Genomic DNA, 56,863 nt, shown 5'->3' on the forward strand with positions numbered 1-56,863 from the left:
GACGGTGCCGATGCCGAGAAGGCCTACGTTGATCGGTTTCATGGGGTCCTGTAGGTCGAGAGGTTGGGGTTGCGGTATCTGCAAGGAATCAGGCTGCGGCAGCGCCGGCGGCGCGTTTGCGATAGCTTTCGAGGAAGCGCGCGACGCGGCCGACGGCCTCGCGCAGATCGTCCTCGTGCGGCAGGAAGACGAGGCGGAAGTGGTCGGGCTGCGGCCAGTTGAAGCCTGTGCCCTGCACCAGCAGCACGCGTTCGGCTTCGAGCAGTTCGGCGATGAACTCCTGGTCGTCGGCGATCGGATAAATCTCCGGGTCGAGGCGCGGGAACATGTACAGCGTCGCCTTCGGCTTGACGCAGGTCACACCGGGGATCGCCGTGATCAGCTCGTAGGCCAGGTCGCGCTGGCGACGCATGCGGCCGCCCGGGGCGATCAGGTCGTCGATGCTCTGATAGCCGCCAAGCGCGGTCTGGATCGCGTACTGGCCCGGTACGTTGGCACACAGGCGCATCGAGGCGAGCATGTCGAGGCCTTCGATGTAGTCGCGCGCACGCCGCTTGTCGCCGGAAACGATCATCCAGCCGGCACGGTAGCCACAGCAGCGGTAATTCTTCGACAGGCCGTTGAAGGTGATGGTCAGCACATCTTCCGACAGCGAGGCGATCGAGGTGTGCGTCTCGCCGTCGTAGAGCACCTTGTCGTAGACCTCGTCGGCGTAGATGATCAGGCCGTGCTCGCGGGCGATGGCAACGAGTTCGCGCAGCAGCTCGGGCGGATAGAGCGCGCCGGTCGGGTTGTTCGGGTTGATGATGACGATGGCGCGCGTGCTCGGCGAAATCTTGGCGCGGATGTCAGCCAAGTCGGGCAGCCAGCCGTTGTTCTCGTCGCACAGGTAGTGGCGCGGCGTTCCGCCCGAAAGGCTGACCGCTGCGGTCCACAGCGGATAGTCGGGTGCTGGCAGCAGCACTTCCTCGCCCGGATCGAGCAGTGCGTTCATCGCCATGACGATCAGCTCGGAAACGCCGTTGCCGACGTAGATGTCCTCGAGCGTGACGCCGCGGATCTTCTTCTGCTGGCAGTAGTGCATCACCGCCTTGCGCGCCGGGAAGATGCCTTTCGAGTCGGAATAACCCGCCGAATTGGGCAGGTTGCGGATCATGTCCTGCTGGATTTCGTCGGGCGCGTCGAAGCCGAAGGAGGCGAGGTTGCCGATGTTCAGCTTGATGATCTTGTGGCCTTCGTCCTCCATCTGCCGGGCACGCGCCAGCACCGGGCCGCGGATGTCGTAGCAGACGTTGGCGAGCTTGCCCGATTTGCGGATCGGTGCCTGCACCAGCGGCGAAGTGGAGTGGGGCGCTGGCAGCGAGAGTTCGGTTGCGGGTTTAGCAGTGGGCATTGACGTCGGCCGGAGAGAGGCCGTCCTTTCTGAACATTTCCTTGATGCCGCGAACGGCCTGACGGATGCGCTCGTCGTTTTCGATCAGCGCGAAGCGTACGTGGTCGTCGCCGTATTCGCCAAAACCGATACCCGGCGAGACGGCGACCTTGGCGTCGGCGAGCAGACGCTTGGCGAATTCGAGCGAGCCGAGCGCGCGGTAGGCGGGCGGAATCGGCGCCCAGATGTACATCGACGCCTTCGGCGTCTCGACTTCCCAGCCGGCCTCGTGCAGTCCCTTGACCAGCACGTTGCGCCGGCGCTCGTAGCGCTGGCGGATTTCCTCGACACAGTCCTGCGGGCCGTCGAGCGCGATTACCGAAGCGATCTGGATCGGTGTGAACGCGCCGTAATCGTGATAGCTCTTGATGCGCGCCAGCGCCGCGCACAGTTCTCGGTTGCCGACCATGAAGCCGATGCGCCAGCCGGCCATGTTGTAGCTCTTCGACATGGTGAAGAACTCGACGGCGATGTCGCGCGCGCCCGGCACCTGCATGATCGATGGCGCCCGGTTGTCGGGGAAGGCGTCGTCGAAAACGAGGTCGGCGTAGGCGAGGTCATGCACGACGAGAATGTCGTGCTGCTTCGCCAGCGCGATGACGCGCTCGAAAAATTCCATGTCGACGCAGCGCGCGGTCGGGTTGCTCGGGAAGCCGAAGACCATCATCTTCGGCTTGGGGATCGACTCGCGGATGGCGCGCTGCAGTTCTTCGAAGAAGTCGACGCCGGGCGTCATGCGCACCGAGCGGATGTCGGCGCCGGCGATGATCGCGCCGTAGATGTGGATCGGGTACGAAGGGTTGGGGACGAGCACCGTGTCGCCACGGTCGAGCGTCGCCAGCATCAGGTGGGCGAGGCCTTCCTTCGAGCCGAGGGTGACGACGGCTTCGCTCTCGGGATCGAGACTGACCGCGTAGCGCCGCTGGTACCAGTCGCAGATCGCCTTGCGCAGGCGCGGCAGGCCCTTCGAGACCGAATAGCCGTGCGTATTGCCGCGTTCGGTCGCCTCGACCATCTTGTCGACGATGTGTTGCGGCGTCGGCCCGTCAGGATTGCCCATGCTTAGGTCGATGATGTCCTCGCCGCGGCGGCGCGCGGCCATCTTCAACTCGCCGGTGATGTTGAAGACATACGGGGGGAGACGCTTGACGCGCGAAAACTCTCTCATGGCTCTCGGGTTGTCGGCCTGTGACATGCCGAAACGGTGGGCGGGCGCTGCTTGCGCGGGCCGACGGCTTCGTCAAGTTGCGGTCAGCAAAAAAGCTATAATCCTACTTTATCGATTTGTGCACCGCAATTTTCCATGAAGCTGCAAATCGCCGCGACCGACGGAGCTCATGTCTTCACCGCCTACGGCGCTGGCTTCGTCAGTGTCGACGGCGTGCGCCATGAGCGCAATCTGCTCGTTTCGCCGCAACGGCTTCTTCCCGGGTGGACGCTTGCCAGCGCCGATAAGCTTGCCATTGATGACTTTGCGTTCCTCGCCGGGCTGGATGCCGATGTCACACTGCTCGGCATGCCGTCGCCGCTGCGTTTTCCGCGTCCCGAGTTGCTGCGGCCTTTCGCCGAGGCGCAGAAAGGTCTGGAAGTGATGGAGTTCGGTGCCGCCTGCCGTACCTACAATGTTCTTGCCGGCGAGGGGCGTCGCGTCGTTGTCGCGCTGCTCTTCTCCTGATGGCTGACACGCCGATTCTTTCTCGTCGCGGGCTGTGGGCGCTGCTGCTGGCGTTTGCCGTCGTCTGGTTCGGCACGCTCGAATACCGCAAGCTGATCAAGCCCGACGAAGGGCGTTATGCCGAAATCGCGCGCGAAATGGCGGTTTCCGGCGATTTCGTGACGCCGCGACTGAACGGTATCAAGTACTTCGAGAAACCGGCGCTGCAGTACTGGGTGACCGCTGCCGCTTTCAAGGTTTTCGGCGAAGACGAGTGGACCGCGCGCATCTGGCCGGGAATTACCGGTTTCCTCAGCGTCCTGCTCGCCTTCTTCACGACGCGCCGGCTGTTTGGCTCGCGTGCTGCGCTGCTGGCGGCGTCCACGCTCGCCGGCTGCCTGTTCATGGTGATCATCGGTCACCTCAACACGCTCGACATGGGGCTGTCGTTCTTCCTGCAGCTGGCTCTGTCGGGTGTATTGCTGGCCAATCGCGATGGCGCGGCGCCAGTCGAGCGACGACGCTGGATGCTCGTCGTCTGGGCGGCGCTGGCTGGGGCGATGCTGTCGAAAGGGCTGGTCGCGCTGGTGCTTTGTGGCGCGGCGCTGGTGCTTTATTCGGCGCTGGCACGCGATCTGTCACCGTGGCGGCGGCTCGAACTGTTGCGCGGTATCCCGCTGTTCCTGCTGATCGCCGCGCCGTGGTTCGTCGCGGTGTCGCTCGCCAACCCCGAGTTCTTCCATTTCTTCTTCATCCACGAGCATTTCGAGCGTTTCCTGACCAAGGCGCACGGCCGCTACCAGCCGCCCTGGTATTTCCTCGCCGTGCTGCTCGTCGGCACGCTGCCGTGGACGCTGATGATGCTGCAGGCGTGGTTCGGCGCCTGGTTCCGCGAGCGCAGCGGCGCTTTCCAGCCGCAACGCCTGCTCGTCGTCTGGGCGCTGGTCATCCTCGCTTTCTTCAGCGCCTCAAGCTCGAAGCTGCCGTCGTACATTCTGCCGATGGCGCCGGCGCTGGCGATGCTCACCGGCGTCTGGCTATGTCGCGCCGCGCGCGGCACGTTGCTTGCGCACATCGGCATCATCATCGCCGTGGCGCTGGCGGCGCTCTATTTCGCGCCGCACATCAGCGACCGCGCCGACACCGAAACGCCGCACGCGATGATGAGCGCCTACGCCGAATGGTCGCGCGTCGCCGCCGGCGTGCTGCTCGCCGGTGCCATCGGCGGCTGGCTGCTGGTGTGGCGGCGGCGGCAGGGCGGCGGACTCCTGCTGCTGGCCGTCGCCGGCTATCTGGCGCTGTCGATCGTGATGCAGGGGCACGAGAAGCTCGGCCGTTCGAATTCCGCGCATCACATTGCCACCGAAGTGAAGCCGCTGCTCAGCCCCGGCGTTCCGTTCTACAGTGTCAATATGTACGAGCAGACCTTGCCCTTCTACCTGCAGCGCACGCTGACGCTGGTCGATTATCGCGACGAACTGGGTTTCGGCCTCGACCAGGAGCCGCAGCTGTGGGTGCCGACCATCGCCGAGTTCCGCGAACGCTGGCTCGCCGGCGGCGACGCCTTCGCCGTGATGACGCCCGATACCTACGAATCACTCGCCGGCGGATTGCCGATGGACGTGGTGGCGCGCGACACGCGGCGCGTCATCGTGCGCCGGCCGGCCGCCGACGGCAGCCCGGCACTTGCGCACTGAGCCGCCGATGAGCGCCGTCGCCTTTGCCCTGATCCTCACCGGCGTGTTGCTCAACGCTGCGGCGCAACTGCTGCTCAAGGCCGGTACCAACGTCATCGGCCATTTCGAGTTTTCGCTCGAAAACGCGCTGCCGGTCGGCCTCAAGCTCGCTTTCGAACCGCACATCTTCGGCGGCCTGTGCTGCTACGTCGTCAGCGTCGTCGTCTGGATCATGGCGCTCTCGCGTGTGCCGGTGTCGATCGCCTATCCGCTGCTGTCGATCGGCTACATCGTCAACGCCTTCGCCGCGCACTGGCTGTTCGGCGAGGCGGTGACCGTACAGAAACTGTTCGGCATCGGCTTCATCGTCGTCGGCGTTTATCTCGTTGCCCGCTCATGATTCCTCTGCCTGCGAATTTCATTCCCTTCACCCGTCCGTCGATCGACGAGGAAACCATCGCCGCCGTCGGCGACACGCTGCGCTCGGGCTGGATCACCAGCGGCCCGCGCGTGCAGGAGTTCGAAGCGGCGCTGTCGGCGCGTTTCGGCGGACGCACGGTGCGCGCCTTCAATTCGGGAACGATCACGCTCGAAATCGCGCTTGAGCTGGCCGGTGTCGGCGCCGGTGACGAGGTGATCACGCCGCCGCTGTCGTGGGTTGCCACCGCCAACGTCGTGCTGCATCGCGGCGCGCGGCCGGTGTTCGTCGACATCGACCCGGTCACGCGCAATCTCGACCTCGACTTGGTCGATGCGGCGATCACCGACAAGACCAAGGCGATCATCCCGGTTGATCTGGCCGGCCTGCCGGTCGACCGCGACCGTCTCTACGCGATTGCCCGCCGGCACGGCCTGCGCGTGGTCGAGGACGCGGCGCAGTCGCTTGGCGCCAGCTGGCGCGGTGGGCCGATCGGCAGCCTCGGCGACTTCGTCTCCTTCTCCTTCCACGCCAACAAGAACCTCACCACCAGCGAGGGCGGTGCGCTGGTGCTGCCGGCCGACATCGATCCGGCTTTCTGCGAGCGCCTGCGCCTGCAGGGCGTGCGCCGGCTCGACGGCGGCGAGATGGAGGTCGACGTCGCCGGCCACAAGGGCAACCTCACCGACCTCGCGGCGACGATCGGCTTGGGCCAGCTGCGCCGGCTCGACGAATTCACCGCGCGCCGGCGCCAGCTGGCACGGCGCTATTTCGCGCGGCTCGATCCGGCCGCTGGCGCGCCCGACGTCGGGCTCGGCCTGCCGCCCGCCGATTTTGCCGACAGCAACTGGCACATGTTCCAGGTGCTGCTGCCGCTCGAACGCATGAAAATCAGCCGCGGCGACTTGATTGCCGCGCTGCGTGCGCGCAACATCGGCGCCGGCGTGCATTACCCGGCGATGCACCTGTTCGCGCTCTACCGTAATCTCGGCTATGCGCCGGGCGATTTTCCGCATGCCGAACACGTCGGCGCCACGACGCTGACGCTGCCCTTGTTCCCGGCAATGAGCGACGCCGATGTCGACGCCGTCTGTGCCCATCTTCTCGATCTCATTCAGCCAGCACGCGCATGAACTCTCCCGAAGTCTCGGTCGTCGTCCCGATCTACAACGAAGAGGCCGGCCTGCCGACCCTGTTCGAGCGCCTTTACGCGGCGATGGACGACTTTGGCGCCAGTTACGAACTGATCTTCATCAACGACGGCAGCCGCGACCGTTCGGCGGCGCTGCTGCGCGAGCAGTACGAGCGCCGCCCCGACGTCACCCGCGTCATCCTGCTCGCCGCCAACGCCGGCCAGCACATGGCGATCATGGCGGGTTTCGAGCACTGTCGCGGCGAGATCGTCGTCACCATCGACGCCGACCTGCAGAATCCGCCCGAGGAGATCGGGCGTCTGGTCGAGAAGATGCGCGAGGGCTACGACCTCGTCGGCAGCATCCGCCGCCAGCGCCAGGATTCGGCTTTCCGCCGCTACGCGTCGCGCGCGATGAACCGCCTGCGCGAGCGCATCACGCGCATCAAGATGACCGACCAGGGCTGCATGCTGCGCGCCTACCGGCGCAGCATCATCAACGCAATCAACAGTTGCCACGAAGTGAGCACCTTCATTCCTGCGCTGGCCTATACCTTTGCCTTGCGCCCGACCGAAATCGAGGTAGCGCACGAGGAGCGTTTCGCCGGCGAATCGAAGTATTCGCTGTATAGCCTGATTCGCCTCAACTTCGACCTGATGACCGGCTTTTCGCTGGTGCCGCTGCAGTGGTTCTCGATGGTCGGCATCGGCGTTTCGCTGCTCTCGGCGCTGTTTGTCGGCGTTCTCGCGCTGCGCCGCATCTTCCTCGGGCCGGAAGCCGAGGGGCTGTTCACGCTGTTCGGCATCGTCTTCTTCCTGCTCGGACTGGTGCTCTTCGGTGTCGGCTTGATCGGCGAGTACGTCGGTCGCATCTACCTGCAGGTGCGCCACCGCCCGCGTTTCCTGATCGACGCGGTACTCGAAGCACCGGACATTCGCGTCGATCGCCGCCAAGCGCAAACGCCGGAAATCACGCCGGCGCTTGGCGGCGCCACCGCTGCAGCTGCTGCGGAGCGTCACGCATGACGCGTGCCGTCGTCTTCGCTTACCACTCGGTCGGTGCGCGCTGCCTGTCGACGCTGCTGGCGCATGGCGTCGAGGTGGCGCTGCTGGTGACGCACGAAGACGCGGCCGACGAGAACATCTGGTTCGAGAGTGTCGCCGCTGTTGCCGCGCGTCACGACATTCCGACGATCACGCCGGCCGACGCCAACACGCCCGAGTTGCTGGCACGCATCGCCGCACTGCAGCCCGATTTCATCTTCTCGTTCTACTACCGCAAGATGCTCGGCACGCCGCTGCTGGCGCTGGCGGCGCGTGGCGCTTACAACATGCACGGCTCGCTGCTGCCGAAGTACCGCGGCCGCGCACCGGTGAACTGGGCGGTGCTGCACGGCGAAACCGAGACTGGCGCGAGCTTGCACGAGATGCTCGCCAAGCCCGACGCCGGCCGTGTCGTCGCGCAGCAGCGCGTGCCGATCCTGCCCGATGACACTGCTTTCGAGGTGTTCAACAAGGTGACCGTCGCCGCCGAACTGGCGCTCGATGCCGTGCTGCCGGCGCTGCTCGCCGGTACCGCGCCGCACTTCGAACAGAATCTGGCGCAGGGCGGCTATTTCGGCGGGCGCAAGCCCGCAGATGGCCGCATCGACTGGACGCAGCCGGCGGCGGTGGTGCACAACCTCGTGCGCGCGGTGGCGCCGCCGTATCCGGGCGCTTTTTTCGAAATCGACGGCGTGCGCCTGATCGTCGGCCGCAGCCAGCTGGCGCCGCCGCGGCAGCCGCGTTCGGCCGGCGCCGGCATCTATGTCGAGGACGCGCGTTTCTTCGCCGACTGCGCCGATGGCCGCGTGCTGCGCCTGCTGTCGCTGACTCTCGACGGCCAGGAGCTATCGCCCGCCGCTTTTGTCTCCCGTTTCGGCGAGACGCTCGCCAACGGCAAACGCTTCTTCTGACCTTTCCGGAAAGACCATGAAAAAAGTCCTCATCCTCGGCGTCAACGGCTTCATCGGCCACCATCTGTCGCAGCGCATCATCGACACGACCGACTGGGAAGTCTATGGCATGGACATGAATAGCGAGCGTGTCGCCGACCTGCTCGAACATCCGCGCTTCAACTTCTTTGAGGGTGACATCACCATCAACAGGGAGTGGATCGAGTACCACGTGAAGAAGTGCGACGTGATCCTGCCGCTGGTGGCGATCGCGACGCCGGCGACCTACGTCAAGGAGCCGCTGCGCGTTTTCGAACTCGACTTCGAAGCCAACCTGCCGATCATCCGCCAGGCGGTGAAGTACAAGAAGCGCGTCATCTTCCCGTCGACCTCCGAGGTGTACGGCATGTGCCGTGACGCTGAATTCGATCCGGAAAACTCCGAACTGATCCTCGGTCCGATCAACAAGCCGCGCTGGATCTACAGCTGTGCCAAGCAGATGATGGACCGCGTGATCCACGCCTACGGTCAGCAGGAAGGTCTCGAATACACGCTGTTCCGTCCGTTCAACTGGATCGGCCCGGGCCTCGACTCGATCCACACGCCGAAGGAAGGTTCATCGCGCGTGATCACGCAGTTCCTCGGCCACATCGTTCGCGGCGAACCGATCAAGCTGGTGGACGGTGGCGCCCAGAAGCGCGCCTTCACCTATGTGTCGGACGGCATCGACGCGCTGATGAAGATCATCGCCAACAAGGACGGCGTCGCCAGCGGCAAGATCTACAACATCGGCAACCCGAAGAACAATTTCTCGGTGCGCGAACTGGCGACGATGATGCTCGAACTCGCCGCGCAGTATCCGGAATACGCGGAGACCGCAGCCAGGGTGAAGACCGTGGAAACGACTTCGGGCGAGTACTACGGCAAGGGTTATCAGGACACGCAGCACCGCGTGCCGAAGATCGAGAACACCATGGCCGATCTGGGCTGGGCGCCGCAGGTCGAGATGCAGACGGCGCTGAAGAACATCTTCGAAGCCTATCGCGGCGACGTCGCCGCGGCGCGCAAGCTGGTCGACTGAACGTAAAGGCAAAGGCGCGCAGGCGCGGCCGGAATGACAAGGGGCGCTGCGGCGCCCCTTGCTTTTTGAGGCCTCCGGCAGCGGAAGCAGCCTCGTGCCGGTGCTCGCCGGGCGCCGTCAGCGGCCCGTGCGTGCCGCCTATTTCATGCGCAGCAGCACGTCGTCGCGCAGGCCGAAGTGGTGCCATAGCGCCGCGGCGAAGTGGAGGCCAACGAGCGCGATGAAGACGTTGGCCAGCGTCTCATGCACTTCCTTGAGGTCGTGCGCGAGATTGTGGTCGCCGGCGCCGATCGGCGGCAGCGTGAACAAGCCGAAGACATCGACACTGCGCGCGTCGAGCGCAACGCCGAGGTAGCCGCTCACCGGCAGCGCCAGCAGGAGCAGGTAGAAGGCCAGATACATCGCTTTCGAAGCAAGACGCTGCCAGCCCGGCATTGCCGATTCGTCGGGCAAGGCGCCGCGCAGCGCCTGCACGACGCGCCAGCCCAGACGTGGCAAGACCATGATCAGTGCGATGACGCCGAGCGACATGTGCAGCGCCATCATCGCCGTGCGGCCGCTCGATCCCTTGGGGAAAATTTCGTGCAGTTCGACCAGCGCGCAGACGGCGAGCAGCAGGAAGAACATTCCCCAGTGCAGCAGGCGCGTGAGCGGATCGTAACGGTTTGGTGTAGTGCGGGGGGTGCTGTTCATCGGTTTCTCCAGTGCGGAAGCAGTGCTCGCCGCGAGTGGCAGGCACTCTCGTTCCTTGATGCGGTGGGTGCGTGGTGGCGCGATCCGGCAGCAGCGAGAGTGGCCGCTAGGCTGACGTGGCAGCCTTAAGCGCTCCTTAAGGTCGGCGGCCAGGCGGACTGCGATGCTGCCGAGACGCTGCACGCAGCCGGTGGCCTGGCCGTTGCCGGCCGGGATTCTACCGTCGGCGGCCGGATGGTGCGCGCTGCTATAATCCGCGCCTTCTTCAGGCTGGGCACCGGCAAGCCTTGCTTTCTTCCTGCCGCCTCGGCCGTCTGGTCTGCACATCATGAAACGCCTTGCCCTCAAGATCGACGTCGACACCTACCGCGGAACGCAGCGTGGCGTTCCCGCGCTGGTCGAACTGCTCAGCCGGCGGCAAGCCGGCGCGAGCTTCCTGTTCTCGCTCGGTCCCGACAATACCGGTCGCGCCATCCGTCGTGCCTTCCGTCCCGGCTTCATGCAGAAGGTGCGGCGCACCTCGGTGCTCGAGCATTACGGCCTGCTGACGCTGATGTACGGCGTGCTTCTGCCGGGGCCGAACATCGGCCGGCGCTGTGCGTCGACGCTGCGTGCGGTGCGCGACGCCGGTTTCGAGGTCGGCGTGCACTGTTGGGATCACGTGCGCTGGCAGGACGGCGTCAGTGGCGCCGACAACGCCTGGGTCGAAACGGAAATGACGCGCGCCGTCGAGCGGTTCACGCAGATCTTCGGCGAAGCGCCGCGCCTGCATGGCGCCGCTGGCTGGCAGATGAACCGGCATGCGCTGCGCCTGACGCAGCGTCTGGGCTACGCGATCAGCTCGGACGGACGCGGCACGCACCCATTCCTGCCGGTGATCGATGGCGAACTGATCGCCTGCCCGCAACTGCCGACAACGCTGCCGACGCTCGACGAGCTGATCGGCGTCGACGGCATCACCGCCGACACGGTGGCCGATCACCTGCTGTCGCTGACCGAGTCGGCGAGCGGCGACCAGGTGTTCACGCTGCATGCCGAACTCGAAGGCATGCGCTTGCTGCCGCAGTTCGAACGCCTGCTCGACGGCTGGCAGGCGCAGGGCTTCAGCTTTGTGTCGATGGCCGATCTGGCCGCCAGCCTCGACCTGAAGCGGCTGCCGCACCACGAAGTGCGTTTCGAGGAAATTCCCGGCCGTTCGGGCAAGCTGTTCGTGCAGGGGCCGGCGTTCCCCGCCTGATTTCCGGTCTGCTGGCTGGGTTATGGCAGCGAGGGGCAGCGAAGGCGCCAGCGCTCAGCAGGCACCCGGTCGCGTGCTATCATTCGCGCCGTCGCGCAAGGCGGCATCCGGAAGCGTGGCAGAGTGGTCGATTGCAACGGTCTTGAAAACCGTCGATGGGCAACCATCCGTGAGTTCGAATCTCACCGCTTCCGCCAAAAAACGCAATAAAAACAAATGTTTGCGCTTATTCGCGTACCGCGTCGGCCCAGCAGTTGGGCGTCTCGTAGAGGCGGACGCGCTCGAGGTGCAGGTGGTTGCCATAGACGTCGCGATAGAGCGCGTCGAGGATTCTGAAGGCTTCCTGCGCCAGGAATTCGGCGGTCGGCGGCGCGTCGACGACGACGGTCTTGTGTCCGGGCAACGACAGCAGGAAGTTGAGCACCGCCGTATCGCCGGAATAAACGAGGAAGGCGTGGTCCCAGACATCGACCAGATGCTCCTTGGCCAGTGCCTTGACCTCGGAAAAATCCATCACCATGCCGTTGGCCGAGTCGCCCTCGCGCCTGATGATGTCGCCGGAGAGCGTGATTTCGATTGCGTAGCGGTGGCCGTGCAGGTTGCGGCACTGGCTCTTGTGGTCGGGAATCCGGTGTCCGGCATCGAATTCGAGGCGGCGGGTAATCTGCATCGCGGACTTTTGGCCGCGGACGGCCGGCATTGAACGGGCGCTGATTATATCATCGCCACTTTGGCCGGCCTGAACCCGCTCCGCGCCGCGACCTTCCTCCAAGGTATCCAGCATGCTCACCATCGTCGACCACCGCCGCGACAGCGCCGGCCTGCTCTATGTCTATCCCGTCGTTTCGCGACGCGCCGGTGGCGTCTCGGTGGGCATCAATCTCAATCCCAATGCTGCGTGCAACTGGGCCTGCCGCTACTGTCAGGTGCCCGATCTCAAGCGTGGCGGCCCGCCGCCGCTCGATCTGCCGCGCCTTGAACGCGAACTGCGTGGTTTTCTCGGCGACGTGCTCAACGGCGACTTTCTTCAGCGTCACGTTCCCGAGGCGTCGCGCCGGCTGGTCGACATCGCTTTCTCCGGTGACGGCGAGCCGACAACGGCCGCCGAATTCGCCGAGGCGGTGGCGCTGGTCGAACGCGTACTCGCCGATCTCGGTCTGCTCGGGAATCTGGTGGTGAGGCTGATCACCAACGGCAGCCAGCTGCGCCGACCGGCGGTACGCGAAGGCATTGCGCGCATTGGCGCTTGTGGTGGCGAAGTATGGTTCAAGCTCGACCGGGCGACGACGCAAGGCGTGCAACTGGTCAATGGCGCGCAGCGTACGCCGCAGCAGACGCGAACGGCCTTGCTGGCCTGCGCCGGGCTGGCGCCGACCTGGGTGCAAACCTGCTGGTTCGCCTTCGACGGCGAAGCGCCGGGGGCGGAGGAAGAGGGCGCCTATCTGGCGCTGATTGGAGAGCTGCGCGAAAAAATCAGGGGCGTGCACCTTTACGGTCTGGCACGCCCCTCGCAGCAACCGGAAGCCGAGCGCTTGTCGCCGCTGGCTCTTGAAGACTTTGCACGCTTCGCCCGGCAAATCGAAGCGCTGGGCGTCAGGGTGGTGATGAATCCCTGACGCCGGATTTTGCCAATCAAGCGGCCTTCCGCAGCTTGGCCTTGGCGTTCTTCTTCAGCGTCTTGAACAGCGTCGGGTCTTCGACCTTCAGGTATTCGACGACGTCGATATCCTCACGCTTGACGCGGTTGATGTCGATCTGCTCGACATGCACCAGACGCAGCAGTTCGCGCACCGGCTTCGGCATGTTGCGGCCGCTTTCGTAGCGGGAGCCGCCACTCTGCGTGACACCGATTTTCGACCAGAACTGTTGTTGGTTGAGGCCCAGCTTGCGCCGGATCTCGCGCGGTTCAATCTTTTCTATCATCTTGACGTTGCTCATGATTTTCCTTTCTGGCTGATGAATCCCCGGCGTTTGGGCGGGGCTGTTCCCTTTGACCGGTCACTGACTTATGGACTATGACCTTGGTCATAGGTGCGGCAGTATAATCCAAACTCATATTATTGCAAGTGGCATTGTTCGCACTTTTTGCAACGAAGTTTTGCGCGTTTCGTCATGATGCCCGGCGGGTTTTCGGCTGTGTTGGCGTTGACCCTGCCCGCCTGTCTTTTGTGCCCCTGTTGCGATAAAATTCTCGCCCTTCGCAGCTTGCGTGCGTGACTGGAGTGGAGCGGGAATGGCACTGATCGTGCAGAAATTCGGCGGTACGTCGGTGGCGACGACGGAGCGCATAAAGAATGTCGCCAGGCGCGTCGCGCGCTGGAAGGCACAGGGGCACGACATCATCGTCGTGCCGTCAGCCATGTCGGGCGAGACCAACCGGCTGATCGGACTGGCGCGGGAGATATCTGCCGAGCCCGATCCGCGCGAGCTCGACGTCATCGCTTCGACCGGCGAGCAGGTCACCATCGGCCTCCTGGCGATGGCAATGCAGGAACAGGGGCTGCCGGCAAAGAGCTACACCGGTGCGCAGGTGCGGGTGAATACCGACAGCACCTTTACCAAGGCGCGCATCCTCTCGATCGACGATGAACGCATCCGCGCCGATCTGGCTGCCGGCTTCGTCGTTGTTGTTGCCGGCTTTCAGGGTGCCGACGCCGACGGCAACATCACCACGCTCGGTCGTGGCGGTTCCGATACCTCGGCAGTGGCACTGGCAGCGGCGCTCAATGCCGACGAATGCCAGATCTACACTGACGTCGACGGCGTTTACACCACCGACCCGCGCGTCGTTCCCGAAGCGCGCAAGCTCGACACCATCACCTTCGAAGAGATGCTGGAAATGGCCAGCCTCGGTTCGAAGGTGCTGCAGATCCGCTCGGTCGAGTTCGCCGGCAAATACAAGGTCAAACTGCGGGTGCTCTCCAGCTTCGAGGACGAAGGCGAGGGCACGCTGATTACTGTTGAGGAAGAAAAGCCCATGGAACAACCGATCATCTCCGGAATCGCCTTCAGCCGCGACGAGGCCAAGCTGACCGTGCTCGGCGTTCCCGACCGGCCGGGCATTGCCTATCAGATCCTCGGTCCGGTGGCCGATGCCAACATCGACATCGACATGATCATCCAGAACGTCGGTCATGACGGCACCACCGATTTCTCCTTCACCGTCAATCGCGCCGATTACAACAAGACGCTCGGCGTGCTGGAAACGGTCAAGGGCCACATCGGTGCGCGCGAGATCGTTGGCGACAAGCACATCTGCAAGGTTTCCGCCGTTGGCGTCGGCATGCGTTCGCATCCGGGCGTCGCCAGCAGCATGTTCCGCGCGCTGGCCGAAGAAGGCATCAATCTGAAGATGATTTCGACCTCAGAGATCAAGATCTCGGTGATCATCGACGAGAAGTATCTTGAACTGGCAGTACGTACGCTGCACAAGACTTTCGGTCTTGATCAGGCCGACTGAGCTCAGTTTGACCCGGGGCGGCTAACCCGCTATTATCCGCCCGCTTCGGAGACGTGGCCGAGAGGTCGAAGGCACTCCCCTGCTAAGGGAGCATACGGGCCAAAACTCGTATCGAGGGTTCGAATCCCTCCGTCTCCGCCAGTAACATGGATGGCATAACGGCGTCGCGCCGTTGCGAATACCCCGCCGAGCTTTGAGCCCAGCGGGGTTTTTCGTTTATGGTCTTTTGAACGCTGCTTGCGAGACCGATACCTTGATTCCCCTGCGGCGCTTTTATCCGCTGGCTGCCTTTCTCGGCGGATTTCTCTGGGATGCGCTCACGCTTGGTCAGCGCGTCAAAACGATGGACTTCTGGCGCCTCGGCGCCTTCCTGCTCGGCGCCGCCTTGCTCGCACTCTGGCTGGCCCGGCGCGATGCGCTGAAGCTGCAGGCGCCAGCGCCGGCTGCGCCGGGTTCGCGGCTGCGCGCTCACCTGCCGGGAGTCGTCTGGCAAGCGCCTTACCTGCTGCTGCAGTTCTTTTACGGCGGCATCTTCTCGGCGCTGTTCATCCTCTACTTCAAAAGCTCGGGCCACCTCGGTACCTGGCTGATGACGCTCTTCCTCGGCGCGCTGCTGGTCGGCAACGAATTCGTCGGCAAGCGTTACGGCGAGCGCTTCACGCTCACCTGGGCGCTGTTTGCGCTCAACGCCATCCTGCTCTGCAACTTCGCGCTGCCGTACATCGTCGGCAGTCTCAATCCGGCGTGGTTCTATATTTCCACCGGCGCCGGCGTGCTGCTGGCGCACGGCCTGCAGCGGCTGGCGCCCGGCCGCCCCGGCCGCATCCTGCCGGCCTGGGTGATCGCAAGCGTGCTGCTGCTCGCCTGGAACTTCGGCATGATCGCGCCGGTGCCGCTGGTCAAGCGCGACCTCGCCGTCGGCCATGCTTTCGTGCAGGAGGCCGACCGTTATGCCTTGTCGCTGGAGAAGGCTCCGGCCTGGCAGTTCTGGCGCGACCAGTCGGCGACGGTGCATCTGGCCGAAGGTGAGCGCCTGTACGGCGTTTCGGCCGTTTCGGCGCCGCTCGGGGTCGTCGCCACGCTCGAACATCGCTGGGAAGTGCATGAGCCAGCAGGCTGGCGCCTCGTCTCGCGCTCGCAGTTCCAGAGCGCCGGCGGCCGCGAGCGTGGCTTCCGCGGCTATTCGTGGCTGTCGAACCCGCAGGCCGGCGACTGGCGCTTTACCGTAGGCACCGAAGATGGCCGCACCATCGGCACTTTTTCATTCACCGTCGAGCGTGTTGCGCCGGTGGCAGAGGATCTGCTCGTCCGCGAGTTCTAGGCGCCTGCCGCTGTTGAACTGGGCTTTCTTTAAGGTGACAATTCGGCCCTTCGCTGGCAGGCATTTGCAGCAGTCGCGAGCGGGCGCCGAAGGCGTTCACATCGTTCAACTTTCTGGGGTTTCTGAATCATGAAAAAGCAGGTTTCGGTATTGCTGATGGCACTCGCCGCGAGCGTTGCCTTGCTCGGCTGTGACAAGAAGGAAGAAGCAACGCCGGCGGCAGCGGCGCCGGCACCTGTCGCGCTGAGCAAGATCGTCGTCGGCCTCGACGACAACTTCCCGCCGATGGGCTTCCGCGACGAAAAGAACGAGCTTGTCGGCTTCGACATCGACCTTGCGCGTGAAGCCGCCAAGCGTCTCGGCGCCGAAGTCGAATTCAAGCCGATCGACTGGAACGCCAAGGAAGCCGAACTCAACGGCAAGCGTGTCGACGTGCTGTGGAACGGGCTGACCATCACCGAAGAGCGCAAGGCCAACATCGCCTTCACCGCGCCCTACCTCGAAAACCGCCAGATCATCATCGTCACCGCCGATTCCAAGATCAAGGACAAGGCTGGCCTCGCACACAAGGTCATCGGCGTGCAGGAAGGTAGCAGCGCCGTCGAAGCGATCGAGAAGGACGCGGCGACCGCCAAGTCGTTCAAGCAGCTGAAGAAGTTCGGCGACAACGTCACCGCGCTGATGGATCTGTCTGCCGGCCGTCTCGACGCGCTGGTCGTCGATGAAGTCGTTGGCCGTTACTACACCGCCAAGAAGCCGGGCGAGTACGTCGTTCTCGAAGAAAACTTCGGTACCGAAGAGTACGGCGTCGGCGTGCGCAAGGACGACAACGAACTGCTGGCCAAGCTGCAGAAGGCCATCGACGAAATGAAGCAGGACGGTTCCGCCGCGCGCATCTCGACGCAGTGGTTCGGCAAGGACATCGTCAAGTAAGGCTTCACCACCACCGGAAACACGGTTGTTGCGGGCCGGACCCTGCGTCCGGCCCTTTGTCTGGGCAGGCCCATGGACTACTTTCTCCAAATACTCGGGCCTCTGTTGCAGGGAACGGCAGTCACCCTGCAGGTTTTCCTGATCACGCTGGCGCTCGCCGTTCCGCTCGGACTGGCGCTGGCGCTGATCCGCATCTCGCGCTTTCGCACCGCGAGCACAGCGGTCAGCGGCTACATCTGGCTGATGCGCGGCACGCCGCTGATGCTGCAGATGCTGTTCATCTACTTCGCGCTGCCCTTCGTGCCGGTGATCGGCGTGCGCCTGCCGGACTTCCCGGCGGCCATCGTCGCCTTCACGCTCAACTACGCCGCCTACTTTGCCGAGATATTCCGCGCCGGCATCCAGTCGGTCGGCCGCGGCCAGCACGAGGCGGCGCAGGTGCTCGGCCTCAACTACGCGCAGACCATGCGCCGCATCGTCCTGCCGCAGATGATCAAGCGCATCCTGCCGCCGATGAGCAACGAGACGATCACGCTGGTCAAGGACACTTCGCTGATCTACGTGCTGGCCATGAACGATCTGCTGCGCGCGGCGCGCGGACTGGTGCAGCGCGACTTCACCACCATGCCCTTCGTCGTTGCCGCCGCCTTCTATCTGCTGATGACGCTGGTGCTCACCTGGGGCTTCATGCGTCTGGAAAAGAAATATGCCGTCTACGACGACTGAGCCAATGATTTCGGCCAACGACATCCACAAGCGCTTCGGCAGCACCGAAGTGTTGCGCGGCGTGTCGCTGCACATCGACAAGGGCGACGTCGTCGCCGTCATCGGCCCTTCCGGTTCCGGCAAGAGCACCTTCCTGCGCTGCCTCAACCGTCTGGAAAGCATCGACCGCGGCCGCATCGACATCGAGGGCGAAACGCTGGTCGACACCGACGCCGCCGGCGCCTGTCGCTACGCTGCCGACGCCGACTCGCGCCGCATCTGCCGCAAGATGGGCATGGTCTTCCAGCAGTTCAACCTCTTCCCGCATCTCACCGTGCTGCAGAACGTCATCGAGGCGCCGGTGACGGTGAAGGGGCTGACGCGCGAAGCGGCCATCCCGGCAGCCGAGGAACTGCTGCGCAAGGTAGGCCTCGCGCACAAGCGCGACGCTTATCCCTCGCACCTCTCCGGCGGCCAGAAGCAGCGTGTCGCCATCGCCCGCGCGCTGGCCATGGAGCCGGACATCATGCTCTTCGACGAGCCGACTTCGGCGCTCGACCCCGAGCTCACCGGCGAAGTGTTGCGCACCATCCGCCAGCTGGCCGAAGAGCACATGACGATGATCGTCGTCACGCACGAGATGGCTTTTGCGCGCGACGTGTCGACGCGAGTCATCTTCATGGACGGCGGCGAAATCATCGAAGAGCGTCCCGCCGCCGAAATGTTCGCCAGCCCGGCGCACCCGCGCACGCGCGCTTTTCTCAACCATCTGGCCTGAGCGCCAGACGCGATCCGCTTTTTCTCTGGAAAAATCGCGCCGGGGGCTTGAGCAAGGCAACTTCACTCGCTATAATGCGCAGCTTCTTGCAGCGGCGAACGCGAAAGCTTCTCTGCCAAAGAAAACAGCGCGCCCGTAGCTCAGTTGGATAGAGTACTTGGCTACGAACCAAGGGGTCGGGCGTTCGAATCGCTCCGGGCGCGCCAATGAACAAGTAAAAGGCTGATTTCTAACGAAATCAGCCTTTTTGCTTTGCGCGAACGGCTGGAATTGCTACACGTCAGTGCTACACGTGAAGGGCGTTCCGCTTGCCTGTATGGGCCAACTCAGCTGGCCGATCTTGCAGTCCGATCCCTTGCGATAAAGGGGGCAGACATGACCCATCGATTCCGCGGAGTGCAGATCGTTGGCTTCGCGCGGCAAATGGGAGTGCCAGCCGACTGCCTCTGACGCATCAAGTCGTGTTCGCATCGCGGACGCCAGACGTCGCGAAGCATTCGACTCCGAGGATGCCCCGGCTCAAGAACTGCCGGGGCTGTCCGATAGAATGCATACAAACTTCAAGAGCGCTTGGTCATGTCAGGAACCATTTCTTTCGATTTGAGTGCGGTCACCTCATCCGCTTCCGCATCCCAGAGCGGATCGTCAAGCCAGTCGCGCATCGCCGCATTGAGAAAACAGCTCACCTCGCTGATGAAGGAGCTCGCTTCGGTTTCCAGAGACGAGAGCCTGGACGCAAAGCAGAAAGAGCAAAAAGCTCAATTGATTCAAGTACAAATACAGCTGGTTCAGGCCCAGATCGCGCAGCTTGAGGCGGAAGAAGCAAAGAAGGCCGAAGCCGCGGCAGCCAAGGTCGCGCCGACGCAGATCACCGATCGCGCGAATGCGACGAACGCAACCGACAGCGATTCCTCCGCGCGCAAGGGAGGCGTGAGAGGGCTTGTCGATACTTACGCGTAGGCGACCGCGGGGCGTATAGGGCGGAGAACGCTGATACGCCTGTGCCACGCGCAGGCCATTCCAGCCGCTGTTGCTGTGCGGCGAGCATGCCCGCCACTTGGCTTGGTCCGAAATTGCTGCCGCTTCCCTCTCCACCGACAGCTTGCGCGCCCGCGCGAAGTTACAGTCGTGGTAACGCGAGGCATGGTTCTTCGCTAGTCTTTTCAGACCAGATTATTCATCCGCATCAAGGCAATGGCTGTCATGCCGCGCCGGTAAGTTGTCGCCCATCCGATCGGGTCTCTCGTTTCGGAATCGTGCTCAACCTATCCCGTCCGGGGTTACGCCATGCTCAGAAAGTCCGTTTTCGCGCTGTTGCTCGCCGCTTCCAGCGTCGGTGCCCACGCCACCCTCAACACCGGTGACATTGCCTTCACGTCATTCAACGCCGATGAAGACGGCCTGTCATTCGTTACCTTCCGCGACATCTCGGCCAACACCTCGATCTACTTCTCCGACAACGAGTGGAGCGGCAGCGCCTTCAACAGCGGTGAAAGCTACAACCTGTGGAACAGCGGCAGCAGCGCGATCGCCGCCGGCACGGTCGTCCGCCTGTCGGCCTACGACAAGACGGGCCTCAGCGCCTCGATCGGCAATCTGAGCCGCGTCAGTGTTTCCGGCAACAGCAACTGGGGAATCGCCAACTCCAACGAGGTGGTGTACGCCTACCTGGGCAGCGCGACCGCGCCGACCACCTTCCTCGCCGCCATCACCAACGGCAGCTTCAGCGCCGACGGTTCGCTCAGCGGCACCGGTCTGGTCGAAGGCAGCAGCGCCATCCGGCTGAACGCGCTGGCGACCAGCGCGACGCCGGACTACGCCGAGTACACCGGCGCGCGCGCCGGCAAGGCGAGCTTCGACGACTACCGGGCACTCGTCGGCAATGTCGCCAACTGGACGGTCGACACGAGCAATGGCAGCTACGCCAGCACCGTCCCCAACACTGCCGCCTTCAGCGTCACCGCCGTTCCCGAGCCGCAGAGCTACGCGATGCTGCTGGCTGGTCTTTGCCTGATGGGGGCGATCGCCCGTCGTCGCAAGGTCGCCTGAGTCTTTCACCATCCAAGGGAGCCGTTCTCGTGAAGATCAAGTTCAAACCCCTCGTTGCCGCGCTGGCTTTCGCCTTCAGCGGTGCCGTTCTGGCCGAAGAGATCACTGTTCTGCACGTCGGTGACCAGGAGTCCTGGCTGCTCTCCGCGCAGGGCAACCTGCGCGACAACTCGGGCCAGGCCATTTCCTTCTACGGCGGCATCGACCGCCTGGCCAGCGTGATCGCCAACGCCGAGGCAAGCGCCAAGGCTGCCGGGCGCACGGTGCTGAAACTCAACGCCGGCGACGCCTTCCTGCCGGGGCCGCGCCTCAACGCCAGCTTCAGCAATCTGGCGACGGCCCACGCCGACGGCGGCCAGGACTTCTACGACAGCATCGCCATGCGCCGGATCGGCTTTGACGCCGCAGTGTTCGGCAATCACGAGTTCGACCTGGGCTCGACGGTCGCCGCCCGCTTTGCCGAAATCTCCGGCACGACCTATCTCTCGGCCAATCTGAACTTCAATGCCACGCCCGAATTCGCGGCGCTGGCCGCTGCCGGCAAGGTGGCCCCGTCGAAAATCGTGAGTACCGCCGGTGGCAAGAAGATCGGCATCGTCGGCGCGACGACTCCGCTGCTGCCGAGCATCTCCTCGCCGGCACCGGACAGCATGCTGGCGTACGACGCCAACGATTCCGAACTGGCCAACCTGCAGGCGCTGCTGCCGCTGTTGCAGGCCGAGATCAACGATCTGCGCGACACGCAGGGCGCTACCGCGGTGATCCTGATGAGCCACCTGCAGAACGTCGATAACGAGCGCAATGTCATGGTGCCGGGGCTGAGCGGCGTCGATCTGGTGATCTCGGGTGGTGGTCACGAACTGATGACCGACCCTGACGATCTGCTGATCAACGGCGGCGTCTCGCCGACCTTCACCACGCATCCGATCTACGCCAACGACACCACCGCCAAACCGGTTGCCATCGTCACCGGCCACTTCGGCAACCGCTACGTCGGTGAAGTCACCGCCACGCTTGACGACAACAGCGGCGCGCTGAGCGGCATCAAGGGCACGCGCATGCTGCGCGTCTCGGGTGCCGCCGCCGACGCCGACAAGGTCGCGGGCGATGCGCTGATCAACGCCAGCGTCGTCACCCCGGTCGGCAATTTCATTGCCGCGCTGAACGCCCAGATCATCGGCACCACCGCCGTCAAGCTGAACGGCCCGACCCACGCTGCCTGCAGCGCGCTGCCCTGTACCTACAGCGCCGGCGTGCGCAACGCCGAAACCGGTCTCGGCGATCTGGTCGCCGACGCCATGCGCTTCGCCGGCAAGGCCGACGTCGCCATCCAGAACGGTGGCGGTATCCGCGCCAACATCGCGGCGACCGGCAACGTTTCGGTTGGCGACACCTTCAACGTGCTGCCCTACACCAACCTGGTCAAACGTGCGCCGGCAATGAACGCTGCGCAGCTCAAGGATCTGCTCGAGCATTCGGTGGCTGCCTCGACGCCGACCGGCTCGCCGCAGGGGCGCTTTGCGCAGGTGTCCGGAATGCAGGTGATGTACGACACGACGCGCCCGGCGCGGACGGCGCTCGGTAACGGCGAGCGCATCCGCCGCATCGTTCTCGACGACGGCACGGTGCTGGTCAACGACGGCGCCGTGGTCAATGGCGAACGCAGCTTCTCCTTCGCCACCATCGACTTCACCGCGGCCGGTGGCGACGGCTATCCCTTCGCCGCCAACGGCGTCATCTTCGAAAACGCCGTCAATACCATCACCTATCAGGAAGCGCTGGCCAACTACATCAAGGCGGCCAAGAGCGAAGGCGGCCTGCAGCGCGTGAATGCGGCCGACGGCGATGAAATCACCGCCAACCTGTACGGCCTCGAAAACGCCTACGACAAGTATGGCCGTCTGGTCGATCTCGCCATCGCCGTCGCCACTCCCGGCGTCACCCGGCAGGGCACCGCCGGTCGCGACCTCATCGTCGGCACCACCGGCGACGACATCATCATCGGCGGCGCCGGTGCCGACACGCTGACCGGCGGCGCCGGTGGCGACCGCTTCCTCTATACCAGCCTGCGCGATGCCGGCGACACGATCACCGACTTCACGCCTTACGCCGACAAGATCGACCTGAGCGCGCTGCTTTCCAGCATCGGCGTCAGCCCGGCGCAGGCCGTTGCCAACGGCAACATCCAGATCGTCGACGTGATCGGCGGCGCCAGCCTGCAGATCGACCCCGATGGCAGCGGTCCGGCGGCGGCGCGTCCGCTGCTGACGATCAAGGGCCTCACCGCCCGGCAGATCGTCCCGGCGCGCGACCTCAGCCTTTAACCCTCCCTCGTCAGAACAAGGATCAGCCAAATGCACAAACTCATCCGTTCCTCGGTCATTGCCGCGCTCATGCTTGCCGCCTTGCCGGCTGCCCACGCGGCCACGCAGCACTACCTCTTCAGCGGCACGCTCGAGTCCGGCGACTACACCGGCCAGTCATTTTCCGGCAGCTTCAGCTTCGACGACGCCAATCTCTCCGGCCTTGACGCCGAGTGGTTGCGCGTCAGCAATCTGAGCTTGAGCTTCCTCGGCAAAATCTTCACGCTGGCCGATGCCGCAGCAGCGACCGAAGTGAGCTACTACAACGGCACCTTCCTCGGCCTCGCTTACACGGTCGAAAGCAGCGAACCGAAATTCTCGCTGATCGCCGGCACAGAGAAGGCCAGTGAAGCCTTCTTCGCCTACGACACCGCGGTAGTCGGCGGTTCCGGTACTGGCAGTGTGATCTATGCCGCGGTGCCTGAACCCGAAGCCTACGCCATGCTGCTCGCCGGCCTCGGCCTGCTCGGTCTGGCGGCCCGTCGTCGTCGCGTCTTGAGCGCCTGATCTTCCCTCCCTGTCCGTGAAGTGGCTCCTGCGGGAGCCATTTTTTTGCCCCGTCCTGCGGATTCGACAGGACACGCCGCCCCTTTGCCTTGAGTGAGACAACATGAAAACCCGTCCCGATTTGCAGCACGGCTTTGCCCGCAACATCATCGCGGCCAGTCTGCTGGCTTCCTGCGTGCCGGCTTTTGCGGCTGGCGTCGTCATTTCCCAGGTCTTTGGCGGCGGCGGCAATAGCGGCGCGCCGCTGAAGAGCGATTTCGTCGAGCTGTTCAACGCCGGCTCGACCGCCGTCAGCCTCGGCGGCTGGTCGGTCCAGTACGCTTCGTCCTCCGGCAGCTGGAACAACCAGACTGTGCTGCCCAACGTCAGCCTGCAGCCGGGACAGTATTTCCTGGTGAAGGAAGCCGACGGCAGCAACACCAGCGCCGCCGCGTTGCCGACGCCCGATGTCAGCGGCACGATCGCGATGTCGGCCAGCGCTGCCAAGGTGGCGCTGGTCAGTTCGACAAAAGCGCTCGCGGCCACCAACCCGAGCGGCGACGCCAGCCTCGTCGATCTGGTCGGTTACGGCGCTGCGAACGGCTATGAAGGCGCGGCGGTCGGCGCCTTGAGCAACAGCAGCGCGGCGCTGCGCAACAACGCGGGCTGTACCGATACCGGCAACAACCTGGCCGATTTTTCGATCGTCACCGGCAGTGCGATCGTCGCGCGCAACAGCGCAACGGCAGTCAATCTCTGTTCCGGACCGACCCCGATCAACCAGCCGATCGTGCCGAGCTGCCCGGCCGGTAGCACGGCGCAAGGGCAGGCCGCCAGCATCGCGCTCTCGGCCAGCGACGCCGACAGCCGCGTCAATGCGGCAAGCCTCGCCGCCGAAACGGCAAGCGGCTTCTCGCTCGGCAATTTCGTTGCCGCCAGCGCCGACGGCGAGGCGGCGACGGTTACGCTCAATGTCGCCGACAACCTCGCTCCCGGCAGCTACGCGGTGACCGTCAACTTCGCCAACGACGAGGCGCAATCGGCCAGCTGCACCGTCGATGTCAGTGTTTCCGGAATCACGCCGATCCACGCCATTCAGGGCAGCGGCGCGACCAGCCCGCTGGTCGGCCAGAAAGTCACTACCGAAGGCGTCGTCACCAGGCTCACCAACGCCGGCTTCTTCATGCAGGGCGAAACGCCCGACGATGATGAAACGACTTCCGAAGGCATCTACGTCTACACCGGCAGCGCGCCGACCGTCGCTGTCGGCCAGCGCCTGCGCGTTGCCGCCACCGTTGTCGAATACGCCGTCGGCACCGGCGGCGATGCCCTTGCCAATCCGCTGACCGAACTGAGCAACCCCGGCATCACCACGCTGGCCAGTGGCATCAGCATTGCACCGCAGACGATCACTTTCCCGGAGGCCGTCGAAGGCGATCTCGAGCATTACGAAGGCATGCTGGTGCGCATCAACGGTCCGCTGACCGTCAGCCAGAACTACTTTGTCGGGCGCTACGGGCAGCTGACGGTATCTGCCGACGGGCGCCTCGAAAAACCGACCAACCGCTATCCGGCGGGCAGCCCGGAAGCGATCGCCCTTGCCGACGAAAACGCGCGCCGCCGCATCCTGCTCGACGACGGCAGCAGCGTGCAGAACCCGAACCCGACGCCTTACTTTGCCGCCGACAATACGGTGCGCGCCGGTGACAGCATCGACGGACTGACCGGCGTCATCGACTACGGTCTGGCCACCAGCGACAGCGCCGGCCTTGCCGACTATCGCCTGCAGCCGACGGTGGCGCCGCTGATCACGCGGACCAACCCGCGCACGGCTGCGCCGGAGGCGGTGGGCGGCAACGTCAGGGTGGCCAGCTTCAACGTCCTCAACTACTTCACGACGCTCGATGCCGCCGGCTCGGCCGGCTGCTATCCGAGCGGTACTCGCAGCGATTGTCGCGGCGCCGACAGCGCGGCCGAGTTTGCGCGGCAGAAAGCCAAGATCGTTGCCGCGATCAAGGCACTCAATGCCGACGTCGTCGGCCTGATGGAAATCGAGAACAACGGTAACGTCGCCGTTCTCGACCTCGTCGCCGCGCTCAACGCGGCCACGGCGGCCGGCACCTACGCCAGTGTTGCCCTGCCCACCGGCGGCACCGGCACCGACGCCATCCGCGTCGCGATGATCTACAAACCGGGCAAGCTCAGTCCGGTCGGCAGTGCCTTCAGCGACACCGATCCGATCCACAACCGGCCGCCGCTGATCCAGACCTTCGCCGCCGCCAACGGCGAGAAGTTCAGCGTTGTCGTCAATCACTTCAAGTCGAAGAGCAGTTGCCCGACGAGCGGCGACGCCAACGCCGATCAGGGCGACGGCCAGGGCTGCTGGAACCTCAGGCGCGAGGAGCAGGCGGCGGCACTGATCAACACGGTCAAGGCATTGCAGACGAAGACCGGCGACAAGGACGTGATCGTCATCGGCGACCTCAATGCCTACGGCAAGGAAGACCCGATCCTCAGCTTCACCGCCAGCGGCTATGTCGATCAGATCGCACGCTTCAAAGAAGCGGGCTATTCCTACGTCTTCGATGGCGAGGCCGGCTACCTTGATCACGCGCTGGCGACGCCCAGCCTGAGCGCGCAGATCAGCGGTGCCGCGCATTGGCGCATCAACGCCGACGAACCCTCGGTGATCGACTACAACCTGGAGTTCAAGCAGCCCGCCTGCACCAGCTGCGGCCCGGACTACTACACGAATTCGGTCTATCGTTCGTCGGACCACGATCCGGTGCTGATCGGCATCAATCTGCTCAGGCAGATCGGTGGCAGCGACGGGCGCGATACGCTCACCGGCACGCCGGGCGACGACGTGCTCAGCGGCGGCGTCGGTGCCGACACGCTGACCGGTGGCGCTGGCGCCGACCAGTTCGTGTTCAACAGCCTGCGCGACGGCGTCGATACGATCACCGACTTCGAGCCGGGTATCGACCGCATCGTGCTCAGCGCGCTGCTGCAGGGTCTGGGCATCAGCAACAGCAACCCGATTGCCGCGGGTTACGTCAGCTGCAAGGCCTCGGCCGCCGGTGCGATGATCAGCATCGACCCCGATGCCACCGGCCCCGCTGCCGGCCGCAATCTGGTGCTGCTCAAGAACCGGGCATGCGAGATCGCCACGCCGGGCAATTTCGTCTTCTGATCGGGCTGCTTGGGAATGGACCGGCATTCTGCCGAATGCCGGTCCATGCGCCGCGCCGCCTCAGCGGGGTTTTCGCTGGCTGGCCAGTCGCTCGTTCATCTCGTCACGTTTGGCGGTGACGAACGCATCGCAGGCGAAAGCGTTCGGTGTCTTCGCCTTGCGCGGCCCGGACCACGAATGAACGGGATAGACATCGCCCTTTTTGGTGACGCCGAGAAGCGCCCTGACCCGGCCGCCCTGTTCTGCGCAGACGAAGACATCCTCCTGTTCAAGACCCTGCGCCGGCACGACGCCAATGATGAAGAGCTGGACAGCACTGCCGCCATCGTCGGGGTATCTGGCGTAGGTCGCCCGGTCGGGCGCGCGGATGGGGAGCTTTTCTTCGAGCTGGCGGGCGAAAGCGCGCGCGTGCTTGCGGTCGTCGTCGTCACCGGTGGCCTTGGCAATCGCCGAAGAGAGCCCGCTGCGCATGTTGATCAGCGCGACATCGTCGCTGATCAGCCCGGCGGCGACGGCCGGGACAGACAGCGTCAGGCTCAGCGCAGCTGCGGCGGCGGCAGAGAGTGTTCGGGCGCTCGACATCGGGAAATCCTCGGAATACGGTAGCGGCAAGAATAGCAATCCTCTCCGGCCTTGGAAACGCAAGTTGCAGGCAAGGTCCAGGCAGGCCAATCCTCACCTTTGCGTCCGCTTGCTCGGTGAACTCCTCCGATTGGTTTCGCAGCATCGTCGGGGCATTGCTGGGCCTAGTTCACCCGCGCAAGCAATCCGCGTTGCCGCGGGTGTGCTCAGCTGACGGCGTAGCGCTCCAGCCAGTGCGCGTAGGGCGCCGGCAGTACCCATGAGGGACGATCGATGCCGAGTTTCTTCGCCGCGTGGTAAGGCCAGTGCGGATTGGCCAGATGCGCGCGGCCGACCATCACCAGATCGAGCTGGCCGTCCCTGACCGTGCGTTCGGCGAGTTCTGGCGTATCGATTCCCCAGGCCGAGGCCACCGGCAGACCGGCTTCGCGGCGGACGCGCTCGGCGATCGGCGCGAGAAAGGCGGGCGCCCAGGGAATGCTCGCCGCGGGCGTCGAGAAGCCGACGCTGACGCTGAGCAGGTCGAGCCCTTCGCGTTTGAAGTTGCGCGCCAGTTCGATCGACTCGGCGAGCGTCTCTTCGTCGCGGCCATCGTATTCGATGACGCCAAAGCGTGCAGTCAGCGGCAGATTTGCCGGCCAGATCTGGCGCACCGCCGCCAACGTTTCGAGCAGAAAGCGGCTGCGGCTCTCGAACGAGCCACCGTAGGCGTCGTCGCGCTGGTTGGCGTGCGGCGAGAAGAAGCTCTGGCCGAGATAGCCGTGCGCGAAGTGCAGTTCCAGCCACTCGAAGCCGGCATCGCGCGCCCGCGCCGCGGCGGCGACGAAATCTCCGCGCACGCGGGCAATGTCGTCGAGCGTCATCGCCTTCGGCTGTTTCGGCAGGTTGGCGCCGAAAGCGATGGCCGAGGGCGAGAGGGTCTGCCAGCCGCGCGCATCGCCGTCGGCGATATGGTCGTCGCCTTCCCACGGGCGGTTGGCGCTGGCCTTGCGTCCGGCGTGAGCGATCTGGATGCCCGCCACGGCGCCCGCCGCCTTGATCGCCGCGGCGACCGGCGCCAGGGCCAGCGCCTGCGCGTCATTCCACAGCCCGGTGCAAGCCGGGGTGATGCGGCCTTCGGGCGATACCGCGGTCGCTTCGACGATCACCAGACCTGCGCCGCCGCGCGCCAGCGCCGCGTAGTGCGCGCGGTGCCAGTCGTTGATGACACCGTCGGTCGCCGAGTACTGGCACATCGGCGGGATGGCGATGCGATTGCGCAGCTGCACATTCTTGAGCTTGAAGGGCGAGAAGAGGGCGGACATCGGGCGGGCTCCTGGCGAAGGGGGGAATCGGGCGTCCTTGCGTGACTTGTCGCCGGTTCAGAGACGCTTGGCGGCGGCTGAGTTCCTTTCCTTTATATGCGCTGGGCGCTCATGCGCAAGTCATGCGGCTTCCGGTCTGGCCGGCGCTTTGACCGGGCTGCGCCGGCTGGCTGCCCAGCCGAGCAGCGAAAGAAACACCAGCCCGCCGCCGATGAGCACGATGCCGCTCAGTTCGCTGAGGCTGAAAGTTTCGCCGAAGATCAGCCGCGAGGAGAGGATGGCCACCACCGGCGTACCGAGTACCGACAGGCTCGCTTCCCAAGCCGGCACGCGGTCGAGGATGTAGATCCACAGCAACCAGCACAGCGCGGTGCTGACGATCGACATGAAGGCGATGATGCCGAGGTAGCCGAGCGTCCACTCGGTCGGACGTTCGGGGACGATCCCGGTCAGCAGCACGAGCGGAATCGCGCCGAGCAGCATCTGCCAGGCGGTGAGATTGAGCAGATCGACCGGCGTCGTCGAGCGCAGGCGCTTGATCAGGATGGTGCCGACGGCCCAGGACAGCGCGCCGAGCAGGCCGAGAATGTCGCTGAACAGGCTGGCGTGCAGGTTCCACGGTTCGATGATCAGCACGAGGCCGATCAGCGTGCTGGCGGCGGCCAGCCACTGCTTGCCGCGCAGGCGTTCGCCGAGGATCGGCCAGGCGAGCAGCAGTGTCCAGATCGGCATGGTGTAGATCAGCACCGCAGTCTTGCCGGGGCCGCCTTCGACCAGCGCCCAGGTCTGGAAGATCATGAACGCCGTCACCTGACTGAGGCCGATGGCCAGCGTCGGCCCCGCTGCCACCAGCCCGAGCGGTCGGCCCAGCAGCTTGAGGATCACGAACAGCGCGAGTGCGCCGCCGACGCAGCGTTCGGCGGCGAAAGCCAGCGGCGGCGCATGCACCAGCCCCTGTTTGGCGACGATCCAGGTGTAGCCCCAGGTGAGCGTGAGAACGAACAGGGCCAGCGCTGGCAACCAGCGGTTTCTTGCGTGCATCGGTATTCCGGAGATAAGGCGAGGGCGGAGTAAAGCGAAAAGCTCGCCGCTGCGCAAGGCTCGTCGGCTTGCGGCAGGCGTTCCTGCTGGGTCCGCTTTTTCGGCCGCACAGCACCGATTGCGCGCGGCGAGCGCCGGTCAGCTTACTGGCAGACTCGCTTCCTAGAATGGGATTTATGTAACAGCACGGTGAGGCGCTTGTCCTCCGGATCGGGCTGTTACACGTTACAGTGGATTGAACCCGGCCGCGATGAGGCGTATTTCAATGACGGTAGTGCCGACAGCGTGCTCATCATTTTGCCCGGAACGTATTCACAGTCCAGCGGCGCCACGGCGTCTGCCTGGAGGTGCCCAAGAATGAAAGTTGCCCTGATAGCCATCGGAATTGTCCTCGCGATTGCCTTGCTCGATTCGCTTCTGGTCACCCGGCAGGACGCCGGCGACCCGCCGGATTTGCTGGCCGAGCACGTGCCGTCGACCAGATTCCCGGTCGTCGGCATGGCGCCGACGCCCAGAAACGACAAGAGCGCCGCGCATTGGCAAAAATAGCCGCGGTGAGGCGCCAGCCTTGAGCGGCACCCGTTACCGCTGTGGCTGCCTGGCACGAGCGCAGCGGAAAACCGGCAGACTCGGCGCAAGCCGTCGCTCTCGACCGCCGACGGGCGCACAAGCCGGCACGGGACTCCCTTGACTTCCCGCCGCCCGCTGTTCTTCCGCATGATCGCCGCGCGGCCGCGGCTGTTCGCCTGCGCCATCCTCGGGCTGGCAACGGCGCTGGCCTTGCCGCCATCGCTGGCGCAGCACGACATCACGCGCCTGATCATCGGTTGGAACGCTGGCGCCTGGCTTTATCTGGCGCTCGCCGGCCACATGATGTTCTGGTCATCGCACGAAAGGATGCGGACGAGAGCGTTGCAGCACGACGACGGCAAGTTCGTCATCCTGGCGCTGGTCGTGCTCTCGGCGCTGATGTGCATCGGCGCCATCGTCGCCGAACTTGCGGTCGTCAAGGATATCCACGGCAGCCTGCGCTACGCCCACGTCGGACTGAGCGTGCTGACGATCCTCTCTTCCTGGGCTTTTACGCAGGTGATGTTTGCGCTGCATTACGCGCATGACTACTACCTCGCCGAGGCGCGGGGAACGCCGGGCGGGCTCGATTTTCCCGGCGGTCACGCGCCGGATTACGGCGATTTCCTCTATTTCTCGTGCGTCATCGGCACTTCCGGGCAGACCGCCGATGTCGGCATCCTCAGCCGGGCAATGCGGCGCACCGGCCTCGTTCATTGTGTTCTCGCGTTTTTCTTCAATACGACGCTGCTCGCCCTGACGATCAATATCGCTTCCGGACTGCTGTAGCGTGTCCGGCGTGCCGCGCTCCTCGGCGCCGCCGCGAAAGCCCTGCAACTACCCAGCGCCATTGCCGGTCTGACTGGCGAAACGACGCGGTCTTGTGGTCCGTCGCCGTGAGCGTTCGGCAGATCGCCGGACGCGTGCCAGGGCGCCAGAAGCGAAAAGGGGCAGAGCGATGCAAGTCGGCATGATCGGTTTGGGGCGGATGGGCGCGAACATGTGCCGGCGCCTGCTGCGCGCGGGACACGAATGTGTGGTCAATGACCATCATCCGGAAAACGTCGAGCGGCTACTTGCCGAGGGCGCCCTCGGTGCCACCTCGCTCGCCGAACTGGTCGCCCGGCTGCAGCGGCCGCGCTGCGTATGGATGATGCTGCCGGCGGCGGCGGTCGAAGCCACGGTCGCCGCGATCAGCCCGCTGCTCGACGCTGACGATGTGCTCATCGACGGCGGCAACTCGCAGCACGGCGACGACATCCGCCGCGCCGCAGCGCTGGCGCCGGCCGGCATCCATTACCTCGACGTCGGCACCAGCGGCGGCGTCTGGGGGCTCGAGCAGGGCTACTGCCTGATGATCGGCGGCGACGCGGCGGCGGTGGCGCGGCTTGACCCGGTCTTTCGCGCGCTGGCGCCGGGAACCGACGCGGCACCGCGCACGCCCGGTCGCAGCACCGCAGGCGGCAGCGCCGAGCTCGGCTATCTACACTGCGGCGCCAGCGGCGCCGGGCATTTCGTTAAGATGATCCACAACGGCATCGAGTACGGCCTGATGGCGGCGTATGCCGAGGGCTTCAACCTGCTGCGCCATGCCAACAGCGGCAGTGTCGCCCGGCAGGCCGACGCCGAGACGGCGCCGCTCGACGATCCGGCGGCCTACCAGTACGACTTCGATCTCGGCGCGATCGCCGAACTGTGGCGGCGCGGCAGCGTCGTCCGCTCGTGGCTGCTCGATCTTTCGGCGCAGGCGCTGGCGCGCGATCCCGATCTTTCGGCTTTCGCCGGCAGGGTGTCGGATTCCGGCGAAGGGCGCTGGGCGCTGAAGGCGGCGATCGATACCTCGGTGCCGGTGCCGGTGCTGAGTGCCGCCTTGTTCGCACGCTTTGCCTCGCGCGGCGAGGACGCCTTCGCCAGTCAGCTGCTCTCCGCGATGCGCAGCGAGTTTGGCGGCCATGGCGAAGCCGCACATCCGTCGGACAAGTCATGAGCACGCCACTGTGCGACGCGCAGGTGCTGTTCGGCGCCACCGGTGATCTGGCGAAGAAGAAGATTTTTCCGGCACTGCAGCAGCTGGTGCGGCGTGGCAATCTCGCCGTGCCGGTGGTCGGCGTGGCGCGCGGCGGCTGGGATCTCGAGCGCTTCCGCGCGCACGTGCGCGCCACGCTGGAACAGAGCGAGGGCTTCGACGAAGCCGCCTGCGCCAGACTGTGCGAGCTGCTGCGTTTCGTCGGCGGCGACTACCGCGAGGCCGATACCTTCGACCGTCTGTGTACGACACTGGGAGACGCGCAGCGGCCGCTCTTCTATCTGGCGATCGCGCCGAGCATGTTTCCCACCGTCGTCAATGGGCTCGGCCAGCTGCGCTGCGCCAAGGGCGGGCGCGTCGTCGTCGAGAAGCCCTTCGGCCGCAACCTGGCCTCGGCGGTCGAGCTGAATCAGACGTTGCACGCGGTGTTCGACGAGTCGGCGATCTTCCGCATCGACCATTACCTCGGCAAGGAGCCGGTGCAGAACCTGCTCTTCTTCCGCTTTGCCAACTCGTTTCTCGAGCCGATCTGGAACCGCAACTACGTCGACAGCGTGCAGATCACGCTCGCCGAAGCAATCGACGTTGCCGGTCGCGGGCTGTTCTACGAGGAGGTCGGCGCCATTCGCGATGTGGTGCAGAACCACCTGCTGCAGGTCGTCGCCAATCTGGCGATGGAGCCGCCGGTCGGCAGCGGCAGCGAATCGTTGCGTGACGAGAAGGTGAAGGTGTTCCGCGCCATCCGTCCGCTGAGCGGCAACAGCCTGGTGCGCGGCCAGTATCGCGGCTACCGCTCCGAGGCGGGCGTGGCGGCGGATTCCTGCGTCGAGACCTTCGCGGCGATGCAGATCCACCTCGATTCCTGGCGCTGGCAGGGCGTTCCCTTCTTCATCCGTACCGGCAAGCAGCTGGCGCTGACGGCGACCGAAGTGGTCGTCAGCCTGCGTCCGCCGCCGTACGAGGTTTTCCCGGAAATGCTGCCGACGCAGGCCAACTACCTGCGTTTCCGCCTCGGTCCGAGCGAAGTCGCCATCGCCATCGGCGCCCGCGTCAAGCGGCGCGGCAGTGAAAACATCGGCGACGACATCGAGCTGCACGTCTTCAACATGCATGATGACGAAATGGACGCCTACGAGCGCCTGATCGGTGACGCGCTGAAGGGTGACGCGACACTTTTCGCGCGCCAGGACGCCGTCGAAGCCGCGTGGCGTATCGTCGATCCGGTGCTCGACCGGAAGACGCTGCTCAGCGAGTACGCGCCCGGTAGCTGGGGGCCGGCCGCGGCCGACGCGATGATCGCCGCTTACGGCGGCTGGCGGAATCCGCAGGCGAGCGCGTGAGCGATCACGCCAGTCGGCTTGCCGCGGCAACGCCGCGCTGCGTCCTGGCGCCGCCATCGCGGGCGGCATTCCTGAAGGTCGAGGTGCATGCCGACGCGCTGGCGCTGGCGCAGGCCGCCGCCGATCACATTGCCGAAAAGGCCGAGCAGGCCATCGCGCAGCGCGGGCAATTCCTGCTCGCCCTGAGCGGCGGGCAGACGCCGCAAGCGATGCTGCGCGCGCTCGCGCAGGCGCCGATCGACTGGCGCCGCGTGCATCTGCTGCAGGTCGACGAGCGCATCGCGCCCTTGGGCAGTGTCGCGCGCAATCTCACGCAACTCGAAGAAAGCTTGTTGGCGCACGTGCGCATTCCTGCCGCGCAGGTGCATCCGCTGCCGGTCGACGCTGCCGATCCATTGGCAGCGATGGCGGGCTACGAAGCGCTGCTGCGCCAGCTGGCGGGCGAACCGCCGCTGCTCGATCTCGTACAGCTCGGCCTCGGCAGCGACGGGCATACCGCGTCGCTGCTGCCGGGCGATCCGGCGCTTGCTGTCACTGAGCGCGAGCTTGCGTTGAGCACGCGCTATCAGGGCTGGCGGCGGATGACGCTGACTTTGCCGCTGCTCGATCGCGCGCGGCAGGTGCTCTGGCTGGTCAGCGGTGCCGACAAGGCGGCTGTGCTGGCACGCTTCGTCGCCGGCGACGCAGCGCTGCCGGCGTGCCGCGTCAGCCGCGAAAGCGCGCTGCTGCTGTGCGACGCGGCCGCCGCTGCACGCCTGATGCTGTCGCCGCTGCCGGCGACGCCGCTCGCCAGCCTTCTCCGCTGACAGCGCTGCGCCATGGCGGCGTCGTGGCCCTGCCGGAAAAGCTTGCCGGGCGAACCTCTTCTGGCTAGGCTTCGGCCAGCAGAGGCGCATTCTTTTCTGAGCGTCCGCAATCGCCGGAACGACAGTGTCGGCAAGGGGGCGTCGCGCGGGGCCGTGCGCGACGGTGATCGGTGTGGGAGACGCTTGGGCGGGGCGCTTTGAACAAGGAATCGGAAATGCCTCCCGAGGCGCCGGCGCCGGTCGTTTCGGCCGGCGGCAAAGGCTGGCGCGCGGCGTCGCGCAACGGCCTGTTTTTCTGGCCGGCACTGAGCCTCGTGCTTTCGCTGAGCGTGACCGGTCTGCTCTGGCAGGATGCGCGCGAATCGGCGGACAAGGATTTGCAGCTCGATTTCGACGCGCAGGCGACGGCCATGGTCGCGCGCTTGCACGCCGAGTTGGCGACCCGCGAGCTTCTGTTACGCGGCTTTGCCGGCCTGTTCAAGGCCTCGGACCATGTGTCCCGCGAGGACTTCCGCCACTATTACGAGATATTGCCGGCCGACTTGCGCGAAGGCAGCGCCACCTCGGTTGCCTTTCACCAGCAGGTCGCCGCCGCGGATCTGCCGGCGCACGAGGAAAGCATGCGGCGCGCGGGCTTTCCTGACTACCGTGTCTTTCCTCCCGGGGCCCGTGCAACGTACGCGCCGCTGGTCTATATCGAGCCCCTGCATGAGACCAACCGGCGGGTCATCGGCTTTGATCCGCTGACGGTCGAGGTCGAGCGCCTGGCCATTGCCCGCGCCCGTGCCAGTGGCGACCTTGCACTGTCGGCCAGGCTGGTGCTGGCGCAGGACAACGGCACCCGGTCGCCGGGTTTTGTCATGTATGTACCGATCTACAAGAGCGTTTCGGCGCCGCGCAACGAGGCTGAGCGCGAAGCGGCTTTTGTTGGCTGGCTGGACGCGCCGTTTCGCATGTCGACGTTCATGGCGGTCCTGCCGCACGACGCGCTGCGGAACATCGACCTGCAGATTTTCGATGGGCGTTCGACGCGTCCCGAGGCTTTGCTCTATGACGCGAATACGGGCGTTCATCAGGATGCCGAGTTGCCGGGCTTGCGCGTCGAGCGCGAACTGGGTTTCGGTGGGCATTCCTGGACGCTGGTGTTTCGCAGCCAGCCGGGCTTCGGCGGTGCCGCTCCCTATCAGAAAGCGCAGTTCGTCGCTGCCGTCGGCGTGCTGCTCAGCGTCCTCGTCTGTTTGCTCTCCGCGTCGCTGATCAACGGCTACAACCGGCGCATGCGCGCCGAGTATCGCCGGCACAAGGCGGCCGAGCAGGCGGTTCAGGATGCCGAGCGGCAGCGCGCTGAAGCAGCGCTGCGCGAAAGCGAGGCGCGCTATCAGTTCCTGTTTCGCCACAATCCGATGCCGATGTGGGTGTTCGACCGGGAAACGCTCGCCTTCCTCGAAGTCAACGACCGGGCGGTCGAGCATTACGGTTACTCGCGCGAGGAGTTTGCGCGCATGCACATCGCCGACATCCGGCCGGCCGAAGAGGTGCCAGCGCTGCTTGAACTTGTTGGCTCAGCTTCGGTGCGCGAGATAAGGCGTGAATGGCGCCACCGCCGGCGCGACGGCTCGCTGATCACGGTGCTGACCAACGTCGAGCCGATGGTCTATGCCGGCCGGCCGGCGATGATCGTGCTCATCCAGGACATCACGGCGCGCAAGGCCGCCGAGGCAGAGGTCAATACACTGGCGTTCTTTGATCCGCTCACCGGCCTGCCCAACCGCCGGTTGCTTATCGACCGGCTGCAGCACGCGCTGGCGACGGTGGCACGGGTGGGCGGCGAAGGGGCGCTGTTGCTGATCGACCTCGATAACTTCAAGACGCTCAACGACACGCTTGGCCACGACATCGGCGATTTGTTGCTGCAGCAGGTGGCACGGCGACTGCAGCACTGCGTCGTCGACGGCGGCACCGTTGCCCGGCTGGGCGGCGACGAGTTCGTGGTCGTCCTCGAAAGCCTCGGCCGCGACGGACTGTCTGCTGCCGCCGAGGCGCGCAAGGCCGGCGAGGCGGTGCTCGCGGCGCTGATCCAGCCTTACCAGCTCGGCGCCTATTCGCACCTGAGCACACCGAGCATCGGCATCGCACTGTTCGACCGGCAGCAGGAAACCGACAGCCTGCTGCGCCAGGCCGATCTGGCGATGTATCAGGCGAAGGCTGCCGGCCGCAACTCGATCCGCTTCTTCGATCCGGCGATGCAGGCGGCAGTGACGACGCGCGCGCAGCTGGAAGCGGACCTGCGCGACGCACTGGCCAAGGACGAATTCCGCATCTTCCTGCAGGCGCAGGTGGCGGCCGACGGTCGCATCATCGGCGCCGAGGCCTTGCTGCGCTGGTTTCACCCGCTGCGTGGCTGCGTCTCGCCGGCCGAATTCATCGCCGTCGCCGAGGATACCGGGATGATTCTCGCCATCGGCGACTGGGTGCTGGAGGCCGCTTGCGCCTGCCTCGCCGCCTGGGCGAAGCAGCCGGCGACCGCTGAGCTGACGCTGTCGGTCAATGTCAGCGCCCGCCAGTTCCGCCAGACCGATTTCGTGCCCAGTGTGCTGGCGGTGCTCGCGCGCTTTGCCGTCGCGCCGACACGTCTCAAGCTCGAGTTGACCGAGAACATGCTGGTTGACGATGTCGAGGACGTCATCGGCAAGATGAGCGCGCTGAAAGCAGAGGGCGTCGCTTTCGCGCTCGACGATTTCGGTACCGGCTATTCGTCGCTGTCGCTGCTCAAGCGCCTGCCGCTCTACCAGCTCAAGATCGATCAGGGCTTCGTGCGCGACATTCTTTGCGACGCCAACGACGCCGCCATCGCCAAGATGGTGATCGCGCTGGCACGCACGATGGGCCTGTCGGTGCTGGCCGAGGGCGTCGAACTCGACGCGCAGCGCGATTTCCTCGCGCACCACGGCTGTGATGCCTATCAGGGCTACCTGTTCGGGTGTCCGCAGCCGGTCGAAGACTTCACTGCCCGGTTTGCTGCCGGCTGAGGGCAGCCCGCGGTCTGATCGCCTCAGCCGCGCTCGAACAGCGCGATCGACTCGACGTGTGAGGTGTTCGGGAACATGTTCACCACACCTGCGCCGCGCAGGCGGTAGCCTTTCTGGTGCACCAGGATCGCCGCGTCGCGCGCCAGCGTCGACGGGTTGCACGAGATGTAGACGATGCGCGCCGGTGCGCTGTCGTTTTCGCCGAGCGCCTTGACCACTTCGAGGGCGCCTTCGCGCGGCGGGTCGATCAGCATCTTGTCGAAATGGCCGAGCGCGGCGAGCGATTCTTCTGTTGCTTCGAACAGGTTGGCGACGGCGAAGCGCGTGTTGGCCGAAAGGCCGTTGTCGGCAGCGTTCTCGCCGGCGCGGCGCACCAGTTCCGGGCTGCCTTCGATACCGACCACCTCGGCACCGCTGCGCGCGATCGGCAGCGTGAAGTTGCCGAGTCCGCAGAACAGGTCGGCAATGCGTTCGCCGGGCTGCGGGTCGAGCAGGCGCAGCGCGCGGCGTACCAGCACGCGGTTGATCGCATGGTTCACCTGCGTGAATTCGGTCGGCGAGAAGAAGTGCTCGATGGCGAACTCGGGCAGCGTGTAGGACAAGGCCGGTGCGTCGAGCGGATAGAAGCGGTAGGCCGTCGCCGGCCCCTTCGGCTGCAGGTAGAAAACGACGCCGTGTGCGTCGGCGAATTCGCGCAGCAAGTCCTCGTCGCCGGGCGTCGGTGCTTCGAGAATGCGCAGCACCAGCACGGTGACGCGTTCGCCGACGGCAAACTCGATCTGCGGCAGGCGTTCGGCGATCGATAGACGATCAATCATCGTGCGCAAGGGAACGATCAGCGCCGACATGTGTGGCGGCAGGTTCGGGCACTGCGTCATCTCGGCGACGTAGCTGCTCTTCTTTTCGTGGAAGCCGACGAGCACGCCGCCTTTCTTGAGCACGCGGCGCACCGACAGGCGGCCGCGGTGGCGGTAGCCCCAGGGGCTGCCGTAGATCGCCGGGAACAGTTGTTCGGCGTCGAGCTTGCCAAGGTGGTGCAGATTGTCCTCGAGCACGCGCTGCTTGGCGGCGACCTGCGCGCCGGCGTCGACGTGCTGCATGCTGCAGCCGCCGCAGACGCCGTAATGCGGGCAGTGCGGCGTGACGCGGCTGACCGAGGGCTTGAGTACGCGCCGCAGGTGCGCCACTTCGTAGCTCGGCTTGCGTCGGTGGCTCTCGAATTCGACCAGCTCGCCGGGCAGCGCGCCTTCGACGAAGATGGTCTTGCCGTCGAGACGGGTGATGCCGCGTGCTTCGTGGTCGAGTGATTCGATGATTCCGGTGGGCATGGTCGTTCCTGCGCGAAAGGGCGGATTGTAGCGAGCAGCGGCGCTTTTTCAAGGCACAGCGCGGCGGCGGCTCAGGAGCGATGTGTTCCGGCACCCGCCACGCACCCTTCACAGCGCCGGATCATGGCGCTATCTTCCGCCTGCCTGTCGTGGAGCGCTTGCCATGTCGATTCCCCTGATCACTGACTGGAGTGCCGGCGACGTTGCCATCGACCAGCTGCTGGCGCTGGCGACGCGCAGCCTGCTGGTGTTCGACCGCGATCTGTCGCGGCTCGCTTTCGAGCGGCCGCAGCGCATGGCCGAGCTTGTGCGCCTGCTGCGCTCGGGCACTCAGGCGAGGGCCGAACTCATCGTTCAGGACGCCGGTCCGCTGCAGCGTACACAGCCGCGCCTGCTGGCACTGCTGTCGCGCGAGTCGCAGCGCCTGTCGATCATCGAGGCGCCGGCGCATCTGACCGGCGTCGCCGAGTCACTGCTGATCGTCGATGGCCGGCACGCGCTGCTGCGTTTCCATCGTGATCAGCCACGCGCGCGGCTGCTTCTCGACGCGCCGCAGGACTGTGCGCGCTGGCTGCAGCGCTTCGCCGAGATACGCGGCGAGGGCGGTACGCCCTTGGGCGCAACGACACTGGGCCTCTGATTCCCGGCTTGTTGCACTGCCGCAAGCGCTGGCCGCTCGTCGCGAAGCGGAGTAACATGTCGCCCTGATCGGCGGTAACGCCGGTCAGGCTGGTCTCTCCACCAGCCGTTTCGATTCACTTTTGCACATATAAAGGATTTCAAAAAATGAAGAACTCCCTCCTGGTTGCCGCTCTGATCGCTGTTGCTGTCTCCGCTTGTGACAAGAAGCCGGAAGCCCCGGCTGCCGCTCCCGAAGCTCCTGCTGCTGTCGCTGCTCCGGCTCCGGCCGCTGCTCCGGCTGAGCAAGCCCCGGCTGCTGCCCCGGCTGACCAAGCCGCTCCGGCTGCTCCGGCTGCTGAACAAGCTCCGGCTGACAAGAAGTAAGAAACTGCAGCACAGCAGACGCTCCGGTTTCGGCCGGACTGTCGCGAAAGCCGGCCTGCGGGCCGGCTTTTTTATCGCCGGCGTTTGCCGGAAGTCGCGTTCTTGCGCTGCGCGCCTGCCGGCTCGGCTACATTAATAGTGCAATAAATCAACATATTGTGTGTTTATCGTAAAAAATCCTTGAGGAGTGGCTCAAGTTTTTGCGCTCGCGGTCGTTGCACAGCCAAGGCGGCGGTTGTGCGTCGCCAACGATGGAGATTCCTGCTGTGAGCCATGACCGTCAATCGCTGCAACTGACCCGCCGCCCGGCATCGTCGCGCCTGCATCGCCGCCATGCGGCGCCGCTGCGCCTGAGCACGACGCCCGTCGCTGCCGGCTGTGCGGTGCCGTGGGCGACGACGCATACCTTGTCGCCGCTGCCGCAATCGATGGTGCGCGAAGCCGGCATGTTCGAGTTGCTGGCGGCAGAGATGCGTATCGCCGAACTCGAACGCCAGCTTGCTGAAACGCAAGCCGTCGCCTGCACTGATCCGCTCACCGGTGCTGCCAACCGGCGCGGCTTGCAGAACGCTTTCGAGCGCGAACTGGCGCGTGTCGTCCGTAGCGGCGAAGCGCTGAGTCTGGTCGTTCTCGACATCGACAATTTCAAGCGCGTGAACGACACGCATGGCCACAGTCGCGGCGATCAGGCACTGGTGCATCTGGTGCGCGTGCTGCGCACCGCCTTGCGTCCGGTCGATCTCGTCGCCCGTCTTGGCGGTGAGGAATTCGCGCTGCTGCTCAGCGGTGCCGGTCGTGACGAAGCGCTGGCGACGATGGCGCGACTGCAGCGCGAGCTCGAGGTGCAACCGCTGCCGGAACTCGGTCTGAAGCTGACCTTCAGCGCCGGTGTCGCCATGCGCCAGAGCGACGAAAGCCTTGAGCAGTTGCTCGGTCGCGCCGATATGGCGGCCTACGCCGCCAAACACGCCGGCAAGAACCGCGTCGTCGGCGCCTGAACTGGTCGCGCTTGTTGTGCCAAGCCCCGCTGACGCGGGGGCTGCCTGAGCGGTGATTCTTCGGCTCGCGCGATGCGCTGACCGCCATCACCGGTATCTCCCGGTACCGGCGGCTGCGTCAGGCAGCAGGCGTGGTAGACTTTCTGCCTCCCAAAACTCCGCCCGGCCCCCATTCCGCCATGCGCTACCTGTCGACCCGTGCCGCTTCGCCGGACGCTTCCGCCAAATCCTTCTGCGACATCCTGCTCGGCGGGCTGGCGCCCGATGGCGGCCTCTACCTGCCCGAGTCCTATCCGCAGATCACGCGCGCCGAGCTCGACGCCTGGCGTGGCCTGTCCTACGCCGATCTGGCTTTCGCCGTGCTGTCGAAGTTCATCGACGACATTCCGCCGGCCGACCTGAAGGCGATCACCGCACGCACCTACACTGCCGAAACCTACGGCTACTGTCGCGACGGCGCCGATGCGCGCGAGATCACGCCGCTGCGCTGGCTCGAGCCGGGGCTGGCGCTGCTCGAACTGTCGAACGGCCCGACGCTGGCGTTCAAGGACATGGCGATGCAGCTGCTCGGCGCGCTGTTCGAATACGTGCTCGACCAGCGCGGCGAAGAGATCAACATCCTCGGCGCCACCTCGGGCGATACCGGCTCGGCGGCCGAATACGCGATGCGCGGCAAGCACGGCGTGCGCGTCTTCATGCTCTCGCCGGCCGGACGCATGAGCGACTTCCAGCGCGCGCAGATGTATTCGCTCGCCGACTCCAACATCTTCAATCTGGCCGTGCGCGGCACCTTCGACGACGCGCAGGACATCGTCAAGGCGGTTTCCGGCGACGCCGCCTTCAAGGCCGGGCATCGTATCGGCGCCGTCAATTCGATCAACTGGGCGCGTGTCGTCGCGCAGATCGTCTATTACTTCAAGGGCTATTTCGCGGCGACGCAGAGCAACGACGAGCAGGTGGCCTTTGCCGTTCCCTCGGGCAATTTCGGCAACATCTGCGCCGGCCACATCGCGCGCATGATGGGCCTGCCGATCGCGCGACTGGTGCTGGCGACCAACGAAAACGACGTGCTCGACGAGTTCTTCCGCAGCGGCAGCTATCGTCCGCGTGCGGCGGCCGAAACGCACGCCACCTCGAGCCCGTCGATGGACATTTCCAAGGCGTCGAACTTCGAGCGCTTCGTCTTCGATCTGGTCGGCCGCGACCCGGCGAAGGTGCGTGGGTTGTGGGCCGAAGTCGACGCCGGTCGCGGTTTCGATCTGGCGCAGACGCCGTACTTCGACCGCCTCGCCGAATTCGGCTTCGTTTCTGGCAGCAGCACGCACGCTGACCGGCTGGCGACGATCCGTACGACTTACGAGAAATATGGCGTGATCGTCGATCCGCACACCGCCGACGGCTTGAAGGTCGCCGCCGGCCTGCGCAGCGCCGGCGTGCCGATGATCGTTCTGGAAACGGCGCAGCCGGCGAAGTTCGAAGCGACGATTCAGGAAGCGCTCGGCCGTCTGCCGCAGCGGCCGCAGGCCTTGCTCGGCATCGAGCAGTTGCCGCAACGCGTCGAAACCCTCGCTGTCGATGTGCAGGCGGTGAAGGACTTCATTGCCGCTCGGCTTGCTGCCTGAACGGCGCCTACCCGGTCCCCGCCGCGCGCGCCCTCGCGGCGCGCGGGAATGCCTCAGAGGTAGATGACGGCGGGGAAGACGGCGACTGCCAGCACCAGCACCAGCCACTCGAGGTTGTGGCGACCGAGAAAGCCGGTGAAGTGAAGCGCGAGGATCGTGATCGCAATCACGTAGAAGAGCGCGAACAACATGCCGATGCCCTCCCTGGGGCAATGTGGTGTGGATACTGGCTGGTCAGGGCAAAATTATAACGAGCCGCGACTGCATTGATGTGACATCGTTGGCGGCGCGCCAGCGTCCTGTCGCCGTCTTTGCCCTGGTCATGGTCTTCAGTCGACGATGCGCATCGACAGGTCGAGTGCGCGCACATCCTTGGTCAGCGAACCGATCGAGATGCGGTCGACGCCGCTGGCGGCAATGGCGGCCACCGTCGCCAGCGAGACATTGCCCGAGGCTTCGAGCACGGCGCGGCCGGCGTTCAGTTCAACTGCCCTGCGCATCGTCTCCGGCGTCATGTTGTCGAGCAGCACCATCGTCGCGCCGGCGGCCAGCGCTTCGCCGAGTTCGTCGAGATTTTCGACCTCCACCTGGATGAACTTGCAGCGCTCGCCGGCGGCCTGCGCCACGGTGCGCGCCGCGGCCAGTGCTGCGGTGATGCCGCCGGCTGCCGCGATGTGGTTTTCCTTGATCAGGATCGCGTCGTGCAGGCCTAGGCGGTGATTGCCGCCGCCGCCGCAGGCAACCGCGTATTTCTGCGCCAGGCGCAGTCCGGGAATCGTCTTGCGTGTATCGACAATCTGCGCGCGTGCGCCGGGAACGGCAGCAACGGCATCGACGAATTCGCGCGTGCGCGTGGCGACACCCGAGAGCAGTTGCAGGAAATTGAGCGCGCTGCGCTCGCCGGTGAGCAGCGCCCGCGCCGGGCCGCTGATTTCGCACAGCGTTTGTCCGGGAACGACGCGATCGCCGTCGGCGGCGGACCAGCGCAGCGTGACGCTCGGGTCGATGCAGGTGAAGCAGCGATCGAACCAGGCACAACCGCAGAGAGTCGCCGCTTCGCGCGAGATGATGCGTGCGTGGCTGATGGTGCCGGTGGCGACCAGTTCGGCGGTCAGGTCGCCGGCGCCGACGTCCTCGCTGAGCGCGGCGGCGACGTTGCTTTCGATTTCGGCCAGAGGGGGCAGGGCAGGCTTCATGGGGGCTCGCGGGAGCCGCGGTGCTGGCCGCGGCCGGGGAATGGAGAAGGGGGAGGGGGCGGGTGGAATGGCGAAAGCTCAGATTTTAGCACCCGCCCCCCGGGCGCGCGCTGCCTGCCGGTCAGCGCACCAGTCCTGGTCGCGGGCGTCCGGCGCGCTTGCCAGTGAAGATGGCGCTAGCGTGACGCTGGCGAAAGCCGCTGCGCGGAGAGCGTCAGCCCTGCCGCCGGGTCGCGGCGATTTCAAGTCGCGGCGCACCACGCGTTCAGCAGGCGGCGTGCGGCGTCGATGGTTTCGCCGGCGGTGAGACCGATCGGGCCGATGTCGCTAGCGGCCAGCGCATCGGCAGCTGCGCCGTGCAGGTGCACGCCCGCCAGCAGAGCTTCGTCGGCCGACCAGCCCTGCGTCAGCAGCGCGACGACGATGCCGGCAAGTACATCGCCCATGCCGGCGCTGGCCATTCCCGGATTGCCGGTGGTGTTGATCAACCAGCGGCCGTCGGCGAAGGCAATCACGCTGCCGCAACCCTTGAGCACGACGCCGGCGGCGTAGCGACGGGCGATTGCCTGTGCCGCCGCGACGCGGTCGGCCTGCACGCTGGCGACCGTGCTGCCGAGCAGGCGCGCGGCCTCCGCCGGATGCGGCGTGAGCAGGCTGGGCGCCGGGCGTGCAGCCAGTGCCACCTGTAATACGCTGTCGGCGGCGATGCGATTGAGCGCGTCGGCGTCGAGCAGCAGCGGCACGGGCAGCGCCAGCGCGCTCGCCAGCAGGCTGCGTGCGGCCTCGCTGTCGCCAAGGCCCGGGCCGCAGAGCAGGGCGTCAAGCGGGCCGGCGAGCACGCTGGCCGGCGGGCGCAGCATCAGTTCGGGCTGCGTGGCGTCGACGCCGGGCGCTTTCTCGTCGAGCAGGCCGACGAAGACGCGGCCGGCGCCAAGTTTCTGCGCCGCGCGACCGGCGAGCAGCGCCGCGCCGAGCATGCCAGGCGCACCACCGACGATGCCGGCGTTGCCGAAGCTGCCCTTGTGCGTGTTGCGCAGACGTGGCCGCAGCTGCACCGCGAACTCAGGACGCGCGAGGATTCGCCCGCGCGCTCCTCTGGCTACGGCGGCTTCAAGCCCGAGCGTGGCGACGCTGATGCTGCCGCAATGGTCGGGCCCGTCGCCGGTGAATAGCCCCGGTTTGGCGGCGATGAAAGTGAGCGTATGCGTGGCGCGGATCGCCGGGCCGGCGACGATTCCGCTCGCGGCGTCGAGCCCGCTCGGGCAGTCGAGCGCGAGTAGCGGACAGCCGTCGCGCGCGGCGAGCGTATTGGCGGCGGCGACGAGTGCGGCGGCGTCGCCGCCGATGGCGCGCGACAGGCCGATGCCGAACAGGCCGTCGACGATCAGCGACCAGCGCTTTCCTGCCGGAATATGGGGGGACACTTCGCCGCCGGCGGCGACGAAATCGCGGCAAGCCGCCGCGGCGTCGCCCGGCAGCCGGGCGACGTCACCAGTGAACACCAGCGTCAGGTCGAAGAAAAGCTCGCGCAGCCGGCTTGCCGTGACGAAGGCATCGCCGCCGTTGGCACCCGGGCCGGCAAGGACGAGTACGCTGCCTTCGTCGGTGCAGAGTGTGGCGGCCAGCGTCGCCGCGGCGGCGCCGGCGCGCTGCATCAGCGGCAGGTGGGCGGCGTCGCATTCGATCGCTCGCAGCGCTGCGATCTCGAGCAGCGGCACGGCCGGAGGCAGTGGCGTGAGGCGCGGGTTCGGCATGGTTTTTCGGCGGAAGGTAATGCCGGAATACTAGCCGAAAACGCTGCGATCACCGGCTACTGACAGCGTGCCGGAGATGCCGGCAGGGCGCGTGCAAGTGCCGTTCTGACAACGTCCGCCGCCCCTGCTGGCGGAGCCGCCGACGAGGGGCGAACAACAGGCAGACTGCTGACTGTTGCTGCCCGAGCAGCTTGCCTTGTCGTACATCCGCCACGCTGCGGCGAAGCCACATTGATGGCATCGAGCGTCGTACTTGTTGCTGGCTGCACGAGCCGTGATAATCCGGAAACGACAACAAAAACAAGCACGAAAGCTCAATTGACGGCATTCAGCTTATTTCCGCACGCGCGCTTGCCTTCGCTGCTCGCTGCGTTTCTTGCTGCGGGCACCACTCTGCTGGCGCCGCCAGCATTCGCCCAGGCTTTGTCCGAGGATGATTTCCTCAGCGACCTGCCCGTCGTCGTCTCGGCGACGCGCCTGCGTCAGTCGCTCGCCGCTACGCCAGCGTCGATGACCGTCATCGACCGCGAGATGATCCGCGACTCGGGTGCCTGGGACGTCGCCGACCTGTTCCGCCTCGTTCCCGGCATGTACGTCGCCTACAATGTCGACAAGGAAGTGGTTCCCGGTCACGTCGTCAGCTATCACGGCATGGCCGACCCTTACGCCAAGCGCATGCAGATCCTGATCGACGGGCGGTCGGTGTACACCCCGCTGTTTGGTGGTCCGATCTGGAGCAACATCCCTCTGGCCCTTGATGACATCGAGCGCGTCGAGGTGGTGCGCGGACCGAATGCGGCGAGTTACGGCGCCAATTCCTTCCTCGGCGTGATCAACATCATCACGCGCGACCCGGCCGACGTGCAGGGCAAACTGGTGTCGCTGTCCGGTGGTACGCCCGGCGTCGACGCGACACTGCGCTACGGCGGCCGCGCCGGCGCGATGGACTACCGGACGGCGCTGCAGTTGCGCGACGACGCCGGTTACACGCGCGATGGCGAAGGCCGTTACAACGATGAAGATGTGCACGCGCGCAGCGACGACAAACGCATCGCCAACCTGTCGTTTCGCGGCGACTATCGGGTCAACGGCATCGACGAGCTGCAGTTGCAGTTCGGCTATTCGGGCGGCAGCCGGCAGACGGGCGACTACCCGAACACCAATCCGCGGCGTGACAAGGATGTCGGTTCCATGTTCGCGCTGGCGCGCTGGCAGCGCGATCTCGGTGCCGACAGCCAGTTCAGCCTGCGCGCGTATTACAACCGCGATCGTCTCAGTGAGGATTTGAGCCAGCTGGTCAGTCCGTGGTTTCCGGTCACTATCGGTGGCAACTCGTTCCTGCTGCCACTCGGTGTGCCAACTCCTTTCACGCAGGCGCTCAGTCATGTTGCCGAGCGCACTGACGTTGAAGCGCAGCACAGCTTCTGGGCTGGCGAGAGCCTGCGCCTGGTCTGGGGCGGCTCGCTGCGCCTTGATCGGGTGCGCAGCACGCTCTATCTCGGGTCAGAAGACTTCAAGAGCTTCAATCAGCAGAGCGTCTTCGCCAATGCCGAGTGGCGGCCGCTGGCAGCGCTCGTTTTCAACTTCGGCACGATGCTTGAGCACAACAGCTTCGTCGGTACCAATGCGTCGCCGCGCGCCAGCGTCAACTACCATCTGACGCCGACGCAGACGCTGCGGGCGACACTGAGTCGCGCCTGGCGCAATCCGGTTTCGTACGAACAGGAGGGCAACTCGCGCTGGTTGTTTCCGGCTGTGCTGCCGCCCGCTTTCACCACCAACGCCTACCAGTATCTTTACGGACAGAACAACCTGCGCCCGGAACGCATCGATTCGCGCGAACTCGGCTACCTGCTCGAGTTGCCCCGCGGCGGTTCGCTCGATCTCAAGTATTCGTACGATACGCTCAGCGACCTGATCGAAATGTACGCATTCGATTGCTGCGGTACGGCGATTCCGGGAACGGTGCGTACCTTTGGTAATCGAAGTGACGCCAGCATCCATTCGTTCGAGGCGCAGTGGCAGCAGCAGTTCGACGAAGCAACACGCATTCACTTCGGCTGGTCAGCAACGCACATCGTCCGCGATTCTGGTTCAGTTCCAGCATCCGCCGCCTACGCCTACGACCGAACGGCTTCCCGCCACAGCCAGAACATGCTGCTTTCCCGTCAATTGTCGCCCGCGTGGCGCGCCAGCCTTGGCGTCTATCGCGTCGGTTCGCTCCAGGCCAATTCGGGCGACTCGCTGCCTGCCTACATGCGCTGGGATGTCCGTGTCGCCCGCCAGTTCAAGTGGCACGAGGGCGATGGCGAGCTGGCGCTGGTGGTGCAGGACATCGGCGACACGCAGTACCGTGAGTTTTACGCCGACAACGTCCTTGGTCGGCGCAGTTTCCTGAATCTGCGACTGGCTTTCTGATTTTCCATGGTCCGCGGTTCGGTCATCGCCCCCCTCAGGCTCAATGCCTCCCGTCATATGACCTTGGTCTTGGTGGCAGTGGTTCTGATGCTGGCCGGGCGTGTTGCCCTGGCGCAGGAGCGTGTGGCCGTGCTGCTCAGCGAACGCGGTGGGCATTACAGCGAGTTTCTGGACGCTTTCTACCGCGCACTGGCCGACCCGGTGCTCGCCGGTCGGCCACTGACGATCGTCGAGTTGACCACCGTTCCTGAGCGCGCCGGTGATCCGCGCCTCGCCGGTGTGTCGGCGCTCGTCGCAGTCGGTGTGCAGGCGATGCGCAGCGCTGCCGCTCGCGATGACCTGCCGCCGACGCTCAATGTGCTGGTGCCGCGCGCCAGTTATGAGCGCACGGTCGCCGAGTCGGGGCGCCATCGCGCGCGCGCGCAGTTTTCGGCGATCTATCTCGACCAGCCCTTGTCACGCCAGCTTGGCCTGATCCGCCTGGTCCTGCCCGGCAAGCGGCGGGTGGCGGTACTGCTCGGGCCGGATTCGAGCTTCTTCCTGCCGCGCCTGCGTGCGGCGGTGGCACGCACCGGACTCGAACTGATCAGCGACGAGGTCAGCGCCGAGTTCGAACTCATTCCGGCCTTGTCGCAACTGCTCGGTGGCGCCGACCTCTTGCTGGCGCTTCCCGACAGCGTCGTGTTCACGCGCGAGTCGGCGCGTTCGATCCTGCTGACGGCGTATCGCTATCAGAAACCGATGTTCGGTTTTTCCCAGGCCTACGTGAATGCCGGCGCGCTGGCAGCGGTTTTCAGCACGCCGGCGCAGATCGCCCGGCAGACGGTCGAGATGCTGCGTGCCCAGCCGAATGCTCGGCAGACCTTGCCGCTAGCGCTTTACCCGACCCATTTTTCGGTGTCGGTAAACCGTGCAGTAGCGCGTGCGCTGGCGATCGATCCGCCTGCCGACGGTGCCTTGCACGCTGCGCTGGCCAGCGAGACCGATAGCGACTGAACGGCAGTGGCTACGGCCGCTGGGCTATAATTGCGGCCCTGCGCGGTCCCGGCCGAATGGTTTGCTGCCGGCAACTTCAGCCGCCTTTTCTGCCAGCGCTTTCATCGACACTCCCGCTTCCGGATGCCCGCCATGGCTGACCCCGTTTCCGCTGTTTCTCCTTCCACAAGCCTTTTCCTGCGTGGCGAAGACGCGCTTTCCGGCTTCCGTCGTCAGCGCCTGCAGGCCGGACTGGCCGCCGTGCTGCCGGGGGCGACACTCGTCTCTGCCGAGCACTGGCACATCGTTGCGCTGCGCCGGCCGCTCGACGCGGCACAGCACGAACGTCTCAGCGCGCTGCTGTCGGCACGCGCCGAAGAGCGAATGGCAGGCGATCTGTTCCTGGTGACACCGCGCCTTGGCGCCATTTCGCCGTGGTCGTCGAAGGCCACCGACATCGCCTTGAACTGCGGTCTCGATGCGATCGAGCGCATCGAGCGCGTGCTTGCCTATCGCGTCGCCACGCCGGACGGCGGTGTGCCGTCGGCCCTGCGCGGCGAGATCGCCGCGCTGCTGCACGACCGCATGACCGAAACGGTGCTCGCCGATTTCGCGCAGACGCCGGCGCTGTTTGCGCACGTCGCGCCGCAGCCCTTGTCCCGCATCGATCTGCTCGCCGGTGGCCGTGCTGCGCTGGTCGAGGCTGACGCCCGGCTGGGGCTGGCGCTGTCGCCGGACGAAGTCGATTACCTCGTCGACATCTTCACGCGCGCGGGGCGCAATCCGACCGACGTCGAGCTGATGATGTTCGCGCAGGCCAATTCCGAACACTGCCGGCACAAGATCTTCAACGCCGCCTGGGTGATCGACGGCGCACCGCGCGCCGAAACGCTGTTCGGCATGATCCGCGAGACGCATAAGGCACATCCCGAAGGCACCGTCGTCGCCTACTCGGACAATTCCTCGGTGATCGAAGGCGGCGTCGCGCAGCGCTTCTTCCCCGCGCCCGACGGTGGCTACGACTATCACCAACAGCTGACGCACATCCTCGCCAAGGTCGAAACGCACAATCACCCGACGGCGATCTCGCCCTTCCCCGGCGCCGCCACCGGCTCCGGCGGCGAAATTCGTGACGAGGGCGCCACCGGTCGCGGCTCCAAGCCGAAGGCCGGCCTGTGCGGTTTCTCGGTCTCCGACCTGCAATTGCCCGGCGCGCTGCAGCCCTGGGAGGCCGACTCGGCGGCCTACGGCAAGCCTTCGCGCATCGCTTCGGCGCTACAGATCATGCTCGACGGCCCGATTGGCGCCGCCGCCTTCAACAACGAATTCGGCCGGCCCAACCTCGCCGGCTATTTCCGCACCTACCAGCAGCCGGTCGACGGTGTCGTGCGTGGCTACCACAAGCCGATCATGATCGCCGGCGGTCTCGGCGCCATTGCCGCCGACCAGTGTTTCAAGGAAGAAACCCTGATGCCGGGCGTGCTCTTCGTGCAGATCGGCGGCCCCGGCCTGTTGATCGGCCTTGGCGGCGGCGCCGCCAGCTCGATGAGCACCGGCAGCAACGCCGAAGACCTCGACTTCGCCTCGGTGCAGCGCGGCAACCCCGAAATGGAGCGGCGTGCGCAGGAAGTGATCGACCGCTGCTGGCAGCTCGGCGCGCCCGCCGGCGACGGCTGGCAGGTCGGCGACGGCAACCCGATCCTGTCGATCCACGATGTCGGTGCCGGCGGCCTGTCCAACGCGCTGCCCGAGCTCGCGCACGGCGGCGGCTGCGGCGCGCGCTTCGAACTGCGCGAGGTGCACATCGAGGAGCCGGGAATGTCGCCGGCCGAGATCTGGTGCAACGAATCGCAGGAGCGCTACGTGCTCGCCATTCCGCCGACGCGGCTGGCCGAGTTCAGCGCGCTGTGCGAGCGCGAGCGCTGTCCGTTTGCGGTGGTCGGCGAAGCGACCGACGACGGTCGACTGCTCGTCACCGACCGCCACTTCGGCGACAATCCGGTCGACATGGACATGGAAGCGCTGCTCGGCAAGCCGCCGCGCATGACGCGTGACGTGGTCCGTCAGCCCTCGCCGGGCGCCGTCTTCGATCTCGGCGCGGTCGAACTGAAAGACGCCGCCTACCGCGTGCTGCGCCTGCCGGCGGTCGCCGACAAGACTTTCCTGATCAGCATCGGCGACCGTAGCGTCGGCGGGCTGACGGCGCGCGACCAGATGGTCGGCCCGTGGCAGGTGCCGGTTGCCGACGTCGCGGTGACGCTGGCCGACTTCGTCGGTCACGCCGGCGAAGCCTTCGCCATGGGTGAGCGCACGCCGCTGGCGGTGCTCGACGCGCCGGCTTCGGTGCGCATGGCCATCGGCGAGGCACTGACCAACCTCGCCGCCGCCGACATCGGCAAACTCGGCGACGTCAAGCTCTCGGCCAACTGGATGGCCGCCGCCGGTGTTGCCGGCGAGGATGCGCGCCTGTTCGACGCGGTGCGCGCAACCTCCGACCTGTGCCAGGCGATCGGCGTGTCGATCCCGGTCGGCAAGGATTCGCTGTCGATGCGATCGGCGTGGGACGACGCCGGTACGCCGAAGTCGGTGGTCGCGCCGCTGTCGCTGATCGTCACCAGCTTCGCGCCGGTGAACGATGCGCGGCGCACGCTGACGCCGTTGCTGGCGCGTGAGGTGGCTGATACCGAACTGCTGCTGATCGACCTCGGCGCCGGCCGCAGCCGCCTCGGCGCTTCGGCGCTGGCGCAGGTGTACAGCGCCGTCGGCAACGAGGTTCCCGACCTCGACGAGCCGGCGCGGATGGCGGCGTTCTTCGCCGCCATCCGTAAGCTCGCCGGCGACGGTCTGCTGCTCGCCTATCACGACCGTTCCGACGGCGGCCTCTTCGCCGCAGTCGCCGAAATGGCCTTCGCCGCGCACTGCGGCGTCACGCTCGACATGGATGGCCTGTGCTACGACCCGCTGGCCAACGACGTCGACGGCGCCGAGCGCAAGCCTGAACTGATGGCCGGTCGCGCCGACGAGCGCCTGCTGCGCGCGCTGTTCAATGAGGAACTCGGCGCCGTCGTGCAGATCCGCCGCGCCGACCGCGACGCCGTGCTCGCCATCCTGCGCGGCGCCGGCCTCGGTGCCGCGACGCACTTCATCGGCCACCCGAACGCCGCCGACGAACTGCGCATCGTGCGCAACGCCAAGGCGGTGTTCGCCGAGAAGCGCGTCGAGCTGCAGCGCGCCTGGTCGGAAACCAGCTTCCGCATGCAGTCGCTGCGCGACAACCCGGACTGCGCGCAACAGGAATACGAACGCATCCTCGACGCCGCCGATCCGGGGCTGTCGGTGAGCTTGTCCTTCGACGCGAACGACGACGTCGCGGCACCTTTCGTCGCCAGCGCTGCGCGGCCGCGCGTCGCCATCCTGCGCGAGCAGGGCGTGAATGGTCAGGTCGAAATGGCCGCCGCCTTCGACCGCGCCGGCTTCGCCGCGGTCGACGTGCACATGAGCGACATCCTCGCCGGCCGCGTCAGCCTCGCCGACTTCAAGGGTGCGGTCGCCTGCGGCGGTTTCTCCTACGGCGACGTGCTCGGCGCCGGCCAGGGCTGGGCGCGCATCATCCTCTTCAACGCGCGCGCACGCGACGAGTTCGAACGCTTCTTCGCGCGTGCCGACGTGTTCGCCCTCGGCGTCTGCAACGGCTGCCAGATGATGAGCGCCCTGAAGGAACTGGTGCCGGGCGCCGCCGACTGGCCGCGCTTCGTGCGCAACCGCGTCGAGCAGTTCGAGGCGCGCTACGTGATGAGCGAGATCGTCGCTTCGCCGTCGATCTTCCTGTCCGGCATGGCCGGCAGCCGCCTGCCGGTGGTCGTCTCGCATGGCGAAGGCCGCGCCGAGTTCGACAGCGCGGCGCAGGCCGAACGCGTCGCCGCGTCGCTGGCCGCGCTGCGCTACGTCGACAACCGGGGTGTTGCGACCGAGGTCTATCCGTACAACCCGAACGGCTCGCCGGGCGGGCTGACCGGCGTCACCACCGCCGACGGCCGCTTCACGATCATGATGCCGCACCCGGAACGCACGTTCCGTGCCGCGCAGATGTCGTGGCGGCCGGCCGACTGGGACGCTGCCGGCATCGAGGCCTCGCCCTGGCTGCGCATGTTCCGCAACGCGCGCCGTTTCGTCGGCTAAGCGTTCTCCGGGCAGCAAAGAGAAACGCCGGAGCGGTTTCCCGCTCCGGCGTTTCTTTTTTGAGGCATCGGCTGCCGGCGGAGGCCTGCAGCAGGGTCTGGTCTTACTCGACCTTGGCCTTGCTGCGCAGGTCGTTGACCATCTTTTCGATCTGCTGCTGCTGCGCGCGCTGCGCCAGTTGCGGCTTGATCGCGTCGAAAGGTGGCGGCGTCAGCGGACGCGCGTCTTCCTGCAGGATGACGTGGTAGCCGAACTCGGTCTTGACCGGCGTTTCGGTGAACTTGCCCTTCTGCAGCTTGGTCAGCGCGTCGGCGAAAGGCTTCACGTAATTGGCCGGGCTGCCCCAGCCGAGGTCGCCGCCGTTGTCCTTGGAGCCAGGATCCTTCGACTGCTTGGCCAGGTCTTCGAACTTCGCCCCACCCTTCAGCTTGGCGATGATCGCCTTGGCGTCGTCTTCCTTCTCGACCAGGATGTGGCGCGTCTTGTACTCGCTGCCGCCGAGCTGTGCCTTGATCTTGTCGTAGTCGGCCTTGAGCGTTTCGTCGCTGATCGGGTGCTTTTTCACGTAATCCTGGATGAAGGCACGCACGTAGATTGCCTGACGCGCGAGATCAGCCTGGATGGCGATCGCTGCCTGCTTGTCGAGGCCCTTCTTCTTCGCTTCCTGCGCCAGCAGTTCGCGGCGGATCAGCTCTTCACGCACGGCGTTGCGCAGTTCCGCACCCTCGGGCGCGCCTTGCGCTTTCTGCTCGCTGATGAAGGCATCAGCGGCGCTCTGCGGGATGGCAACGCCATTGACCGTCGCGAAAACACCGCCGCCCTTCGACTTCGCGGCTGCCGGCTTGGTCGCGGCTGCGGCGTCTGCCGGTGCTTCGTCGGCGGCGAGAACCGGCAACGAAATCAGGGAGCCGACTGCGAGTGCGGCGGCCAGTGTCGAGAGTTTATGCATGTTTCGTCTTCCTTCGTTCAGGGGATTGCGGAGTTTGTCATATCCCGGAAGTGCCGGGAAAGCATTTTCTGTATCGAAATTATACGGCGTCGGAGATTACGGTTTTGATACTGAGCGCGTGCAGCGGACCGTGCATCAAGTCGCCGACAGTGTCGATGACGAGGCGGTGGCGGGCCAGCGGACTCAGGCCGGCAAAGCGCGGCGAGGCGATCAGCAGCTTGTAGTGCGCGCCTTGGCTGGCACCGGCATGGCCGGCGTGCCGTGACGAATCGTCGATCAGTTCAAGCTGCGTCGGCGCGAGTGCGGCTAAGCGCGCGCGCAGCTGTGCTTCCAGGTTTCCGTCAGCCGCACTCATGCCGGCAGTGTCTTCAGGAAGGGTTTGACGCTCACCGTCGCGTAGACGCCGGCGGCGACATACGGGTCGGCATTGGCCCAATCAGTGGCTGCGTCGAGCGAGGCGAACTCGGCAACGATCAGGCTGCCGGAGAATCCGGCCGGGCCGGGATCGGCGGCGTCGATGGCCGGGAAGGGTCCGGCCAGCAACAGGCGACCGGCTTCCTGCAGCAGGCGCAGGCGCTCGCGGTGCGGCGCGCGCGCGGCGAGGCGCGCGGCCAGCGAATCGGGCCGGTCTGCGGCGACGATGGCGTAGAACATCAGGGTTTCTCCTCAATGTATTTCGACAGCAGCAGGCCCTGCACGACGACGAAAACGAGCATCAGCCCCATGCCGCCGAAGAGCTTGAAATTGACCCAGTCGTCGGTCGAAAAGTTGAAGGCGACGAGCAGGTTGGCGATGCCCATGAAGACGAAGAAGCCGATCCACGAGAGATTGAGCCTGGCCCAGACGTGCTCGGGCAGCTGCATCTGTTCGCTGAGCATTTTCTGGATCAGGTTCTTGCCGAAGAAGCGCGCGCTGGCAAAGAGCGCGACGGCGAAGACCCAGTAGAGGATGGTCGGCTTCCACTTGATGAAGGTCTCGTCGTGCAGCGCCAGCGTCATGCCGCCGAACACGCCGACGATGACCAGCGACACCCACTGCATCGGCTCGACGCGCCGGTGCCGTAGCCACACCCAGGCGATCTGCCCGATGGTGGCGACGATGGCGACCGTCGTTGCGACGTAGATATCCGCCATCTTGAAGGCGATGAAGAAGAGCAGTACGGGAAACAGGTCGAAGAGAAGCTTCATGCGCGGGTCTGCGAAAGTGAGGGTTTTTCCCCGGAACTGATGCCGGCAAAGCCGGCGGGGAGCGGCGGCAGCGAGCGCTGCACAAGGGTTCGCGAGATGTCTTCCCGCTGCTGCGGCGGGACGGCGAGCAGGTGTCAGGGTGGTGTCAGGGTGGTGTCAGGGTGGTGTCAGGGTGGCAGCGAGGCGGTGATGTTCCGTGGATTATGGCCGATCGGTCGAGCGGCTGTCCATGTTGCGCCGGCGTTATACTCGACCCCGGCTGCGCTTGGCAGTGGCTGGCGGGAGACTCATGAAGCGCATTGACAGCATTACCGAAGCGCTCGGCGAAGGCGTCATCGCCAGCGACGCTGACGGTCGTTGCACCTTCCTCAACGCCGAGGGCGAGCGCCTGCTCGGTTGGTCGCGCGACGAGATTGCCGGCCGCGATGTGCACGACACCATTCATTCGCATACGGCGAGCGGCTTGCCGGTCTCGCGCGACGAATGTCCGCTACATTCGCCGGTGCTGGTACGCGAGGTGTTTCGTTCGGAACTCGACGCCTTCATCCGCCGCGATGGAAGCAGTTTCCCCGTTTCGCTGGTGTCCACTCCGCTGTTCGACGGCGAGCGCTTGGTCGGCAATGTCACCGTTTTCCAGGACATCAGCGAACGCCGGCGCGACGAGGCGCATCTGCTGGCGACCGCTTCACGCCTGTCGGCGCTGGTCGAGAGCATGCAGGCCGGCGTCCTGCTCGAGGACGAAAGCGGCGTCGTTGTCGTTGCCAACCAGACGCTGTGCGAGCTGTTCGGCATCGACATTGCCGGTGTCGAACTCGCGGGTATCAGCGCTCTTGCCGTTCTTGACGAATGCGCGCAGCGACTGTGTCAGACGGGAACACTGGCCGCACTCGTGGCCCGCGACGCGGCCAGCCCGCCGCTGCTTGGCCTGGAACTGCCGCTGGCCGACGGACGCTTCTTCGAACTCGATCAGGCGCCGGTTTTCCTCTTTCCCGAACTGCCGCGCGCCGAAGACTGTCGCGGCCGGCTGTGGGTGTTCCGTGACATCAGTGGCCGCAAGCGCGTCGAAGTCGAGTTGCAGCACGCGCGCGAAGCGGCCGAGGCGGCCAACCGTACCAAGGGCGTCTTTCTCGCGGCGATGAGCCACGAGTTGCGCACACCGATGAACGGCATTGTCGGCATGACCGATCTGCTGCTCGACACCCGCCTCGACGACGAGCAGCGCGAATACCTCGAGATGGTGCGCTTTTCAGCCGATGCGCTGCTGGTGATCATCGACGACATTCTCGATTTTTCGAAGATCGAGGCCGGGCGGATGGAGATCGAGTGCGTGCCTTTCCGCCTGCGTGAGTTGCTCAGCCGCAGCCTGCGGCCGCTGGCGCTGCGTGCCGAACAGAAGGGATTGCAGCTGCGCTGGCAGGTCGCCGCTGGAACGCCCGACGCGCTGCTCGCCGACCCGGTACGCCTGCGCCAGTCGCTGATCAATCTGGTCGGCAATGCCATCAAGTTCACCAGCGCCGGCGAAATCGTCGTCAGTGTCGGCCTCGCGGCAAGCGCCGCTGCGCCGCCCGGCGTGGTCGGCGCCGGCGGCAGCATCGATCTGGCCTTTGCCGTGCGCGATACCGGCATCGGCATTTCCCCGGAAAAACAGGCCGAAGTCTTTGCCGCGTTCACGCAGGCGGACAGCTCGATTACGCGCCGTTTTGGCGGCAGCGGCCTCGGGCTGGCGATTACGCGCAAGCTGCTAGCGCTGATGGGCGGCGAGATCCGCCTCGACAGCGTTCCCGGCGTCGGCAGCACTTTCTCCTTCACCCTGCCGCTGGGGCTCGATCAAGTCGGCGAACGCACGGCGGCAGCCCGAGACCTGGCGGCGTACGCGGAATCTGGCAGTCGCCGGGGCTCAGAGCCTATCCGGGATAACGCTCACGCCGCGCAAACGCCGCGGAACGCGGCCGCGGCGACGAGCACCCGGCAGGCGCCGGCTGACGAATGGCGCGCCGTGGCCAGCGTCG

49 protein-coding genes and 3 tRNA genes (2 of these 52 only partly in view) are annotated in these 56,863 nt (G+C 65.7%); 35 read left to right on the top strand and 17 right to left on the bottom strand.

Annotation, left to right across the window (positions count from 1 at the left end):
- The 3 genes in view from GGD90_RS14020 to alaC are tightly spaced (at most 46 nt apart) and all read right to left on the bottom strand, a layout consistent with a single transcriptional unit that may run on beyond the window.
- A protein-coding gene (locus tag GGD90_RS14020; RefSeq protein ID WP_153116409.1) for a homoserine dehydrogenase crosses the window boundary here: on the bottom strand, nt 1–42 show its 5' portion. 1,269 nt of this gene lie to the left of the window's left edge; 42 of the gene's 1,311 nt are visible here — the first part of the coding sequence; the start codon lies at nt 40–42; its stop codon lies off the left edge, out of view.
- Between the two features lie 46 nt (nt 43–88).
- Complete coding sequence (locus GGD90_RS14025; RefSeq protein WP_153116408.1) at nt 89–1,393, bottom strand: pyridoxal phosphate-dependent aminotransferase; 1,305 nt, start codon at nt 1,391–1,393, stop codon at nt 89–91.
- Nucleotides 1,380–2,600 carry an alanine transaminase gene (gene alaC / locus GGD90_RS14030; RefSeq protein WP_153116407.1) on the bottom strand — a complete coding sequence of 407 codons (1,221 nt, stop codon included), beginning with the start codon at nt 2,598–2,600 and terminating at the stop codon, nt 1,380–1,382. The genes GGD90_RS14025 and alaC overlap by 14 nt, the downstream gene beginning before the upstream one ends.
- 135 nt (nt 2,601–2,735) lie before the next feature.
- Between alaC and GGD90_RS14035 the strand changes: the two genes are divergently transcribed.
- The 7 genes from GGD90_RS14035 to GGD90_RS14065 are packed head-to-tail and all read left to right on the top strand — an operon-like array spanning nt 2,736 to nt 9,327.
- Entirely contained in the window at nt 2,736–3,107 is a 372-nt protein-coding gene (locus tag GGD90_RS14035; RefSeq protein ID WP_153116406.1) for an Mth938-like domain-containing protein, read from the top strand.
- The gene (locus GGD90_RS14040; RefSeq protein ID WP_153116405.1) at nt 3,107–4,783 is read left to right on the top strand and encodes a glycosyltransferase family 39 protein; all 1,677 of its coding nucleotides are present in this window, start codon (nt 3,107–3,109) and stop codon (nt 4,781–4,783) included. The genes GGD90_RS14035 and GGD90_RS14040 overlap by 1 nt, the downstream gene beginning before the upstream one ends.
- 7 nt (nt 4,784–4,790) lie before the next feature.
- Nucleotides 4,791–5,162 carry an SMR family transporter gene (locus GGD90_RS14045; RefSeq protein ID WP_153116404.1) on the top strand — a complete coding sequence of 124 codons (372 nt, stop codon included), beginning with the start codon at nt 4,791–4,793 and terminating at the stop codon, nt 5,160–5,162.
- On the top strand, nt 5,159–6,313 hold the full coding sequence (locus GGD90_RS14050; RefSeq protein ID WP_153116403.1) for a DegT/DnrJ/EryC1/StrS family aminotransferase: 1,155 nt from the start codon (nt 5,159–5,161) through the stop codon (nt 6,311–6,313). Before GGD90_RS14045 ends, GGD90_RS14050 begins: the two co-directional genes overlap by 4 nt.
- Complete coding sequence (locus GGD90_RS14055; protein ID WP_153116402.1) at nt 6,310–7,338, top strand: glycosyltransferase; 1,029 nt, start codon at nt 6,310–6,312, stop codon at nt 7,336–7,338. Before GGD90_RS14050 ends, GGD90_RS14055 begins: the two co-directional genes overlap by 4 nt.
- Nucleotides 7,335–8,267 carry a formyltransferase gene (locus tag GGD90_RS14060; RefSeq protein ID WP_153116401.1) on the top strand — a complete coding sequence of 311 codons (933 nt, stop codon included), beginning with the start codon at nt 7,335–7,337 and terminating at the stop codon, nt 8,265–8,267. The genes GGD90_RS14055 and GGD90_RS14060 overlap by 4 nt, the downstream gene beginning before the upstream one ends.
- Nucleotides 8,268–8,283: 16 nt before the next feature.
- Nucleotides 8,284–9,327: a bifunctional UDP-4-keto-pentose/UDP-xylose synthase gene (locus GGD90_RS14065; RefSeq protein WP_153116400.1), complete on the top strand. Its 1,044-nt coding sequence runs from the start codon at nt 8,284–8,286 to the stop codon at nt 9,325–9,327.
- Nucleotides 9,328–9,465: 138 nt separating this feature from the next.
- Here the strand turns inward: GGD90_RS14065 and GGD90_RS14070 are convergent, their stop codons facing one another.
- Nucleotides 9,466–10,020, bottom strand: a complete 555-nt coding sequence (locus tag GGD90_RS14070) for a cytochrome b (protein ID WP_184415200.1) — start codon at nt 10,018–10,020, stop codon at nt 9,466–9,468.
- Between the two features lie 328 nt (nt 10,021–10,348).
- Here GGD90_RS14070 and GGD90_RS14075 point away from each other — a divergent pair, with 328 nt between their 5' ends.
- Both GGD90_RS14075 and GGD90_RS14080 read left to right on the top strand, forming a co-directional pair.
- Nucleotides 10,349–11,257, top strand: coding sequence for a polysaccharide deacetylase family protein (locus tag GGD90_RS14075; protein WP_153116398.1), 909 nt, complete (start codon nt 10,349–10,351; stop codon nt 11,255–11,257).
- A gap of 109 nt (nt 11,258–11,366) precedes the next feature.
- Nucleotides 11,367–11,454: transfer RNA gene (locus GGD90_RS14080), tRNA-Ser, on the top strand.
- Between the two features lie 29 nt (nt 11,455–11,483).
- Here GGD90_RS14080 and queD read toward each other — a convergent pair.
- Nucleotides 11,484–11,927 carry a 6-carboxytetrahydropterin synthase QueD gene (gene queD / locus GGD90_RS14085; protein WP_153116397.1) on the bottom strand — a complete coding sequence of 148 codons (444 nt, stop codon included), beginning with the start codon at nt 11,925–11,927 and terminating at the stop codon, nt 11,484–11,486.
- Between the two features lie 112 nt (nt 11,928–12,039).
- Here queD and GGD90_RS14090 point away from each other — a divergent pair, with 112 nt between their 5' ends.
- Entirely contained in the window at nt 12,040–12,873 is an 834-nt protein-coding gene (locus tag GGD90_RS14090) for a radical SAM protein (RefSeq protein WP_153116396.1), read from the top strand.
- Nucleotides 12,874–12,889: 16 nt separating this feature from the next.
- Here the strand turns inward: GGD90_RS14090 and GGD90_RS14095 are convergent, their stop codons facing one another.
- Nucleotides 12,890–13,195, bottom strand: coding sequence for a helix-turn-helix domain-containing protein (locus GGD90_RS14095; RefSeq protein WP_153116395.1), 306 nt, complete (start codon nt 13,193–13,195; stop codon nt 12,890–12,892).
- Between the two features lie 295 nt (nt 13,196–13,490).
- Between GGD90_RS14095 and GGD90_RS14100 the strand changes: the two genes are divergently transcribed.
- The 12 genes from GGD90_RS14100 (at nt 13,491) to GGD90_RS14155 (ending at nt 26,545) form a co-directional block, all read left to right on the top strand.
- Nucleotides 13,491–14,717 carry an aspartate kinase gene (locus GGD90_RS14100; RefSeq protein WP_153116394.1) on the top strand — a complete coding sequence of 409 codons (1,227 nt, stop codon included), beginning with the start codon at nt 13,491–13,493 and terminating at the stop codon, nt 14,715–14,717.
- 47 nt (nt 14,718–14,764) lie between these two features.
- A tRNA-Ser gene (locus GGD90_RS14105) sits at nt 14,765–14,858 on the top strand.
- A 112-nt stretch (nt 14,859–14,970) separates the two neighbouring features.
- Nucleotides 14,971–16,038 carry a DUF2914 domain-containing protein gene (locus tag GGD90_RS14110; protein WP_153116393.1) on the top strand — a complete coding sequence of 356 codons (1,068 nt, stop codon included), beginning with the start codon at nt 14,971–14,973 and terminating at the stop codon, nt 16,036–16,038.
- A 129-nt stretch (nt 16,039–16,167) separates the two neighbouring features.
- Nucleotides 16,168–16,971 carry an amino acid ABC transporter substrate-binding protein gene (locus GGD90_RS14115; protein ID WP_153116392.1) on the top strand — a complete coding sequence of 268 codons (804 nt, stop codon included), beginning with the start codon at nt 16,168–16,170 and terminating at the stop codon, nt 16,969–16,971.
- Nucleotides 16,972–17,043: 72 nt separating this feature from the next.
- Nucleotides 17,044–17,697, top strand: coding sequence for an amino acid ABC transporter permease (locus tag GGD90_RS14120; protein ID WP_153116391.1), 654 nt, complete (start codon nt 17,044–17,046; stop codon nt 17,695–17,697).
- Nucleotides 17,698–17,701: 4 nt separating this feature from the next.
- Nucleotides 17,702–18,454, top strand: a complete 753-nt coding sequence (locus tag GGD90_RS14125) for an amino acid ABC transporter ATP-binding protein (RefSeq protein ID WP_153116390.1) — start codon at nt 17,702–17,704, stop codon at nt 18,452–18,454.
- A gap of 129 nt (nt 18,455–18,583) precedes the next feature.
- Nucleotides 18,584–18,660: transfer RNA gene (locus GGD90_RS14130), tRNA-Arg, on the top strand.
- A 370-nt stretch (nt 18,661–19,030) separates the two neighbouring features.
- Nucleotides 19,031–19,414 (top strand): FlxA-like family protein, encoded by a 384-nt coding sequence (locus GGD90_RS14135; RefSeq protein ID WP_153116389.1) that lies wholly within the window; start codon nt 19,031–19,033, stop codon nt 19,412–19,414.
- 327 nt (nt 19,415–19,741) lie between these two features.
- Nucleotides 19,742–20,503 (top strand): PEP-CTERM sorting domain-containing protein, encoded by a 762-nt coding sequence (locus GGD90_RS14140; protein ID WP_153116388.1) that lies wholly within the window; start codon nt 19,742–19,744, stop codon nt 20,501–20,503.
- Between the two features lie 29 nt (nt 20,504–20,532).
- Nucleotides 20,533–22,827, top strand: coding sequence for a 5'-nucleotidase C-terminal domain-containing protein (locus tag GGD90_RS18340; protein ID WP_221227784.1), 2,295 nt, complete (start codon nt 20,533–20,535; stop codon nt 22,825–22,827).
- Between the two features lie 30 nt (nt 22,828–22,857).
- Nucleotides 22,858–23,373 carry a PEP-CTERM sorting domain-containing protein gene (locus tag GGD90_RS14150; RefSeq protein WP_153116387.1) on the top strand — a complete coding sequence of 172 codons (516 nt, stop codon included), beginning with the start codon at nt 22,858–22,860 and terminating at the stop codon, nt 23,371–23,373.
- Between the two features lie 103 nt (nt 23,374–23,476).
- Nucleotides 23,477–26,545: an ExeM/NucH family extracellular endonuclease gene (locus GGD90_RS14155; protein WP_153116386.1), complete on the top strand. Its 3,069-nt coding sequence runs from the start codon at nt 23,477–23,479 to the stop codon at nt 26,543–26,545.
- Between the two features lie 60 nt (nt 26,546–26,605).
- On the opposite strand, the gene GGD90_RS14160 is transcribed toward GGD90_RS14155, so the two are convergent.
- From GGD90_RS14160 to GGD90_RS14170, 3 genes are all read right to left on the bottom strand, one after another.
- The gene (locus tag GGD90_RS14160) at nt 26,606–27,127 is read right to left on the bottom strand and encodes a hypothetical protein (RefSeq protein WP_153116385.1); all 522 of its coding nucleotides are present in this window, start codon (nt 27,125–27,127) and stop codon (nt 26,606–26,608) included.
- 206 nt (nt 27,128–27,333) lie between these two features.
- Entirely contained in the window at nt 27,334–28,431 is a 1,098-nt protein-coding gene (locus tag GGD90_RS14165; RefSeq protein WP_153116384.1) for an NADH:flavin oxidoreductase/NADH oxidase, read from the bottom strand.
- A gap of 120 nt (nt 28,432–28,551) precedes the next feature.
- A complete protein-coding gene (locus GGD90_RS14170; RefSeq protein WP_153116383.1) occupies nt 28,552–29,472 on the bottom strand; it encodes a DMT family transporter in 921 nt (306 codons plus the stop codon).
- 357 nt (nt 29,473–29,829) lie between these two features.
- On the opposite strand from GGD90_RS14170, the gene GGD90_RS14175 reads away from it, so the two are divergent.
- The 6 genes from GGD90_RS14175 to GGD90_RS14200 all read left to right on the top strand — a co-directional run bounded on the left by GGD90_RS14175 (nt 29,830) and on the right by GGD90_RS14200 (nt 37,243).
- Nucleotides 29,830–30,021, top strand: coding sequence for a hypothetical protein (locus tag GGD90_RS14175; protein WP_153116382.1), 192 nt, complete (start codon nt 29,830–29,832; stop codon nt 30,019–30,021).
- Between the two features lie 138 nt (nt 30,022–30,159).
- Entirely contained in the window at nt 30,160–30,831 is a 672-nt protein-coding gene (locus GGD90_RS14180) for a DUF1345 domain-containing protein (protein ID WP_228273698.1), read from the top strand.
- A 181-nt stretch (nt 30,832–31,012) separates the two neighbouring features.
- Nucleotides 31,013–32,029, top strand: a complete 1,017-nt coding sequence (gnd, locus tag GGD90_RS14185) for a phosphogluconate dehydrogenase (NAD(+)-dependent, decarboxylating) (protein ID WP_233448589.1) — start codon at nt 31,013–31,015, stop codon at nt 32,027–32,029.
- Nucleotides 32,026–33,408 (top strand): glucose-6-phosphate dehydrogenase, encoded by a 1,383-nt coding sequence (gene zwf, locus GGD90_RS14190; RefSeq protein ID WP_153116380.1) that lies wholly within the window; start codon nt 32,026–32,028, stop codon nt 33,406–33,408. Before gnd ends, zwf begins: the two co-directional genes overlap by 4 nt.
- The gene (gene pgl / locus GGD90_RS14195; protein WP_221227785.1) at nt 33,405–34,214 is read left to right on the top strand and encodes a 6-phosphogluconolactonase; all 810 of its coding nucleotides are present in this window, start codon (nt 33,405–33,407) and stop codon (nt 34,212–34,214) included. The genes zwf and pgl overlap by 4 nt, the downstream gene beginning before the upstream one ends.
- Before the next feature lie 215 nt (nt 34,215–34,429).
- Complete coding sequence (locus tag GGD90_RS14200; RefSeq protein WP_153116379.1) at nt 34,430–37,243, top strand: bifunctional diguanylate cyclase/phosphodiesterase; 2,814 nt, start codon at nt 34,430–34,432, stop codon at nt 37,241–37,243.
- A 23-nt stretch (nt 37,244–37,266) separates the two neighbouring features.
- On the opposite strand, the gene rlmD is transcribed toward GGD90_RS14200, so the two are convergent.
- Nucleotides 37,267–38,571: a 23S rRNA (uracil(1939)-C(5))-methyltransferase RlmD gene (gene rlmD / locus GGD90_RS14205; RefSeq protein ID WP_153116378.1), complete on the bottom strand. Its 1,305-nt coding sequence runs from the start codon at nt 38,569–38,571 to the stop codon at nt 37,267–37,269.
- A gap of 163 nt (nt 38,572–38,734) precedes the next feature.
- Here rlmD and GGD90_RS14210 point away from each other — a divergent pair, with 163 nt between their 5' ends.
- From GGD90_RS14210 to thrC, 3 genes are all read left to right on the top strand, one after another.
- Nucleotides 38,735–39,211, top strand: coding sequence for a DUF7931 domain-containing protein (locus GGD90_RS14210; protein WP_153116377.1), 477 nt, complete (start codon nt 38,735–38,737; stop codon nt 39,209–39,211).
- A gap of 631 nt (nt 39,212–39,842) precedes the next feature.
- A complete protein-coding gene (locus tag GGD90_RS14215) occupies nt 39,843–40,574 on the top strand; it encodes a GGDEF domain-containing protein (protein ID WP_184415202.1) in 732 nt (243 codons plus the stop codon).
- A 179-nt stretch (nt 40,575–40,753) separates the two neighbouring features.
- A complete protein-coding gene (gene thrC, locus GGD90_RS14220; protein ID WP_153116375.1) occupies nt 40,754–42,196 on the top strand; it encodes a threonine synthase in 1,443 nt (480 codons plus the stop codon).
- Nucleotides 42,197–42,249: 53 nt separating this feature from the next.
- On the opposite strand, the gene GGD90_RS14225 is transcribed toward thrC, so the two are convergent.
- From GGD90_RS14225 to GGD90_RS14235, 3 genes are all read right to left on the bottom strand, one after another.
- A complete protein-coding gene (locus GGD90_RS14225; RefSeq protein WP_184415204.1) occupies nt 42,250–42,387 on the bottom strand; it encodes a hypothetical protein in 138 nt (45 codons plus the stop codon).
- 138 nt (nt 42,388–42,525) lie between these two features.
- Nucleotides 42,526–43,392, bottom strand: coding sequence for a carboxylating nicotinate-nucleotide diphosphorylase (gene nadC, locus GGD90_RS14230; RefSeq protein ID WP_153116374.1), 867 nt, complete (start codon nt 43,390–43,392; stop codon nt 42,526–42,528).
- Nucleotides 43,393–43,634: 242 nt separating this feature from the next.
- Nucleotides 43,635–45,146, bottom strand: a complete 1,512-nt coding sequence (locus GGD90_RS14235; protein WP_153116373.1) for an NAD(P)H-hydrate dehydratase — start codon at nt 45,144–45,146, stop codon at nt 43,635–43,637.
- A 351-nt stretch (nt 45,147–45,497) separates the two neighbouring features.
- Here GGD90_RS14235 and GGD90_RS14240 point away from each other — a divergent pair, with 351 nt between their 5' ends.
- The 3 genes from GGD90_RS14240 (at nt 45,498) to purL (ending at nt 52,718) form a co-directional block, all read left to right on the top strand.
- Nucleotides 45,498–47,564, top strand: coding sequence for a TonB-dependent receptor plug domain-containing protein (locus tag GGD90_RS14240; protein ID WP_184415206.1), 2,067 nt, complete (start codon nt 45,498–45,500; stop codon nt 47,562–47,564).
- A gap of 69 nt (nt 47,565–47,633) precedes the next feature.
- Nucleotides 47,634–48,560 (top strand): ABC transporter substrate-binding protein, encoded by a 927-nt coding sequence (locus GGD90_RS14245; RefSeq protein ID WP_184415208.1) that lies wholly within the window; start codon nt 47,634–47,636, stop codon nt 48,558–48,560.
- A gap of 132 nt (nt 48,561–48,692) precedes the next feature.
- Nucleotides 48,693–52,718, top strand: coding sequence for a phosphoribosylformylglycinamidine synthase (purL, locus tag GGD90_RS14250; protein WP_153116370.1), 4,026 nt, complete (start codon nt 48,693–48,695; stop codon nt 52,716–52,718).
- A gap of 103 nt (nt 52,719–52,821) precedes the next feature.
- On the opposite strand, the gene GGD90_RS14255 is transcribed toward purL, so the two are convergent.
- The 4 genes from GGD90_RS14255 to GGD90_RS14270 all read right to left on the bottom strand — a co-directional run bounded on the left by GGD90_RS14255 (nt 52,822) and on the right by GGD90_RS14270 (nt 54,854).
- On the bottom strand, nt 52,822–53,667 hold the full coding sequence (locus GGD90_RS14255; protein ID WP_153116369.1) for a peptidylprolyl isomerase: 846 nt from the start codon (nt 53,665–53,667) through the stop codon (nt 52,822–52,824).
- A 79-nt stretch (nt 53,668–53,746) separates the two neighbouring features.
- Entirely contained in the window at nt 53,747–54,022 is a 276-nt protein-coding gene (locus tag GGD90_RS14260; RefSeq protein WP_153116368.1) for a BolA family protein, read from the bottom strand.
- Nucleotides 54,019–54,321 carry a YciI family protein gene (locus GGD90_RS14265; RefSeq protein WP_153116367.1) on the bottom strand — a complete coding sequence of 101 codons (303 nt, stop codon included), beginning with the start codon at nt 54,319–54,321 and terminating at the stop codon, nt 54,019–54,021. The genes GGD90_RS14260 and GGD90_RS14265 overlap by 4 nt, the downstream gene beginning before the upstream one ends.
- A complete protein-coding gene (locus GGD90_RS14270) occupies nt 54,321–54,854 on the bottom strand; it encodes a septation protein A (RefSeq protein WP_153116366.1) in 534 nt (177 codons plus the stop codon). Before GGD90_RS14270 ends, GGD90_RS14265 begins: the two co-directional genes overlap by 1 nt.
- Before the next feature lie 289 nt (nt 54,855–55,143).
- Between GGD90_RS14270 and GGD90_RS14275 the strand changes: the two genes are divergently transcribed.
- Nucleotides 55,144–56,863 carry the 5' portion of a PAS domain-containing hybrid sensor histidine kinase/response regulator gene (locus GGD90_RS14275; protein ID WP_184415209.1) on the top strand. 776 nt of this gene lie beyond the right edge of the window, so only the first 1,720 of its 2,496 coding nucleotides appear in the window; its start codon is at nt 55,144–55,146; the stop codon falls past the right edge of the window.

The sequence above is a fragment of the Rhodocyclus tenuis genome, assembly GCF_014197755.1.
Lineage (GTDB): Bacteria > Pseudomonadota > Gammaproteobacteria > Burkholderiales > Rhodocyclaceae > Rhodocyclus > Rhodocyclus tenuis.

Excerpts from the sequence above, each read along its gene's own strand:
- GGD90_RS14025 (WP_153116408.1), bottom strand. The coding sequence starts at position 1,393 with ATGCCCACTGCTAAACCCGCAACCGAACTCTCGCTGCCAGCGCCCCAC.
- alaC (WP_153116407.1), bottom strand. The coding sequence starts at position 2,600 with ATGAGAGAGTTTTCGCGCGTCAAGCGTCTCCCCCCGTATGTCTTCAAC.
- GGD90_RS14035 (WP_153116406.1), top strand. The coding sequence starts at position 2,736 with ATGAAGCTGCAAATCGCCGCGACCGACGGAGCTCATGTCTTCACCGCC.
- GGD90_RS14040 (WP_153116405.1), top strand. The coding sequence starts at position 3,107 with ATGGCTGACACGCCGATTCTTTCTCGTCGCGGGCTGTGGGCGCTGCTG.
- GGD90_RS14045 (WP_153116404.1), top strand. The coding sequence starts at position 4,791 with ATGAGCGCCGTCGCCTTTGCCCTGATCCTCACCGGCGTGTTGCTCAAC.
- GGD90_RS14050 (WP_153116403.1), top strand. The coding sequence starts at position 5,159 with ATGATTCCTCTGCCTGCGAATTTCATTCCCTTCACCCGTCCGTCGATC.
- GGD90_RS14055 (WP_153116402.1), top strand. The coding sequence starts at position 6,310 with ATGAACTCTCCCGAAGTCTCGGTCGTCGTCCCGATCTACAACGAAGAG.
- GGD90_RS14060 (WP_153116401.1), top strand. The coding sequence starts at position 7,335 with ATGACGCGTGCCGTCGTCTTCGCTTACCACTCGGTCGGTGCGCGCTGC.
- GGD90_RS14065 (WP_153116400.1), top strand. The coding sequence starts at position 8,284 with ATGAAAAAAGTCCTCATCCTCGGCGTCAACGGCTTCATCGGCCACCAT.
- GGD90_RS14070 (WP_184415200.1), bottom strand. The coding sequence starts at position 10,020 with ATGAACAGCACCCCCCGCACTACACCAAACCGTTACGATCCGCTCACG.
- GGD90_RS14075 (WP_153116398.1), top strand. The coding sequence starts at position 10,349 with ATGAAACGCCTTGCCCTCAAGATCGACGTCGACACCTACCGCGGAACG.
- queD (WP_153116397.1), bottom strand. The coding sequence starts at position 11,927 with ATGCAGATTACCCGCCGCCTCGAATTCGATGCCGGACACCGGATTCCC.
- GGD90_RS14090 (WP_153116396.1), top strand. The coding sequence starts at position 12,040 with ATGCTCACCATCGTCGACCACCGCCGCGACAGCGCCGGCCTGCTCTAT.
- GGD90_RS14095 (WP_153116395.1), bottom strand. The coding sequence starts at position 13,195 with ATGAGCAACGTCAAGATGATAGAAAAGATTGAACCGCGCGAGATCCGG.
- GGD90_RS14100 (WP_153116394.1), top strand. The coding sequence starts at position 13,491 with ATGGCACTGATCGTGCAGAAATTCGGCGGTACGTCGGTGGCGACGACG.
- GGD90_RS14115 (WP_153116392.1), top strand. The coding sequence starts at position 16,168 with ATGAAAAAGCAGGTTTCGGTATTGCTGATGGCACTCGCCGCGAGCGTT.
- GGD90_RS14120 (WP_153116391.1), top strand. The coding sequence starts at position 17,044 with ATGGACTACTTTCTCCAAATACTCGGGCCTCTGTTGCAGGGAACGGCA.
- GGD90_RS14125 (WP_153116390.1), top strand. The coding sequence starts at position 17,702 with ATGATTTCGGCCAACGACATCCACAAGCGCTTCGGCAGCACCGAAGTG.
- GGD90_RS14135 (WP_153116389.1), top strand. The coding sequence starts at position 19,031 with ATGTCAGGAACCATTTCTTTCGATTTGAGTGCGGTCACCTCATCCGCT.
- GGD90_RS14140 (WP_153116388.1), top strand. The coding sequence starts at position 19,742 with ATGCTCAGAAAGTCCGTTTTCGCGCTGTTGCTCGCCGCTTCCAGCGTC.
- GGD90_RS14150 (WP_153116387.1), top strand. The coding sequence starts at position 22,858 with ATGCACAAACTCATCCGTTCCTCGGTCATTGCCGCGCTCATGCTTGCC.
- GGD90_RS14155 (WP_153116386.1), top strand. The coding sequence starts at position 23,477 with ATGAAAACCCGTCCCGATTTGCAGCACGGCTTTGCCCGCAACATCATC.
- GGD90_RS14160 (WP_153116385.1), bottom strand. The coding sequence starts at position 27,127 with ATGTCGAGCGCCCGAACACTCTCTGCCGCCGCCGCAGCTGCGCTGAGC.
- GGD90_RS14165 (WP_153116384.1), bottom strand. The coding sequence starts at position 28,431 with ATGTCCGCCCTCTTCTCGCCCTTCAAGCTCAAGAATGTGCAGCTGCGC.
- GGD90_RS14170 (WP_153116383.1), bottom strand. The coding sequence starts at position 29,472 with ATGCACGCAAGAAACCGCTGGTTGCCAGCGCTGGCCCTGTTCGTTCTC.
- GGD90_RS14175 (WP_153116382.1), top strand. The coding sequence starts at position 29,830 with ATGAAAGTTGCCCTGATAGCCATCGGAATTGTCCTCGCGATTGCCTTG.
- gnd (WP_233448589.1), top strand. The coding sequence starts at position 31,013 with ATGATCGGTTTGGGGCGGATGGGCGCGAACATGTGCCGGCGCCTGCTG.
- zwf (WP_153116380.1), top strand. The coding sequence starts at position 32,026 with ATGAGCACGCCACTGTGCGACGCGCAGGTGCTGTTCGGCGCCACCGGT.
- GGD90_RS14200 (WP_153116379.1), top strand. The coding sequence starts at position 34,430 with ATGCCTCCCGAGGCGCCGGCGCCGGTCGTTTCGGCCGGCGGCAAAGGC.
- rlmD (WP_153116378.1), bottom strand. The coding sequence starts at position 38,571 with ATGCCCACCGGAATCATCGAATCACTCGACCACGAAGCACGCGGCATC.
- GGD90_RS14210 (WP_153116377.1), top strand. The coding sequence starts at position 38,735 with ATGTCGATTCCCCTGATCACTGACTGGAGTGCCGGCGACGTTGCCATC.
- thrC (WP_153116375.1), top strand. The coding sequence starts at position 40,754 with ATGCGCTACCTGTCGACCCGTGCCGCTTCGCCGGACGCTTCCGCCAAA.
- GGD90_RS14225 (WP_184415204.1), bottom strand. The coding sequence starts at position 42,387 with ATGTTGTTCGCGCTCTTCTACGTGATTGCGATCACGATCCTCGCGCTT.
- nadC (WP_153116374.1), bottom strand. The coding sequence starts at position 43,392 with ATGAAGCCTGCCCTGCCCCCTCTGGCCGAAATCGAAAGCAACGTCGCC.
- GGD90_RS14235 (WP_153116373.1), bottom strand. The coding sequence starts at position 45,146 with ATGCCGAACCCGCGCCTCACGCCACTGCCTCCGGCCGTGCCGCTGCTC.
- purL (WP_153116370.1), top strand. The coding sequence starts at position 48,693 with ATGGCTGACCCCGTTTCCGCTGTTTCTCCTTCCACAAGCCTTTTCCTG.
- GGD90_RS14255 (WP_153116369.1), bottom strand. The coding sequence starts at position 53,667 with ATGCATAAACTCTCGACACTGGCCGCCGCACTCGCAGTCGGCTCCCTG.
- GGD90_RS14260 (WP_153116368.1), bottom strand. The coding sequence starts at position 54,022 with ATGAGTGCGGCTGACGGAAACCTGGAAGCACAGCTGCGCGCGCGCTTA.
- GGD90_RS14265 (WP_153116367.1), bottom strand. The coding sequence starts at position 54,321 with ATGTTCTACGCCATCGTCGCCGCAGACCGGCCCGATTCGCTGGCCGCG.
- GGD90_RS14270 (WP_153116366.1), bottom strand. The coding sequence starts at position 54,854 with ATGAAGCTTCTCTTCGACCTGTTTCCCGTACTGCTCTTCTTCATCGCC.